Genomic DNA, 45,657 nt, shown 5'->3' with positions numbered 1-45,657 from the left:
TTATAAAAGTATAATGATTCGGTTTTCAATATCTTAATTGACTTAGCATAGAAAAACAATTGAATAGAAATCTGCATATCTTCCCACATATCATAACCTTCATTAAATTTTACATGTTTGGCAAATAGATCTCTTTTTATTAATTTATTCCACAAGTATGCACCTATATTACCTTCTATGATATTTATAATATATTCAGTATTTGATTTGCATTCTTTGTTATTTCTAATAATTTCCTTATAATTATTTATTTCCTTATAATTACACAATACCAGGTCATATTTCCCATTATTAGTACCTTCTAATAATACCTCAAGCATATTGTTTGAAATATAGTCATCACTATCTATAAAAATAATATATTCTCCTGCCGACTCATTTAATCCTTCTTTCCTTGCTATTACTGACCCACCATTTTCTTTATGTATAACTTTCACCCGACCGTCATTTTTAGCATATTCCTCACAAATTTCACTAGAACTGTCAGTACTACCATCATCTACCAGTATTAATTCAAAATCTCTGAAGGTTTGATTTAAAATACTGTCTACACACCGATGAAGATATTTTTCTGTGTTATATATAGGTACTATAACTGAAATCTTAATGTCACTTTGCATATTAATTCAGCACATTCTTTAACCATAACAGACTTTTATCTCTTAATGCCTCTAATCTAATATTCACCTCGCCGAAATCTATCTTAAAAGGGTCTGGCATACATTCCATGTTACATTTATTAGTTACACTGCATTGCTTAAGACCAAGTTTCTCAAGCAAATTCAGTGTCCTATTATCCTTCAATCCGTCAAGAACCACGAAAGGTGTATGCAATAATATAGAAAATACAACTAAATGAAAGGAACCTCCACAAGTAATGCGTGCATGTTTACACAGATTCAGAAACTCTTTAGGTCCTACATTAGTTTTTACAACCACATTACTTTTAAGAAAAGAAAACTTATAACTTTCCCATATATAATCATTATAAATCTGAGATATTACTATCTTCATTTTATATTTTTGGGATAGCTTATCTGCCAAAGCAAATACTTCTGCATTAAAAAAAGGTGTGTATACAAATATATAGTCTCCTCTCACCAAAGGCTCTTTAGAAATAATCTCTTCCCATTTCTCTGATTCTAGTAGAAGAGTCGGATCCAGATTAACACTTGCCTCCAGTCCGAACTGTCTTTTTATAAATCCGGCTGCACCATCTTCGCGTACACTTAAAGCATCATATTCATTCAAATAATGTGTTATTATATCATAATATTCAGATTTTACACTATCTCCGGCCGCAGGACCCATACTTGGAGCATAAGCGATTCTCTTACCTTTCTTAACAAAAGGCAAATAATACGCCCAATCGAAATCCAAGCAAGTAGTATTCCAAATCTGATCGCTTCCAGATATATAATAATCATATTTAAATGATTCGTTATCCAACTCGGTTAATGATGTATATTCTTTAGATGTTAATATCAAGTCGTTTCTGAGAAAATTCTCAAATTTTATATACTTATTGATCAATGAATAATAGAAAGGTGTCAACAGGATTCTTCTCTTTATTTTTCCTTTAGATGTTCCACGATGAAAACCTCCTACACTATAATATGCTTTTTGCCTGACTGTACGTAAGTTTATAATCTCACAGTTAAGTCCTATATCTGTAATTACACGCTGTAAGGCATAAGCCTGCAACATGGAGCCATAATTATGTGAGGCATGAAAAGTTATGATACCTACAGATTTTGTCATTATAAAGTCTTGCTAAGTTTAGAATTTATAATTGATTTCGCATATAATCTTTCAGCTTCCGTTAGACCTATCACACAAACAGCAAGAAAAATTGACAAGCTACTTACAACTAAAACAATAATAAATCGAATTACATTATTATCCAACAGCATAGTACATGCAAAAGGCAAAATCAATGATAATGATGTTACCATCAATACAGGTCTTAATACAGAATTCAGGTATTTTGTTACAGAAAATCCTATGATAGATTTACAAAAATATAGTCGCAATACAAAGGAAATCCATGATATTACAATTGAAACAACAAAAGGTGTATAAACAGGCATCCCTGTTCGGTATAATAAATAAGATATTGGTACGTTAATAAGCATAACACTACCTACAACAATCTGATACCATTTGATTTTCCCTGTAGAAAGAAGACTGGTTATAATCGGTGCAGACAAAGCGGATAGTAAAGCTTCTACAAATATAAGTTTCGTGAAAAGTTCGGTGTAATCAGGAACATTTACCAACCAGATATTCAAGATAAATCCTATCTCAAGCATTACGGGAAGCCCAATAAACCATAGTAGATAATAAGATATTTTTGAACTTGATATTAATAGTCTTTCCATTTTTTCAGTATCACCAGAAGCATAATTTTTCGTGAGTTGAGGATTTACTGCAGTTCCAAAACCACTTACAAGATTCTGAACAGCATTGGCTACCTGATACGATACGCCACGTGCAGCATTTATAAATGGTCCACCAAAAATATTCATTAAAAGATTAATTCCCTGATCTTTCATCATCCATGCTAATGTGCCAAACAGATTCCATCCTGTAAAACCAAGTAATGATTTGAATAATGCTTTATCCCATACTACTGAGAATCTGCACTCCGAGTATCTTGTGATACAGTAAATCCTATATATAAGAGCAGAAAAGAGCTGAATGACTAACATAAGAATAGCATATAATATTAGTTTATCTCCTGATAATTTAAGAAGTAAAAGCACAAATGCCAGACGCAGAACTGTCTCTCCCATCCCAACATACGCATATACATTCATTTGTTCATGTGCAGTCAAAGAGGCCACATAAGGTGTCTGAATAATACCCAATGCTACAGACAGTACAGCTGTATGATAAACCCAGTTTGCCGCATCAATACGTTCAACAGGAATGTTGAGCTTATTATTCACAAACCATAGGCCTAGGGTTTCAGCAACTATCAGTATTAAAAAAGACAAAGTTATATGAATCTGACAAGACATACAGAAAACCTGATTGTATGCCTTCAAATTATTATTACCTAATTCTATAGTTAAGAATCTTTGTGTCGCAACAGCCATTGAACCATTGAGAAAAGTAAGAGCCGCTATTACACTTCCAACGACATTATAAATACCATAGTCCTCTACTCCTAATACTTCCAGTACCTTGCGTGATATATATAAGGACAGCATTTGTGTAAAAAGAGTTCTTACATAAAGTAAAAATGTATTACGGGCTATTTTTTTATTTACATCCGAAACCATATTATAAGATTCTCAAGCAACGCTTAACTAAAGCCATAGCTTTTTGATCAATAACTGAAAAAAAAAACGACAAATCAAAAGAGAAAAAACAAGGATAGAGGAAGCTGAACAAACGACTTCTAAGGTTTCGTTTATAAGGATGCCTAAGCTGTGCATTTCCTTCAACAGCCTCATTTACACTACGCTCATAAATATAAAAATAATCAACAACACACCCTAAAAGTTTTAATCCTTTTTTTGTGTTTGGCAATAAAACCGAAATACCATTTTGTGGTTTCACAAGCATATCATCTTTACTCTTCAGCCCCCAAAAATCTCCAATTGTCATATCGCTACATCTTTGAATAGAAGCAAATCTACAATTATAACAACTCTCACGGTAAGTAATGCCATAAATAAAGCCACGATAGTACAAGTCTTTAACAAATGGCTTTACATATTCCCCATCATCAGTCTGTAATTTCAAAAGGAATTTTTCTCCATTTCTGAAACTGACAGATTTCACCGTTTTATCTTTAAATATATGACGGATATGGTCATCAAACATTTTTTGAGAAGGTACTCCATGACAAATCAAGTCTATTAGGTAGAGATGTTCAGGAATACTTCCGATAAAGTTTTTTAAACCGGCTATCTGACAAGGAGTTCCTATAAATAGCACTGGTGTTCCTTTTTTTAGGTCATCTTTTACTTGTCCATAAAATCCACAAACATTACTTTGCACATATTTTGACCCCTTTAATCTTCCAAGTTCTGAGAGACGATCTATACGAATATGTTTTACTTGTGTACCTTCCGCTGTACATCCATAAACGACTCCATTATGATTTAATATATAGGTAGAAAAAATATAAGCGGCTCCTCCCGATGAGCTTGTTTTATATACTTCTGTTTCCCTACACCAGGCAGCATAAGCCGTAACAGGTTCATTGTTTTTTATATTATCGTTCTGTAACGGACAAACTTTTTTACACAATCCACAATTAATACATATATCAACACTTATTCTGGGATATAAAAAGCCTTTTAAATCAGGCTCCATCTTTATACAACCTTTTGGACATATCTCAGCACAAGCATTACATCCTGAACATTCTTTCTTATTTATTCTTGCTACATTCATCTTAAGATATTTATCTTAAGGTATACGTATGATAAACTTCTAATTCTTCAAGTATACCTGGAGTTATTTTACACCAATATATATAAGACTATATCTTTAGAGTATTTTTCAGATAAATCTGCTCATAAGTGAATTATTTCACCTATAGTCAGATTATCACAATCACTTTTTCCATCCAAACACCCTCTTCCAGAAAGAAGTTTTTTCCTCCATATATTCCTGATACCTTTCCCTATAATATCGGCGGCTGCTTAACTTATTAGTAATCATCTCATAAATAGCTCCCCAATCGGGAAGATAACCCACATTACGGTCGTCAATAAAAAAATCGGCGCGCAACTTACGACACGGACATGAAAGATTTTCATTAGGTTGCTCATCCGGATGGTTGGCATTGACAGCATAGAATTCAAGGCCACGGCTACGACAATATTCTACAGCATCTTCAAGCAACTTTCCTTCACGAACTGTCCAAAGTATCAATATATGATGTTCTGCCTGAAGACGTTTCAAGGTAGTTATCGCAAAAGGTATTTCTTTTCCTATTTCAGGATATTTATGTTCTACAATTGTCCCGTCAAAATCAACTGCGATTATCATATTTGTGATGTTATGTTTCTTTTTTTATATTGTTTGCCGAACTCAACAATCCGGTTATATCTGAATTTGCATCTACATTTTCAAAATTTTCCTTATAGACTCCACCAATGGCTATAGTAAGTCCCCCCATTGTAGTTATAAGACATTTGTTACGGGAAATACGGATCTGATAACCTTCAAGTCCATCAAGTACACCGGAAGTTATCTTGACCAATGGATGCCCTACGGAATAATATTCCAATGGATGTGGCATAAATCTAATGCGGAACGGAGATATTTGGGACAAACGGATAAAAGTCTGCATATATTTATCCTGTATAACGGCAGGACGACCTGTACTCTTATCTTTTGCAAGATAAATCCCAAAACAGCGTTCTTTTAAAATTGATTGAATTTCAGCCATATTACCTTGTACAAATACAAGGCCTGAAATTGTAGGAATATCTTCTTTTACGACATGTTTCTTTACACGTTTATATTTTGTTATTTTATGAACAAAAACATTAAATCTTTGTTTTAATATATCTAGAACATGCTCCTGCATGTTACTTTTCACATATATGTAATACCAAGGTAACATCTTTATTTTCTTAGACTTAAGTATAATTTCTCTCTTCCGTACCAGTTATTCTGATTCGTTACATAATCGCCATTTCCCAGCTACAGAAAGAGATTCTGAACTATACAGTGACATCGAAACTCTGTCCATTTTTATGTTATTACGAAGTAGAATATCTGATTCATACATCCTATGTAAAATGATAAAAATATTATAAGTTTAACATTTTAAATACAATATACACATTCCACTTCCTAGCATTACTAACCATCTCTTTATAAGAGAAATATACACTTACATACCCCCACATAAAAGCATATTAAGCTTTGATTTCACACAATAAATGTTTAACATTTTTTGCATATAAGTAAAATCATTCAAACGCTTTTATTGTTATACATATCTTTTTCCTTTAATCGCATAACTAAAAACGCAAACCTGAAATATGTGATATTTCACCTAGACTGTGATAATATTCAAATTTTAATTGGCGAAAACGGAGCATACCCACCCACTTAGAACGGCATAATCCACCCACAATTATTGCTAAAATGGGCTTGAAAAGGGCATAAAAAACGGAGCATATCCGTTCATTTTTGCTAAAAAATGCCCAAAGTCGCTCAAAAAACGGAGCATATCCGTTCAGTGGTTTGTGATTACGATAAAATATCCGTTTTACTATACAAAAATCGGAGTATATCCGTTCAGTGATGGGAATGTAATAATACAATAATCAGTTGTTTACATTCGGAAAACGGAGCATATCCGTTCACTTTCTCATAGAAACGACGATGCCTGCATAAAAAACGGGGCATGTCCGTTCACTTTCCACTCTTTCCCGTATCTTGTATGCAGAATATAATCTTCATACAATACGACTATGGCAGGAAAAAGTAAGAATATGAGCCAGATCAAACAACTTCTTCTACTAAAGAAGAGCGGAATCTCCAACCGCAAGGCTGCCGATATAATCGGCATGAACAAGGAGACAGTGAACAACTACATGAACAAGGTCAACGCTGACAGCCTGAGCCTTGATGAACTTATCAGGTTGGATGATCCCATTCTTGAGCACCGTCTCAAGGGCGGCAATCCTGCATATAGCGACAAGCGTTTTGAAACATTCAAAGCCCTTCTTCCATATCTTCAGGAGGAGATGAAGCGCAAGCATGTCACGCTGAAGCTGCTTTGGGAGGAATACCGTAATGAGCATCCGGATGACCACTACAGCCTGACACAGTTCCGTTTTCATTACAATCAGAACACAGAGGCTGGAAAGGAATCGCCATCTACCATACTTGCTGACATGCGTACTGGCGGTGAAAAGCTTTTCCTCGATTTTGCCGGTGATACCATGGGATACGTTGATATGGAAACCGGTGAGGTCGTCCAGTGCCAGGCTTTCGTAGCCACTCTGCCTGCAAGCGACTACGGTTATATCCTCTTCGTACGTTCACAACGCACGGAAGACTTTGTATATGCCATAACACAGTGCCTGAAACATCTTGGCGGCGTACCAAAGATGCTTGTCCCTGACAACCTTAAAGCTGCCGTTGTCAAGACAGACAGATATGAGCCTTCGCTTAACCGTGTAATGGAGGATATGGCCAATCATTATGGCACGGTCATCATACCGGCACGTCCCGCACACCCAAAAGATAAAAGCAACGTGGAAGGGACCGTGAGGCTTGTCTATATGCGTGTGTTTGCCGAACTCCGCAATGAAACCTTCCATTCACTGGAAGAGCTTAACCGGGCAGCCTCGCTCAAAATGAAAGCGCACAACCAGAAACGCATGCAGAAGCATCCTTACACGCGTGAGGAACGGTTCCTTGCCGTAGACAGGCCAAATCTTATGCCGCTGCCTGACAGGGATTTTGAGATTGTGTCATATACCGATTTGAAGGTGTCAACCAACTGCTGTATCTATCTCGGACGTGACCAGCACTATTATACAGTGCCGTATCAGTATATATCCAAAACTGCACATGTTGCATATACACACACACTGGTAAAAGTATATGTGGACGGTGAACTTGTAGCCACTCACATACGTGATTACAACAGGGGAAAGTATACTATTGTAAAGGAGCATCTTGCAAGCAACTCCCGGGAATACAGAGGAATGAGTGCAAAATCATACATAGAGCGTGCCGAGCGTGCATCCGGCATACTTGGAGATGTAATCCGCCGCATATTTTATTCTTCCACAATGCCTCCGGAGACTCATTACAAGACCTGCGAGGGGCTTCTAAACCTGCAAAGGAGCAGTGATCCGGCCGTTTTCCAGAAAGCCTGCGAGACAGCCCTGAACGTAGACAGATGCAGTTACCGCTTTATACGCTCACTGGTGGAAAGCAAGTGTGCCGGTGTGGGGCAGCCTACATCTTCCTTTGCTCCTCCGCAACACTGTAATATCCGTGGGAAATCACAGTTCAAATGACAGACTTCTAACACTCAAAACCAATAACGATGGATGAAATTATCAATGCTCTAAGAAACCTTAAGATGCCCGGAATGGCACATTACTGGGCTACGATGCAGGAGACGCGACAGGCAGAGTCGCTCTCCTTGAAGGACGGCCTGCAACTGCTTATACAGGCCGAACTGGATAACCGGAATCAAAGCCGGAATGCCCGTCTGATAAAAAAAGCACACTTCCGTTATCACGCTTCCATAAGTGAAGTTATCTATGACAGCAAGCGTGGCGTAGACAAGCAGAAAGTGCTTAATCTTGCCACTTGTGACTATGTGAAAAACGGGGTGTCCATACTTATTACGGGAGCTTCCGGTACAGGTAAAAGCTGGTTGGGTACAGCGTTTGGTCATCAGGCCTGCATGAACGGATATAAAGTTGCTTATTATAACCTGTACAGGCTCTTCGAGGAAATAAGCCTTGCCCGCATATCCAGTACTCTGCATCGTTTCTTCGCCAAGCTGGCACAGACTGACCTGCTTATACTGGACGACTTCGGAATGAAAGTTCTTGACGGACAACAGTTGCTTGACTTTATGGAGATTATAGAAGACCGCCATGGACAAAAAGCTACGATCATCATATCACAACTGCCGGTTGCTAACTGGTACGATGTGATGAAAGGCAACACGACTGCAGCTGATGCAATATTAGACAGGCTGGTACACACAAGTGTGCGCTTCGAGCTACAAGGCAGCAGTTTACGTCAAAAAAGACATCAAAACTGCAACGTTACAGACGAAAATCAATAAATTTGCATCGCCATAGGTAAAGAGTATGAAAAGTGAACGGATATCACCGTTTTGGGTGAACGGATATCAACCGTTTTCAGCATTTTAATAGAAAAAATACTTGAAATTTGAATAATATACTTACCTTTGCAATATAAAAAAATACTTCTCTTATAAAGAGAAGTATTTATAATATGAACAAAAAACAGCTGCAAAAGCATCATATTTTCACAAATAAATAGCTATACTTAGTCTAGTTTATATTTACAATGATTTTAATATTATTTCATTTGCTTTGTCAATAACAGACATATCCAAAGATGCCAAATATATTCGTGTTGTGTTTTCTGAATCGTGACCCATTGCCTCACTGATAACTGATAATGAAATGTTTTTACTATGAGCCACACTAGCCCAGGTATGACGGGCAACATAAGATGTAAGAACTACTGGCAATCCAAGGGCAACACCTATCTTCTTTAGTTTTGCATTTACCAGATGCGAAGCATTATGATACTGACGACGGGCATCAGAATTGACATCTTTTATTATTGGGAGCAAATAAGGTGTCTGGGAAGTATCATATTTATCAATAATTTGCTGCATTGGTTTTTCCCATTTGATAAACAACTGCTGATTGGTTTTCTGACGCCGATATGACAAGACTCCATGCTGAAGATCTTTCTTTTTTAAATAAGCCATATCAACAAATGACATTCCACGGGTATAGAAACTGAACATAAATATATCGCGGGCATAATCCATTGAAGGAGACTTCCGTAAATCCAAATCACGGATTTTTCTGATCATACTTACAGACAAAGCACGCTTTACTGTTTTATCAACACCGGTATAGACGTATCTGAATGGATTGCGCTGTACTGTAATACCTTTCTCTACAGCACGATTGTAAACCGCACGCAAATTACGCATGTAGAATGATATTGTATTAGGAATAAGTCCGTTGGATTTTAAATAATCCTCATATTCCATCATGAGAGTCGCATCTATATCATTAAAATCAACATCACCACGCAAACTGCAAAATCTGGAAAAGCTGTTTAAAGCTGTAGAATATGTTTCTGCAGTACGCAAACGACCAACCAACTTCAGTTGCTGTATGGTATCATGGATAAAGGATATAAAATTGCCGTTGTTTTCTTTCCTTGTGTATGACGATATTATATCATCTGCCGTATAGTTCTGTCCGGACGATTCCAACACAGATATTATACTCTTGAATTTTGCCAAATCATCATTTATATGCTTTTTCAATGAAAAAAGATTGCTACTGCATTTTTCTTCATTTTCCGAAAGTGATATATCTTTTTCCAATATATTCCACTCTGCCTTTGATAACCTGTAGCCTGTAGTAACTTGTCTAACTACTCTATCATGTATTACACGATAGAATATTGTCCCTTCGTCATTACGAGCAGATGAAGGACGAAATTTCACTTTTATCGTTGCCATAATTAAGAATTTGTTTTTTAAATAGAATTAAAACAATCAATTTATTTCAAATATACCATAAAATAGTTAGCCTAAGTCTTTTTACTTATCATTATTCTATAAGTTTATAAACATAAAAAAGTGGCAACGCCTTTTTGTTTAGAGTGATAAGAGTTTTTAGGAATTATTTTAGGAATACATACAAACATGATTATCGTGACACGAACGTGTAACGATAGTAACACGAATGTGTAACGATAGTGACACGAACGTGTAACAATAGTGACACGAACGTGTAACGATAAATATTTACCGGAGTTTTATCTTATGTTTTCTGAGTCTTTCTTCCATCATATAGTCCGGAATTATTGATTTCATTGTTTCCAACACGGCATTTACGGCACGTTCCCTTATGAAATCGTCTTTTATAAGTATGGATACACACCTTTGAGCAGGAGGAGTGACATTCAAGTGTACAACATTTTCTTTCTGACTGTCTGACAGGAAAGGGATGTGAAGTTCCGGAATAATGGTATAACCTCCGTTGCGGTCAACTATCCTGACCAGCGTTTCTATACTGCCGGCCTCATAGATGTGGTTTCCTATATCCTTGTTCTTGCAGAAGTTCATTGAACCGTTAGGTACGCAATGTCCTTCCTTCAGTATCCACATCTGTTCGGCAGGCAGGCTTCCGCTTGCTATTATCTTCTGTGCCTGGCTGCACTCCGAAGAGAAATACGCAACGAACTTCTCTATATAGACCGGTATTTCCAATATCCCTTCCCTATCTTCCGGCATGGTGGAGATGGCTATATCGATATTTCCGAAACGAAGTTCGCGTACAAGTGAGGCATTTTCTTTCTCGTCGATAGACAGATCTACATCGGGATGCATGTCACGAAATTTATGAATGAAGTCAGGCACCAAATACGGAGCTATTGTAGGGAGTATTCCTATCCTCAGACTACCAGTCATAGTACCGGTCTCGTCGGATACAAGTTCCTTTATTCTCTGCGATTCGTTCAGTGCTATCTGTGCCTGGCGTATTATCTTCTGCCCTATGGCTGTTGGAGCTACATTCCTTCTGTCGCGGCTGAATATCTTAACGTCAAGTTCTTCTTCAAGTTTCTGAATCATGGCACTCAGTGTTGGCTGAGTAACACCGCATGCCTCGGCAGCAAGTACGAAATGACGATACTTGTCGAGTGCCACAATATATTCCATCTGTTGTAAATTCATGGTTGTATAGATTTTGTCTATACAAAGATAGAAATAATCTGTTGTCTGCATAGCGTAAATAGCGTACTTTTGCATCAGAAACTTAAAACAATTACTACCATGAACGAATTATTAAGAATATGGTAAAGATATACGATCCTAATAAATAATGAAGTAATAACCCATAAATAATGATTGATTATGAAAGCAAAACATCTGACTAAAAAAGAATTCCTGAATAAAGTTGCCAATTATGAAACTAACCCTAACGAATGGAAGTTCCTTGGTGAGCGTCCTGCTCTGATAGACTTCTATGCCACATGGTGCGGACCTTGCAAGATGCTGGCTCCGGTACTGGATGAACTGGCAGAGGAATATGACGGAAAGATAGACATATATAAGATAGATGTTGACCAGGAAGAGGAACTGGCAGGACTATTTGCTATACGCAGCGTACCTACACTACTCTTCGTACCTATGACCGGCGCTCCACAGATGGCTCAGGGAGCTATGCCTAAACCTGCATTGAAGGATGCTATACATAAGGTACTCTTGGGATAATATATTTTAACACAAAACGAAATGTGCCGGAAACAGCTAAAAGGGAAAGCTGCTATCCGGCACATTCTGTTATATGTTTATCTGAATCAAGCATCAATATGCATGGTCATCATTCTTTATCTCATCCGCAGTAATAGATTTGCGGTCTATAGCACGCCATGCATAAATTATATAAGCCAAAACAAACGGAACAAGAATTGACACATATGCCATGGTCTTGAGAGTGAACAGGCTGGAGCAGCTGTTTGATATCGTGAGCGAACTCTGCAAATCAGTCAACGACGGATAATATGCCGTATTGTTATACCCTGCAACAAGCAACAAAGAAAGGACTGTCAATACTGTTCCTATACCTGAAAACCATATACCTTTCTTATATGTTGAAACCAGGATGCTCTTGCCAAGACCGTATAACACGCATACTACACCTGCGAGGAACAATACAAGAAGATATGGCATATCAACGAAATTGTTGAAATACTTATAAGGTTCCATCACTATCGCCTGAGTTTCCGGATTTACGGCAAATCCGTCTTTCAGCAATGTACGTATCACGTATGCCAGGAAGAACAGAAGGAAAGGCACCGCATCGGAAATCAGCTGTCGGCGACAACGGGTATTTATCTGTTCATTATCTATATTGTTGATGAAATACATTCCTCCAAGAAGTCTTGCCAGGAAGAACACTGCCATTCCGAGCACGAGATTCCATGGCTCGGCAAAGGCGTCAAGCCCGTGCCATCCGTTTGACCATGTGCTGATGACAGGCATACCAAGTTCGGTAAGATTATCTTTTGTCACTTCGAAGTTTGAGCCATAGAAGAATGTTGACACAGCCATTCCGAGTAGCAGAGGTCCCATCACACCGTTCAGCATAAGGAAGTATCTGTATGTACGCTGCCCCAGCAGATTGCCCAGCTTGGACTGAAACTCATACGATACTGCCTGAAGCACGAAAGTGAAAAGTATTATCATCCAAAGCCAGTATGCTCCTCCGAAACTTGTACTATAGAATAATGGGAAGGATGCAAAGAATGCCCCTCCGAAGGTTACAAGCGTAGTAAACGTAAACTCCCACTTTCTGCCTGTAGAGTTTACAAGCATCTTTCTCTCTTCTTCGGTCTGCCCTATACGGTAAATCAAAGAATTGCCTCCCTGCACGAACAGCAGGAACACCAGTATTGCACCCAGCAGTGACACGATGAACCACCAATAGTGCTGTAAGAATATATATGTAGATTCCATATCAAATGTAAATAATATTTATCAAAACAATATAGTGTTATTTCTCCTCCGGACCGTGTTTAATAGCCTTGAGCATTATTCCTATCTCTGCTATCAGAAGAACGGTGAACATGATTAGGAATATGAAGAATGTGGTCTGTACCGAACCGGTCTCTAGTTTGGATATTGCCGCATCAACAGGAAGCATATCCTGAATAGTCCATGGCTGACGTCCCACTTCGGCAACTATCCATCCTGCCTGGCTGGCGATGTATGCCAGAGGAATACTCCACACTCCCAGCCAAAGCAGCCAGTTGTGATAATCTACATTGCAGGTTTTCTTCCATGTGAGGAACAGAAGGACAGCAAACAGAACAATGAAATACATTCCCAGACCTACCATCACACGGAATGACCAGAACATAAGATTTACGTCTGGCACAAGCGTAGATGTATCCTTGATATATCCGTAACCGAAATATGGCATATTCTCGTTAAGCAGACTAAGCGAGGTTTCCATCTCAGACGAATTGCCATCTTTTTTAGCCTGTCTATAGTCGGCCAAAGCCTTGATTGCAATCTTTCCACGTTCCACCTTTTCATCTACTGAAAGAGCTTTTGTTCCGTCGGCAAGCTGGTATCCGCCTTTCATTATATCGTTTATACCGGGAACAAAGCCGTCTGTACTGTGTGTGGCAAGAACCGAAAGCATTTCAGGTATTTCCACAGGACCAACAACCGTAAGAGGAGCATGCGCACTTCCGTCATAGAGGGCTTCCATTGACGCAAGTTTCATAGGCTGCACCTGAGCCACCTGATATGCCGACTGGTCGCCTGTAGCTGCAGTCACAATAGATGCAAACAGACCTACGGCAGAAGCTACCTTTATGCTTGCCTTGGCAAATTCTTTTTCACGTTTTTTTATAAGATACCAGCAGCTTACTCCCACAACAAAAACAGCTCCTAAAATCCAGCTGCTTATAACTGTATGGAAGAACTTTACTACTGCTACAGGCGAGAATGCTACGGACATAAAATCTACCATCTCATTACGCATGGTATCCGGATTGAATTCCATTCCTACAGGATATTGCATCCACGAATTTGCAACCAATATCCACCATGCCGAAATCGTAGCTCCAAGTCCGGTGAGCCATGTAGATGCAAGGTGGAAGCGGCGGCTAACCTTCTCCCATCCGAAGAACATAACTGCTATGAATGTAGCCTCCATAAAGAATGCCAGTATTCCCTCTATCGCCAACGGGGCACCGAATATGTCGCCCACAAACCATGAATAATTACTCCAGTTGGTTCCGAACTGGAACTCAAGAATAAGTCCGGTGGCAACACCGACGGCAAAGTTTATTCCGAAAAGTTTCATCCAGAACTTGGCTGTACGTTTCCAGAACTCATTGCCAGTACGATAATAAACAGTTTCCATTGTTCCCATTATCACAGCCAGACCGAGTGTGAGAGGAACAAACAGCCAGTGATACATGGCCGTCAGGGCAAACTGCGCCCTAGACCAGTCAATCAAAGAAGTGTCAATAGCTTCAATCATAAAATAAAGTTTTATTAAGTTAGTTTGATCAATTATTTCGCATAAGAGTCCGATGCCCGTATAATCAGTTCATTGCCTACATAATCCTGTTTTTCCTCCGCAGTCTTGTCTTTCAGAAAAGAAGGGAAAAAGAACAGTTTGATTATAAAGAACATCACAAACAGTTTCACCAGTATTATGAACCAAAGCACACGTCCTGTAGTCATAGACCTGAAACCGTCTGCATAAAATCTATAAATTCCTATTATATTCATAATTAATAAGCATATATTTTTATAATGATTACAAAGTAAATGATTTATCGTGAAAAATCAAGGTTTGGTCCACATATTTCTTTGCCAAATCTATCTTTTTTGCCTCTATATTATATAAGGAATAATTTTGCCTCAGAAAAGAATTAAAGATAACAGTAAAAAATGAGACAAAGGGATTTATTCATTATCGCAGTCCTAAGTTCAAGCACAGGACTATATGCTCAGGATAACAAGACCTGGAGCCTGCAAGACTGCATTGACTATGCTCTGGAGAAAAACATACAGCTGCAGCAAAACAAACTTTCGCTGGAAGAAGCTGATGTGGATGTGAAAACTGCAAAGGCATCACTGTTTCCAAGCCTGTCTTTCTCTACAGGACATAATCTGGTGAACCGTCCGTATCAGGAAACAAGTGCAACCGTAAGCGGAACTGAGATTATCACCAGCGACAACAATAACACATACAACGGGAGCTACAGCCTCAGCGCACAATGGACACTGTGGAACGGAGGACAACGACTGAACAACATCAAGCAGCAGAAGGCAAACAAAGAAATAGCCGGGTTGTCAGTGACCGAAACAGAAAACATGCTGCAAGAGGAGATAACGAAACTATTCGTGCAGATTCTATATGCCAACGAATCGGTAGAGATAAACAAAAACACACTGGAAGTGAGCGAAGCTACATACAAGCGTGCAGTAGAGCTGTTTAACGAAGGAAGTCTGTCGAAATCGGATGTGGCCCAACTGGAAGCTCAGGCCAGCAACGACAAGTATCAACTGGTAACAGCGGAAAGCACACTGAGAAATTACAAACTCCAACTAAAACAGCTCTTGGAACTTGACGGTACTACAGAAATGGTTCTTGACATACCGGAACTGAAAGATGAGGATGTTATGGCTGTTTTGCCCAACCAGATAGACGTTTACAATACAGCACTGACATCAAGACCTGAAATACAGAGCAGCAAGCTGAGCATAGACAATGCCAAGCTTGGTATAAAAACAGCTAAGGCCGGGTACCTGCCTACAATAAGCCTGTCGGCCTCAACATCAAGTATGACAAACAATGCCAGCACAAACAACTGGGCAGAACAGATGAAATACGGATGGAACAATATGATTGGTATAAATCTGAGTATTCCTATATTCAACAACAGGCAGACTAAAAGTGCAGTACAGAAAGCGCAGATTACATACAGTTCATCACAATTGGACCTGATAAACAAACAAAAGGAACTTTATTCCACTATAGAAAGTTTATGGCTGGATGCACTGAATGCACAGCAACAATATGAGGCAGCCAACAGCAAGCTACAAAGCTGTCAGACCAGCTTCGATATAGTGAACGAACAGTTTAATCTCGGCATAAAGAATACTGTGGAACTGCTTACTGAAAAAAATAATCTGCTGAGCGCACAGCAGCAGCGTGTTCAGGCCAAATACATGGCTATACTTGACAGAGCGTTGCTTGATTTCTATGCAGGAAACGACATAAAGCTTTGACACAGGCAAATTAAATTATAAACAAAAAGAAAATCGGAAAAACAACTAAATATGAAAAAGAAGAAAGTTTTCATCATCGCAGCTGCTATAATAGTGCTGGCTGGAGCAGGACTGTGGATATTCGGTGGAAAAAAATCAAACCAGACAATAAGTTTCGCCACATCAGCTGTACACAAGGGCACCATCAGCAATTCAATTACAGCTACAGGTACTATAGAACCTGTAACTGAAGTAGAAGTAGGTACTCAGGTATCAGGTATCATAGACAAGATTTATGTTGATTATAATTCTGTGGTTAAAGCGGGAGAAGTGATAGCCGAAATGGACCGCGTGACACTTATAAGCGACCTTCAGTCAGCGCAAGCTACATACGACGGTGCAGAAGCAGAATATAATTATCAGGAAAAGCTTTACGAAAGAAACAAGACTCTGCACGAGAAACAACTTATCAGCGACACTGAATACGAACAATACGAATATAACTACCGCCGTGCGAAAAGTACATACGACCAGAGTAAGGCAGCACTGGCAAAAGCACAGAGAAATCTGTCATATACTACAATCACATCGCCTATCGACGGTGTAGTGACAAGCCGCGAAGTGGAAGCCGGACAAACTGTGGCTTCAGGTTTCGAAACTCCGACTCTTTTTACAATTGCAGCCGACCTTACAAAGATGCAGGTAGTGGCAGATGTAGATGAAGCTGACATAGCAGGAGTAAAGGACAGTGCAAGAGTTACATTTACGGTAGATGCCTATCCGAATGACGTGTTCGAAGGAAGAGTAAAGCAGATCCGTCTGGGAAGTACAAACAGTACAAGCTCATCTACAAGTACTACATCTGAAACCGTTGTGACATACGAGGTTGTAATCACTGCAGATAATCCTGACCTGAAACTGAAACCAAGACTGACAGCAAACGTGACAATCTTCACAGATACACGCGAGAATGTTCTTGTAGTTCCGAACAAGGCCCTCCGATTTACACCTGACAAGAAGCTGGCAGGAGGAAAGACCATAAATGACTGCAACTCGCCAAAAAAAGTGTGGACAATGGATGCAACATCACTGACTGCACACCCTGTCAAGACCGGTATGAGCGACGGTTCTAACACTGAAATAGTTTCAGGTATCAGCGAAGGTACTGAAATCATTACAGAAACAATAGTAAAAGGTGAAATGCCGGAAATGGTAGAGACAGGCGGCGAACAGAATCCATTCATGCCAGGCCCTCCGGGAAGAAACAAGAAGAAATAATCTTAATAATAAAGGATTAATCACCATGAGCAAGACAGTAATCGAATTACAGAATATAAAACGAAACTTCCGTGTGGGAGACGAAACGGTACATGCGCTCAGGGGAGTATCGTTCAGCATTAAAGAGGGCGAGTTTGTCACTATCATGGGTACATCAGGCTCAGGTAAATCTACTTTGCTGAACACACTTGGATGTCTGGACACACCTACAAGCGGCGAATATCTTCTGGACGGAGTATCTGTGAGAACAATGAGCAAACCTCAGAGAGCTATACTGAGAAACAGAAAAATAGGTTTCGTATTCCAGAACTACAACCTTCTGCCTAAAACGACTGCAGTAGAAAACGTAGAGTTGCCACTGATGTATAACCCGTCTGTATCGGCAGCCGAAAGACGCAGAAGAGCCATTGAAGCTCTGATAGCCGTGGGACTGGGCGACAGACTGGAGCACAAGTCGAACCAGATGTCCGGAGGACAGATGCAACGTGTAGCAATAGCCAGAGCACTGGTAAACAATCCGGCCGTAATTCTGGCGGACGAAGCTACCGGTAACCTTGACACACGTACATCGTTTGAAATACTTGTACTCTTCCAGAAACTGCATGCCGAAGGAAGGACTATAATATTCGTTACACACAATCCTGAACTGGCAATGTACAGCAGCCGTAACATTCGCCTGCGCGACGGACATGTGATTGAAGATACCGTAAACAACAATATCCTCTCGGCAGCAGAGGCACTTGCCGCACTGCCAAAAAATGATGAGGACTGATGCGGAACAATAAAACATTTTTACAATGAACGGAACAAATCTTTTTAAAATAGCTATCAGAGCACTATCCAACAACAAGCTTAGGGCATTCCTTACGATGCTTGGCATAATAATAGGTGTAGCGTCGGTGATAGCCATGCTGGCAATAGGACAAGGCTCAAAACGAAGCATTCAGAAACAAATCTCGGAGATGGGTTCGAACATGATCATGATCCATCCGGGAGGTGAAATGCGAGGAGGAGTAAGACAGGACGCTTCATCCATGCAGACTCTGAAACTTGAAAATTACGAAACACTCAGAGACGAATGTGTTTTCCTATCTGATATCAGTCCTAACGTATCTGCAAGCGGACAGCTTATATCAGGAGCCAACAACTATCCGTCGTCTGTAAGCGGCGTCAGCATAGGATACCTAAACATCAGACAGCTGAAAATAGAACAAGGCGAAATGTTTACGGAAGAAGATATACGCACAGCAGCAAAAGTTTGCGTAATAGGTTCAACAATCGTTGAAAATCTGTTTCCGGACGGTGCCGACCCTATAGGTAAAGTAATACGATGCAATCAGGTTCCACTCAGGGTTATAGGTATTCTTGAATCAAAGGGATACAACTCAATGGGTATGGACCAGGACGATGTAGTGCTGGCACCCTACTCTACCGTGATGAAACGTCTTCTGGCACAGACATATCTGAGCGGAGTTTTCGCATCGGCACTGACTGAGGACATGACAGAAGAAGCGGTTGACGAAATAACAAATATACTTCGCCGCGAACACAAGCTGAAAGAAACCGACGACGACGATTTCACAATAAGAACACAACAGGAGTTAAGTTCCATGCTTAATACAACTACAGACCTGATGACGACACTTCTGGCCTGCATTGCAGGGATATCACTAGTAGTGGGCGGTATCGGTATTATGAACATCATGTATGTTTCAGTAACCGAACGTACCAGAGAAATCGGTCTGCGAATGTCAGTAGGGGCAAGAGGTATCGACATTCTGTCGCAATTCCTTATAGAATCAGTACTGATAAGTATCACCGGAGGATTGATTGGCGTAATACTGGGATGCGGTGCATCATACATAATAAAGACAGTAGCCAACTGGCCGGTATATGTTCAACCTTGGAGTGTTCTCCTGTCGTTTGCAGTATGTACATTCACCGGTGTTTTCTTCGGATGGTATCCGGCAAAGAAAGCCGCATGTCTTGACCCAATAGAAGCGTTGAGATACGAATAACTTAGAAACAACTTCATTCTATAAATCAGGAACTTCTTTGTTCTTCATAACTTTGGTTTCCTTTTTAGCAGTGCTGCCGGTACTTCGAGAGAAGTACCCCAGTACTGCTTTGGATTATAGAAAGTTTGCAAGACTAATAACATTCTACTATATTTGTAAGAACACAACATAAATCGTAAAAACCTATGACACACACAAACCGCAACAACAGATTGTTGGAAATATCAATACATGCATTCTGCTGGATATTGTTTTTCGGTTTTCCGATAATAATGACGCAAGGTGATAACGGAAGCATAGACTGGAAAGCTTTTATGCGGTTTATCATTGTTCCGGCATCATTATTTGCCATATTCTATATAAACTATTTTCTGTTGATTCCGAAACTACTTTTCAACGAGCACAAGAGAAAGTTTCTGGCATTCAATGCTGTTTTGACAATACTGCTATCACTTGCCATCAGATGGTGGAATGACTTGCATGTTCCTGGCCCTCCACCTGATATGTTCAGACACAACCCGCCTTCACAGATTGTTTTCATGATTAGGGATATAGCCAGCATGATCTTTTCTGCAGGGCTAAGTGTTGCCATAAGGCTAAGTATAAAATGGAACGAAACCGAACTGGCAAGACGTGAGGCCGTGAAAAGCATGACGGAAGCAGAACTTAAAAATCTGAGAAACCAGCTTAATCCTCATTTTCTGCTTAACACTCTGAACAATATTTATGCCCTTGTTGTAATAGATACAGACAAGGCACAACAAGCGATACAGGAGCTTAGCAAACTGTTGAGATATGTACTATACGACAATCAATCGATGTATGTACCTCTGAAAAAGGAAACAAACTTCATCAAAAACTATATCGAACTGATGAGGATACGTGTTTCGGGAGACGTAAACATAGAGACCAATTTCAGGATAAAGGATAACAGCCAGACTCCGGTCGCTCCACTTATCTTCATATCTCTGATAGAAAATGCATTCAAACATGGGATTTCGCCTACGGGAGAAAGTTTCATTAAAATAACCATAGAGGAAAACGAGGAGTACATTATCTGTACTATACAGAACAGCAATCATCCTAAATCGACAACCGACAAGAGCGGTTCAGGTATAGGACTTGAGCAGGTCAGCAAAAGACTTGAACTGTTGTACCCCGACAAGCATGAATGGAAATGCTGGCTTAGCGATAACGACAAAGTTTACAATTCATGCATCAAACTAAAAATATAATAAAACTTATCACACTATATAATTATGACTATAAGGTGCGCAATAATAGACGACGAGCCTCTGGCTTTGGGACTGATAGCAGGCTACGTCAAGAAAACGCCATCGCTTGAGTTGTGTGGGACTTATTCAAGTGCAGTACAGGCAATGAATGAACTGCCTAACAATCCGGTTGATCTTCTGTTCCTGGATATACAAATGCCGGACCTCAACGGACTGGAATTCTCAAAGATGGTTCCCGAAAGAACAAGGATAGTATTCACTACAGCTTTCGAACAGTATGCGATAGACGGATACAGAGCAAATGCACTCGACTATCTGCTGAAACCTATCAGCTATGCTGATTTCAGTGAGGCGGTGGGTAAGGCTATGGAATGGTTTAATTTGAAACTAAAAGCAGAAAGCGAAAAAACAAACTTTCAACCGGAAAGTTCTGAATATATTTACGTAAAAAGTGATTATAAGTTAATACAAATTGAGCTGGACAAAATACTATATATAGAAGGGCTGAAAGATTATGTGAAAATATATACAGAAGAAAATTCCCGTCCTATATTGTCGCTTATAAGCATGAAAGCACTGGAAGAAAGGCTTCCTGCTGAGCGTTTTTTACGTGTTCACCGTTCGTTCATAGTGCAAAAATCAAAAATAAAGATCATCGATAAAGGGCGTATTGTTTTCGGTAAAGAATACATTCCAATATCGGAAACTTACAAAACAATGCTACAGGATTATGTTAATAAACATATTATATAATAAATAAGTTTCATTTTCAACTTTTTTATTTATTTGCCTGGGAAAAAAGCTTTTATTTTTTTGTTTTTGCCAATAAAAAACATATATTTGCAAGTGAATAAAGAACAGAAGTTGTGAAACTTCTCATTTAAATAGTTTAGTTAAGTCTAGTTTAGTTTTTGTGTTGTGATACTCCTGACAATAGCGATTGGCGGGAGTATCTTTTTTATAGTCATTCTTTCACACCATAAATATAATCAGCCCATATACGCGCCGCAGTTTCAACCATCTTTGCACATGGACGCTTTGCATAATATGCGCTGGTACGAGCTTCAGGAGTAGATACTATAGGTTCTTTTTTTGACAATCCCAACAAATCAGAGCAACGTAAGGATCCGGTCTCTTCCTTGAACTTTGCAGCAAGTTCCTGAACCAGGGCGTATGTGGCAGCCTTACTTTCACGATCAGAACCTTTTGTAGCTCCTTTCTCAAGACCTGCCAGCATGAACAGTCCACAGGCCGCTCCACAAGTTTCACGCATACGGCCTATACCACCGCCAAATGCCGATGCCATTTTTAAAGCCTGCTCCTCTGTAAAGCCATACATATCAGCAAAGGCAGCTACTACAGACTGCGAGCAGTTATATCCTTCCTTAAATAGCGAAACAGCCTTTTCTATTCTTTCTTCTTTAGTCATATTCCTATCTGGCTACATTATTAATTATATTTCCTTCGATAAAACTCTTAAGATTTTTCACGGCAAGATCCATAAGTCTTACTCGTGCCTCGTATGTAGCCCAGGCTATATGCGGAGTGATAAAACAATTATCCAATCCCAACAACGGATTATCTTCACGCGGTGGTTCGTTTACCATTACATCAAGACCAGCTGCCTTGATACGACAAGTCCTAAGAGCCTCAGCCAGATCGTTTTCGTTTACCAGTCCTCCTCGACCAGTATTAATAAGTATGGCAGATTCCTTCATCAATGAAAGATGATAAGAATTCACAATTTCCGATGTTTCATTATTCAGAGGACAATGCAGGCTGACAATATCAGAGTTTCTGAATATATCGTCTATGGATTCTGCTTTTTCAATTCCTGCAGGCAACAAAGACTGTGGTTTGCTGGTATAAACAGTAACTTTCATACCAAATGCCAGAGCAATACGTGCAGTAGCCGAACCTGTATTACCGTATCCTACAATACCAATTTTTTTGCCACACAATTCCATAAGCGGACTATTGGTATATGAGAAATCGTTTTTCCTGCTCCATACACCCGAATGAGCTTCGTCGGCATAACGGCCTACACGATGCGTTATGTTGAGTATATGCGCGAATACCATTTGTGCAACCGACTCTGTACTATATGCCGGGATATTGGTAACTACAATACCAAGTTCCTTGGCTGCTTTTATATCAACCACGTTATATCCTGTAGCAAGTACCCCTACGTATTTCAGTTTTGGTAAAGAATGTAAAGCTGCAGAATCAACCACAGTCTTATTTGTTAAAATGGCATCCGCATCTGCTGCACGCTCCAGCAATTGATCAGCAGACGTTCTTTCATATACTTTCAGAGATCCTAATTTTTCAAGATTATCCCATGACAAATCACCAGGATTCATCGTAAATCCATCTAATACTACTATATTCATATCACTAAAAAATTATTGCATAATTAATCCTTAAATCTATCTCCCCAAAGCTGAGTCATTCTGTCCTTGAGTTTGGCTTCAGAAGGGTTGTCCTGAGAATGCCAGATACGCGTATCTTTCAAATCATCTGGTAAGAACTGTTGTTTTACAAAATTTCCCTTATAGGCATGTGCATATTTGTAATCCTTACCATAACCCAACTGCTTCATCAATTTAGTAGGAGCATTCCTCAGATGCAACGGTACAGGAAGGTTTCCTGTCTGACGTACCAGATCTATGGCGTAATTTATCCCTTCGTAAGCAGAGTTACTTTTCGGACTTGTAGCCAGATATACCGTAGCTTCAGCCAACGGAATACGACCTTCAGGCCAACCTATTTTCATTACGGCATCAAAGGCAGCATTAGCCAGCAACAATGCGTTTGGATTGGCCAGACCGATATCTTCGGAAGCAGATATCACAAGGCGTCTTGCTATGAAAGCCGGATCCTCTCCACCTTCTACCATTCGCGCAAGCCAATAGAGAGCACCATCCGGATCACTTCCGCGTATAGACTTGATGAATGCGGATATTATATCATAATGCATTTCACCTTCCTTATCGTAAGCAAGCGGATTCTGCTGAAGACGTTCCACTACTTTCTCGTCAGTAATCTCTACCGGAGTATCACTGTCTGCCTCTACTACAAGTTCCAATATGTTAAGCAACTTTCTTGCATCACCGCCTGAATATCTAAGCATGGCATCAGTTTCCTTCAACACTACTTTTCTCTCCTTCAATATAGTATCTTTTTCCACAGCCTTATGAAGGAGCTCCAGCAAGTCTTCCTTTTCCAACGATTTAAGGACATACAGCTGACACCTTGAAAGCAAAGGACGAATAACCTCAAAGGATGGATTTTCAGTAGTAGCACCAATAAGAGTAACTACTCCCCTTTCCACCGCTCCTAACAAAGAATCCTGCTGTGACTTGCTGAAACGATGTATTTCATCAATAAAAAGTATAGGACTCTGCTGCGAAAAGAAACGGTTGCTGCTTGCTTTTTCTATCACTTCGCGCACATCCTTCACTCCGGATGTAACGGCACTCAGTGTATAGAACGGCACCTCCAGCTTGTTTGCGATAATCTGTGCAAGTGTAGTCTTTCCTACTCCCGGAGGTCCCCACAATATAAATGAGGATATCCGCCCTGAGTCAATCATTTTACGGAGTACTGCCCCTTGACCTACCAAATGCTTTTGACCTATGTAATCATCCAATGATTTTGGACGTAAACGTTCTGCTAACGGTTGAGACATATATATTTGATTTTTCTACAAAAATACATAATTAGGTTGAAAGATGACAGGTAACTGCATAAAAAAAGGCCCTTTTCACAAAGAGCCTTTTTCAAGTTTTCAATAGGTATTAGTTTTTTTTTCTTAAGGTAAAAAGATTGTTTTCAGGATAACGTCACAAAGATGGGGGGATTTTTTGGATTGACCAAATAAAAAAAGATGTCATAAAACATATTTTACATTTTTATTTCTTATTCAGTACTATCCAAGGGCTTCTTACCCCACTTTTGTATAGCGACAAAGATAAGAACATTTAACTATAATACCAAAGATTATTATGTTAATTTTAAGATTTATACATAATATTTCCATAAATCAGTATTAACCGTGTAAAACATTTTTACTTTACATAAAATATCATCATAATTACCGTGCCACAGTAAACTTTTTAAATCGAAATGATAAAATTTCTTTCATTACAGAAAATGAATAAGTCAATAAAACACATTATTATATAAAAAGAAATGATTATTTTTGCGCATTATTATAAATAAGGACTATGACTGAAATAAAAGCTACAGAAGGTTCAGAAAAGAAAAGTCTGAACTTCATCGAACAAATCGTAGAGAAAGACTTGAAAGAAGGAAAGAACGACGGCAGAATACAAACACGTTTTCCGCCTGAGCCAAACGGATATCTTCACATAGGACATGCCAAAGCTATATGCATGGACTTCGGAATAGCTAAGAAATACGGAGGCGTATGTAACCTTCGTTTCGATGACACAAATCCTACAAAGGAAGATGTGGAATATGTAGAAGCTATCAAAGAAGACATCCAGTGGTTGGGATTCCAGTGGGGTAACGAATATTATGCTTCGGACTACTTCCAGCAATTATGGGACTTCGCCATCCAACTTATAAAAGAAGGCAAAGCATATATCGACGAACAATCATCTGAAGAAATAGCTGCACAAAAGGGTACTCCAACCCAACCGGGAACTAACAGTCCATACCGTGACCGTCCTATCGAGGAAAATCTTGACCTGTTCATGAAAATGAATAGCGGCGAAATAGAAGAAGGAAAGATGGTTCTGCGTGCAAAAATTGACATGGCAAACCCTAACATGCACTTCCGCGATCCTATCATTTACCGTGTGGTTAAAACTCCTCACCATCGTACAGGTGACAAATGGAAGGCATACCCGATGTATGACTTCGCTCACGGACAGAGTGACTACTTCGAAGGTGTGACTCACTCACTGTGTACACTGGAATTCGTTGTACACCGTCCGCTATACGACTTGTTTGTTGACTGGGTGAAGGAAGGCAAAGACCTTGATGACCACCGTCCACACCAGTATGAATTCAACAAGTTGAATCTGAGCTACACTCTTATGAGTAAGCGTAATCTTCTGACTTTGGTTAAGGAAGGTCTTGTAAACGGATGGGATGACCCACGTATGCCGACCATCTGCGGTTTCCGCCGTCGTGGTTACTCACCTGAGTCTATCAGAAACTTCGTTGATAAAATCGGATATACCACATACGATGCACTGAATGATTTCGCATTGCTTGAAAGTGCAGTACGCGAAGACTTGAATGCACGTTCTACACGTGTCTCAGCAGTTATCAACCCTGTAAAACTGATTATCACAAACTATCCTGAAGGCAAGGTAGAAGAGATGGAAGCCATCAACAATCCTGAAGATCCAAACTCAGGAACTCACACTATCGAATTCAGCCGCGAATTGTGGATGGAACGTGAAGACTTCATGGAAGATGCTCCTAAGAAATATTTCCGTATGACTCCGGGACAGGAAGTGAGACTTAAAAATGCTTACATCGTGAAATGTACAGGATGCAAGAAAGATGAAAACGGAAACATCACTGAGGTTTATGCAGAATATGATCCTAACACAAAGAGCGGAATGCCAGAAGCAAACCGTAAGGTAAAAGGTACACTGCACTGGGTAAGCTGCAACCACTGTCTGAAAGCTGAAGTTCGTCTGTACGACCGCTTGTGGAAGGTGGAAAATCCACGTGACGAAATGGCTGCCATCCGTGAGGCCAAGAACTGCTCACCTCTTGAAGCAATGAAGGAAATGATTAATCCTAACTCTCTGACAGTACTGAACGAATGTTATGTAGAGAAGTTCCTGGCAGATGCAAAACCATTGGATTATCTGCAGTTCCAGCGTATCGGCTATTTCAATGTAGATAAGGATTCTACTCCTGAACATCTGGTATTCAACAGAACAGTATCACTGAAAGACACTTGGAGTAAAATCAACAAGTAATAGTCAGTTGAGATAAAAATCAAAGAGTAATATCACCACCAAACAGGTAAATGATATTACTCTTTTTTTATTTTATGCAATCTGCAATATCCTATTTTTCCTTACCGATCCACGTAAGTCGGTGCCATATAGTTTCCAGAGGTCCACGCTTGAAATTTCTAAACCACCAATGAGCAAACAGAACCTGAAAAGTCAAAAACACAATACCTACAAGCAGACTACATGTTGTTCCGCACACTTTGTGCAATTCAAGTCCGTATCCGAAATATAGGAAGCTGCCGACTATAGACTGCGAAACATAATCCGTAAGACTCATCCTTCCATACGGAGCTAAAAGTTTCTGAACCTTTCCATCGCAAGTCCAATAAAGCAAAAGGAATGAAGCTACAATACACAGCATAAAGAAAAGGTTATACCACGAATTAAGAATAGTCTGCAACGACGAAAGCATAAACTTTATCTCTACCTGAGTATAGATAAACTCTTTCAGATAGTACATCAGTAAAGTTGCAGGCAAAGAAAGGCACAATACCTTAATCCAGAAAGTGCGTGATTTTTCAAGCTTCTCTTCCGACGATGCATCAAAATATCCCAGCCTTCCCAACAAAAGTCCTATCATAAACAAAGCGGCAGTCTGGAATACACGTCCGTAACACCACGCCCAGTTAAGACTAGCCAACTGTCCTGTGACGAGATTAACCTTAACCATCTCGCAAAACGATGTTCCGCCAAGCTGCGGATAAACATCACCTAGTGAGAAAATCATCTGTTCCGGATTTTCCATAGGATTAAATGCAGAATATACCACTTTAATACATTCCACCGGTTGAAGCATAAGGAATAGCGCCATTGCAAAAAGAGCCTTATTGTTCCAGTGTCTAACCGGGACCAGAACAAAACCAACAATAGCATAAAGCACTAGAATTTCTCCCGGAAAGAAAGCGGCATTAATAAATCCGAAGCCAAGAAGGAGCAAAAGTCGCCACATGTATCTGTTTCTGAAATCCTCCCCTCTTTTCTCCGTACTTCTACTTTGCAGATAAAAAGTAAATCCGAACAATAATGCAAAAATAGCATACGTCTTACCGGCAAAAGTGAAGAACATCATATCCCACAAACTCGTGTCAAGTGCCTTGATTGTTTCGCCAGAAGCTTCAGGAAACGAATAAAAATTAAAATGTTCGATATTATGCAGCAGCATTATCCCCATTACTGCAAATCCGCGCAATGCATCGATAGCAACATTACGTGTTTTTTCATTCTGTGTTTTCATCATATTATTAAACAAATAAAAAATGCCACCCACAAACTTTATAGGTTTATGAATGACATTATAATCTTAAATACTTGTACTCTGAAAATATTATTTTGCAGAATCACCTGTTGCAGGAGCAGCAGCCGCAGCATCAGTCTGAGGAGCAGCAAAACCGGCAGGTGCATTCAAAGGATTAGTACTCTGTTCTTCTACAGCCTGTTTCATGATTACTGAAGAGTTTTCAGCAGAATGAGGTATTACATAAGCAGCTGCAATACTTACAACTACCATGAAAGCAGCAAGTCCCCAAGTAAGTTTTTCAATGAAATCAGTTGTTTTACGCACACCCATAATCTGGTTAGAAGATGCGAAACTAGAAGCCAAGCCTCCACCCTTAGAATTCTGTATCATTACAACAAAGCATAGTAACAATGCTGCAAGTACAATCAATACAATAAATAATAAATACATTTTCTTTTATTTTGATTTAGCGTTAATAATCAATCTCTCAAGGAATCTCATTTGGTCTGCAAAGTAAGCATTTTTTTTTGGATATTTCAAATTTAATTTTTTAATAATTTCCAATGCTTTATCATATCTTTGCTGTTTAACATAAATTTTAGCCAATGTTTCTGTCAGATAATTATCGTCACCGGTTTCATCGGCAGCTTCAGCACTACCATCCATTGCATCATCCACTGGGCCTGCATTATTATCATCATCAATTACTACCAGGTCTTCATCACTGAATTCATCCTTTTCATTTCCATTACCGACAGCATCCGTCATATTATTACCCGATGAAAGCATTCCTGATTCAGACTTTTCGATAAAATCATCTATCAAGGCCTGACCTTTTAGCGGAAGAGCTGTATTGTCAACTTCCTTTCTGCCATTTTCTGCTGAATTCAGCAACAGCAACGACGAATAATCCATAACAGAATCTACAGGTATTGACAGTTCTGACGACAATCCTTTATCGTTAGGAATCTCCGAAAGGAAACGGTTTATCAAATCAAGTGTCCTGTCATTAGCCACCTGCTTTTCTGACTCTTTATACTCAGATTTTGGGAAAGAGAAACTATTTCCTTCTACGAAATAAAACAGCACGCTCAAATCTGCAACATATAATGCACCGCGTCTTAACTCATCTTTAAAAGAAGGATGTTTTATCAGATAAAGATTCTTAATATATAGCAGCCAGGCTGTCTGGAAATACGGATAACGCAATATTATGGAACGTAACTCCTCCAGAGTATCATTCCCCATCAAATCCGGATTATTTATCCACTCATCCAATCTTTGCATTTCCATAATCAAACGAAATTACCAGTTAGCAACTGTAGCATTGAATATCTGTTCCACTATCTCGTCAATCATCTGATTAACCAATTCTTCCTGAACGGCAGACAACTGCTGTGTGGAATTATATTCACGGCTTGCAGAGAACTGCTGTTCGAAGTCTTCCGCATGATTAGTATTGTTCACAAATCGAACATTTACAGTCATCTTAAGCTCAGCCATCGTAGAATAACCGTCCGAACCTACACCCTTATTATATGCGTCATAGTTGGTTATCTCACCGGACAGCTGCAAGTCACCGTTCTGTCTCACTTGCTTGAGTCGGGTCTGCTGCATATATCTGTCCTGAAGCTCGGTATTGAACATAGATTCCATAGGGCCCCATACGAATGCGGCAGATCTGTTCGGGAAATTCTCGAACGATATAGTCTTTACCTTATCATAATTGATGGAAGATCCGTTAAATTTATAAGAGACAGTACATGACGCAAGAAAACATAACGACAGTACCAATACAGATGCGATATTAAATCTTGTTATTTTATTCAAGTCCATATTCTTTTATTTTTCTATACAATGTTCTTTCTGAAATCTTCAAGTCGTTGGCAGCATTCTTCCTCTTTCCGTTATGACGTTCCAGAGCCTTTTTTATCATCTCTTTTTCAACATCATCCAGAGAAAGATTTTCTTCCACATAAACCTCCGTGTCATGATAATCCGAATCCGTATGTTTTACAGACACGTTAGAAACAGGAGTTATAGAAGAAACCTTATTTACCGGCTGAATCTGGCTCACTGGCTGTATCTGGCTCACCTGCGGATATTGCTGAACCTGCGGCATGACCATCGGCACATCGCTAATGACATCAAGTGTAGGATTCTGAAGGAAATGAGAAGCGTTGTCAACCGGATGAGATACATGATGACCTGTTGCTTCACGTTCCGTCATTATCTCATGTACAAGTTTTTTCAGTTCCGTTACGTCACGACGCATATCAAACAGCACCTGATAAAGAATTTCTCTCTCACTTTCAAAACTCTTGTTTCCGGAATGTGCACCCTTACCTCCGACAAATGCCGGCAGCCTGGAACTGTTTCCCATATCTGGCAGATAAGTTGAAAGAATTTCAGGAGTAATATCCCTGTTGGTTTCTATGATAGAAATCTGTTCGGTAATATTTTTAAGCTGTCGGATGTTTCCCGGCCACGGATACTCCACAAGCATACGCTTAGCCTGTTCGTTAAGCTGTATGGAAGGCATACGGTATTTCTCTGCAAAGTCGGCTGCAAACTTCCTGAACAACAACGCTATATCATCAGGCCTCTCTCTCAAAGGCGGAACCTTAATGGGAACTGTATTCAATCGGTAATACAAATCCTCACGAAAGCGCCCTTCGGCTATGGCATCCGCAAAGTTTACGTTTGTAGCGGCAACAATTCTTACATCTGTCTTCTGAACCTTGGACGAACCTACCTTGATATATTCACCTGATTCAAGGACACGCAATAGTCTTGCCTGGGTTGACAATGGCAATTCTCCAACCTCATCCAGAAATATTGTTCCTCCGTTAGCTTCGGCAAAATAACCGTTTCTGTCGCTTATGGCACCGGTAAAAGCACCTTTCTCGTGTCCGAACAATTCCGAATCAATTGTACCTTCAGGTATAGCCCCACAGTTTACAGCAATATACGGTCCGTGTTTTCTGCGGCTGAACTGATGTATTATCTGCGGAAAACTCTCCTTACCAACTCCACTCTCACCTGTAACCAGTACCGACAAGTCCGTAGGTGCCACCTGCATAGCAATATCAATAGCCCTGTTAAGCCCCTCGGTATTACCTATAATACCAAAGCGTAACTTTATATTTTGAATATCCGACTTTACCATATTATAAAAAATTATCTGCCAAATTTACAAAATCTTTGGAAAGAATCAGTAAATATGGCAGAAAATTACTTTAGAACACTGTACGTATCATCAATCTCACACCCCACTTGTTGGCTGTAGGAAGATGATTATAGTTAAGACGTCTCACATATTCTATATGCAAAAGCTTGAATATATTGTGAATTCCGGCTGTTACCTCAACATACGGTACTTTAGGATCCATCACATAACTAGAATAATTATAATTACCTGTCCTATCATAATGTCCCGGGAACATCATCAGCATATCATCATTCTTGTTCTGCTCAAGGAAAGGATTGTTTTTATCCGTAAGCGTACCCCATAGGCACTTGACACCGATAAACTCACGCCATTTCAGTTTTTTGATCAAAGGTATGCGGTTGAAAAGTTTTCCCTGCATATTCCATGATACGTCAAGCGATGCGTAACGGTCGTTCAGGAACTCCATATTATTGATAAGGTTGAATGTTCCATCCTGTAAAATGTACGACAAGTTTGCAGCCGGCATTATCAGCAATGGGAAAGGAACCTTGTTCCACTGTATTCCACCTTTCAAATGTACGTCAAGATTACCCCACGAACTTAGCCAGAAACGCTTATAAGCTGTAGCTTCTGTCATATTATAAGTATAATCACTACCTAAAACACCTTTCAGACCTAATGTATGCTGCAACGTAAACACTGGTGCATCAAGATTGACAGGCAATCGTCTCTGTTTCGTATTTACGAAAGTCTCGCCCGGAGCGTACCTTAAAGTTAAAGATGCCTCCGTCACAGTTATATCGTGAGTATTGAAAGGCGACTGTACCCATTTCTGTCCGGATAACGAACCGTCTGCTATAGCAGTCTGCAATGCATTTTCGCCAGCCATTGTACGATAGAACAATTCACCACAAGGCTCATAATTGGCATATCTCAACATTGCTATTGTCTTGAAACCGAATTCACGTTCACGCTCATACTTGATAGTGGCCTTGCGTTCGTAGTTATACTGATCCACCTGACAAACCTTCAAGGCTGTAAACACATTATCCTTGTCTGCATTTATAAACTTATCGGACGGCAGCATATTGTCATACTGATAAGTAAACGTCATGGAATGTTTAGGGAACTCTCTTGGAAGATATTCCTTCTTGTCGAACGAATACTCCAACTCTCCCATATATTTTGACTTCTTATCTTTAAATCCGTATGCATAATATCCTTTCAGGAAAATATTAGGATGCAGATTAGCCGTAGTCTGTGCAGATGCACGCAATCGTAATCCGTCGATATAGTTCGATGTTATCATCGTATTTATCGGACCTATATCCACTTTACTGTCCTTGCTTGTCTCCACATAACTTTCAATCAAGGCCTTCAATCCGAACATTATATATTTGAATCCCTTAATCTTTGCCAAATCGTCAAGGAAGCTGCCCATACGTGTTTCCGATTCCGTAAGTTCCTCCTGTCTGTACTTTTTCCAGAATTCATCATCACGCATCATCGCGTTTACATCCTTTATTTCGGAGCCTTTCTTCTTGAACAATTTGTCAGGCAACGGTTCGAAAGAAAAATCAAAGTTACGTGTAGTCCTTCTCACCATGTACGACCCAAGGATTTTTTTCAGATATGACAATTCACAGAGCATATCATCTTCCATCAGCGACCATTCACCGGTAGGCAATTCTCCGAACTTCTGGTTGATGATCATATGATCTACGAAATTTATATCAGTCTTTTTCGGAAGATTCATATTACACTGTTTCACCCTATATGTAGAGTCGGCCAAAATATACAGATGACCTGTGAAACCGAAATCCTGAGAATTATTCGGCACGAACGTCAAATGGAAACACCTGTCGCGCTCCACATATACTGTATCCATTATGTAATATTTGTAAAACCTTATACCGGCATCCGATACAGGGCTGTCAAACGGATACTGCAAAAAGCGGAACCTGTCCTGATAAATATCAATATCCTGAAAAACATCCTTCAATACAGTAGTAAGCATGTCTCCAGTACTGAACAATTCGTTTATACCTCTTGACTCGATACCTTGTATTATAGTCTTTTCAGAATGTGGTTCCTTTCTATAAATCTTCTGCGAAACTGTTTCATCAACAGAAACCGGCAATATACGTTTCTGTGTCACATCACACATTTCCACCTGATCGCGCAGAAACGGATATTTTTTGAAAAGCCACGATTCTTTCAGCGAATCAGGAGTTATATCATTTACGGCAAGTGTTATTTTCTGGTACTTATTATAAAAATAATAGTCTTTATTCTCCAGATTGGTCTTTTCCTTCGAAGCTATAACCTTCTTCATCAATTCCACCGCCGGATTATTCTTTCTGGAATATTTCTCTTTTTTAGGCTTGACCACAACTTCGTCAAGAACCAGATCAGACTTCATGCTTACATTAAGCTCTGTCGTTTTTGACGAAACGGTTATATCCTGCCTGGTGTAGCCGACCATAGAGAATGTCAATTTGTTCCATCCGGAATGATATGGAATTGAATACTTACCGTCAATGTCGGTTATAGTTCCCACCCCCTTGCCATCATAGTATATGTTCAAATATGGGATAGGCTCACCGGTATCTGAATCTATAACAACCCCATGAATCTGAGCATATAATCCCAAAGCCCAAACCCACAAAGCTATCACAACGAGTAATCTTTTTACCATATTAATAAATATATTTTTGTATCTTATAAAACATAATCCGTAAATTATCGGAACAATAATGACCTATAAAGTCAGCCCAGTTATTTTTGTATCTAAAAAAACAGATATTCCAATTACTGTTTTTTATAAGGCTTTATAGGATCTTGTTCGGATAATATCTTCCTATCTTTACTGAACTGTATAAAGTAAGCAACAAACAGGAATACAGCTATAGCCAGACCTACAATATCGTAAACGCCAAAATGCTGACCGTAAACATCTACATTAATATCGGCCCAAGGAGTGTACATACATATTGTGTTGATTAAAATAATGACCAGTCTGAACTCTGTCGGACCAAAAGAACTGTATGTCAGACGAAACTCACCCTTTATTATAGTAACAATATATGTATATACTGACAACACCAGATAACCTGCCAAAACCAACAATGCCACATCAAGTCTGAACATAGGAGACAATCCTGCTCCTACACACATTATGCATATTGTTATGGCATCCAAAGAATGGTCAATGAAAAATCCATAAACAGGACGCTGCAAATTACGTACACGAGCCAATGTTCCATCCAAGCTGTCACCATACCAATTTAATACCATACCAAACGAAGCCAACCACAAATACATTATATTACTTGCTGCAAGCACACATCCCAAGGCATAAACCAAGGCACCCATAACACCCATGTAAGTTAAAAAATCCGATGTTACCCAACGTGGTTGACGCTGTGCCAACCATACCAATGCTACTTTTTCAGCCCTGTTAAGTATTGATGTCTGAATTCTTTTTGACTCTTCTTTTCCCATACCACTCTCTTTTAAATAAAAATCTTACTTTTTTCTTATATTATCATTTATCTAACACCTTGCGTCAAAAGTATCTCGAATATCTTCAAGTCTTCGGGATACGTCAGTTTCAAATTAAATCTGTCTCCATCAACCATATACAGCGGGGTATAATCCAATTGAGACATCAATATATAAAGTGATTGCGAAACCAGGCCTTTTTCATTTGCAGCATTCAGTGCCTTAGCCACACAACCCAACCTAAATGTTTGAGGGGTCTGTACCATAAACATTTTCTCCCTCAGAAAATGCCTTTCGGAAGAGATTCCGTCTTCACTATATAAATAAGACTCATTTCCTCTTACTACAGTAACGGCATTACCTCTTTCCATACATGATGTTATATTATCGGCTATTATCTTGTCTGTAATAAAAGGTCTGACCGACTCATGAACCAGAACTATATCATCTTTACTATAGCCATTGCCAAGCAAATATTCTATACCTTTTGATATTGACTCCTGACTATTGCTACCACCTTCAACTATAGCCTCAAGTTTTGTTATATTATATTTTAAAGCCAGCGCTTTAAGTTTATCAATCCATCCATTCAGACATACTACAATAATAACATCTATATCATTGCTTTGTTCAAATTTCAGCAAAGTATGAATTATGACAGGCATTCCCTGCAACTCCAGAAACTGTTTTGGAGTATCCTTATGCATCCTTCCTCCAGAACCTCCTGCCGTTACAAAAGCTATCTTTTTCATATATTTACATCTAAATGATAATCCTTATACATTTTCTTACAGAAACTTTCATGTCTGTATCTCATGTAGAAAAACAAGATATTAAGAACCGTTACTTCGAAAACGAAGAAAAACCATGGTTCTTTCACAAGAACAGAAATAAAAAGAACAAAAGCTCTGGTATCGAATGTAAGGATATTGGTATATTTCATCAATGGCTTACTGTTCCTTCTGTACTCATCTCTGAAATCAGAAGGTATATCCTCTCCTTTTTCCAACCATTTGCTTTCAACCCCACGCAACAGTTTCTGCAAAGAAGGCGACAAGCTTTCCTGACTTTTTGTATATTTTATATAGAAGAACAGATAAAGTTTTTCAAACCAGTCGGATTTCCAACTAAGGGATTTCATTTTTTTCACCTGAACAGATGACTTGTCAAACTCGGAATTTATATTGCCTTTCTGAAAAAACATGTGAATGTTTCTATAATAATCGGCAAGGGCACATTGCTTGCTGTGGCAAATGAAGCCTGAAAAAGCAGCCAACAACCATATATATATGCCCCATGTATCTGTTAGACGGAGACATATAAAGAAATATATTGAGAAGAACCATAAATCTCCGGCAAAACCATCCAAGACACGTCCCAACAAGCTCTTCTTGCCGGTCATTCTGGCCAACTGACCGTCGGCACAGTCATACCAGTTAGCCCAAATAAGCAGAAATATACCCAACAAAGCATGCTTCAGGTCGTCAAAGTAGAACATATATCCCGCCAGCATACCCAATATGATGGATATTATGGTGACTACATTAGGATGTACTCCCAACTTTTTAAAAAACAGAGCCCACAAATACCCACTTGAACGAGTAACGTATATTTCAAAAAATCCCTCTGTATCTTCTGATTTTAATGTTGATTTCAGTCCTTTCTTAAATGAAACTAAATCCATGGTCCTTTTATTTATTACCTATCTTCATCAATGCTATACCAATGATTACACACACCACTTCCCTAATTCTTATAAGAAGCGCCATGAATACGCCATAAGAATACGGGATAGACAGTAACGCAACAGACATCACAAACCCACCTTCGCGAGCACCGAGCTGCATTGGCGAAAAGAACATCAGATTGGCAAACAATGATGTAAACGCTAATATCAATATACTGTCGAAGAAACTTGCGTCTGTAGAGAATATCAACAAGATGATATATACCTCAAGACAAGATACGACTCTTGCTACAAATTCCAGTGACAATGAAGTAAAGAAAGTATATTTATTATTCCTATACAAATCCTTTATCTGATTGTCAATCTGCACAAAAGTTTCTTCTTTTCTCTCTATTAATCTGGTTATCTTGTTCTTTATAAAAGGCATACGCTGCAAAAAACGCATCAGTTTCATTACCATTCCCGAACGATATCCTTTTATAAAAAAGTAAATTCCTATCATACACGCCACAACAAAAATACTCATGATTATCACATAAGTCCTGTTTATCTGGTTATAGTATGACAATATATATATAAGCAGCGAGAACAGCCAAAAACAAAAGTGAGAGAAAATATGCATCATCGCATACAATATCACACTTGAAGATGCCTTTTCAATACCTACGTAGGGTTTCAACTCCATTATACGGTAAGGTTCGCCTCCCATCAGCCCAACCGGCGTGGTAGAGTTCAATGCAAAACCGGTAATGGTATATTTGAAGACTTTCAAAAAAGGAACTTTAACCCCATTCAACCCATTACAAATAATAGCATACCATGCTCCCGCATTTATAGCATATATAAACATCCATAGCAACAACAATACAGGAAACCATATACCGGCTTTTCTCAAGCATGACACTACATCCTCGTATGTCATGTCCATTCCAAAAAGCATTATTACTATGGCTACAACTCCTACTATGAAAAATATATTCCTAAACTTACTCTTCATATTCAGCGTCAAGTTTCAATTTATCGCTATCATCGCGTTTCTCGTAATACTGTTTGCGAAGCGGATTCGCACTTATCTCTCTCTCCATACATCTGTTACGGAATACGTCAATAGCAATATAAATAGCCTGACGAAACGCATCTTCCGAAGCAACCCCTTGTCCGGCAATATCATACGCCGTACCATGTGCCGGCGATGTCCTTACAATAGGCAAACCTGCTGTATAGTTCACTCCTTCATCCATGGCCAAAGCTTTGAATGGAGCCAATCCCTGGTCATGGTACATAGCCATGATACCATCGAAATGAGTAAAGTTACCCGACCCCATAAAACCATCTGCAGGGTAAGGGCCAAAACACTGTATTCCTTTTGCTTTCAGTTCTTCCATTGCCGGAATAATGACATCCTGTTCCTCTGTACCAAGAAGACCATTATCACCGGCATGAGGATTCAGTGAGAACACAGCAATGCGCGGACATCCTATTCCGAAATCCTGTTTCAACGATTTATGGAATATCTCTATTTTTTCTTCTATCAATTCCTTGGTAAGTATAGACGGGATTTCCCTTACAGGAACATGACCTGTAACCAAAGCCACCCTGAAATCATCCTTCATAAGAATCATTAACGACTTGTTGCCATCTCCCACACGCTCTTCAATATACTCAGTGTGACCAGGGAAATGGAATGTTTCGGACTGTATGGTGTGCTTGTTGATAGGAGCTGTCACCAGCACATCTATTCCACCCTCACGATAGTCGGCCAAAGCTCTTTCCAAAGCATCAAGCGCAGCTTTTCCTGCTTCTGCAGTAGGTTTGCCAAGCTCAACTTTGAGTTCCTCAGCAGTACAATTCAAAACATTCAGTCTGCCGTCCTGTATTTCCTTTGCAGAATTTATTATGCTGAAATTGGCAGAAATATCCATCGCCTTACGATGATATGCAGCCACTTTAGGCGAGCCGTACACTACCGGCGTACATAATTCCATCATTTCCGGTTCGGCAAAGGTTTTCAGTATAACCTCATAGCCTACTCCATTGATGTCACCGTGGGTGATTCCCACTCTTATTTTACGTCTTTCCATGTCTATACTTATTATGATATATACTTATTTTATAGAGTCGCCGGTTATTGTAATTTCTGTCACACCAGCCCCTATAGGCAATTCGAATACTTCTTTCTGTGCAGGTAATTTCAGAGTGTAAAGACATGCCTCAAGCTTGCGCATCAGGTCACGCTTCAATTTATCCGGTTTAAAGACAAAAGCCTCCACCACTATTACCCTAGCATTAGCTCTGTCAACCCTGACATGCGATACGAAAGGACCTCCCATAGCATCGTTTCTCATTTCCCACAATCCTCTGGCTTCGAATGCATAATCGCCTTTAACAGCTATGTTCTTTACATCCACAAAGATTGAGTCTGCTGTCTCCATATACATACCTTCCATTGACCCCGGTATGTTGATTTTCATTACAGAATCACGTTTGTTGATAAAATACTCCTTTGTAAACGTATTATTGTCCCTGAACGGATAAGAATACATCACGAAATTCATATCATTAAGATTGGTTGAAGCCCAGAAGAAATCCTTGCCCGTCTTGAACGAGTTCAGTTCATTAGGCATCCAGATATCACAGTCGAACAGGCTTCCCACCTTTGCCGAAATGGCAGCATTATGTTTCTCACGCAAAAGGTTTATCTGACGGTTCATTTCAGCACGTGTAAAGAAATCCACAATCACCTGTCCGTGCTTACTTACGTATTCATCAAATTCCTTCTGATTTGGCGACTGTATAGTCATTATCATCTGTGGAGAAGCGTATGCATCGCGCGTATACTTAAATTTGGTTTGAGTGTAAATATCCTGAATATCAGCTATTATGATATTTCTGAAAATACGCATCACACGGTCAAAATTCGCAGGACGGATACGTGAGATTCTGAACGAACGTTCCGCCTGAGGCAAGCCCGGCACATCTGTATCAAGCACATGATAGAGCGCACTGTCCGGACTCATCCAGCAATTATCGTCCGCTACAACCATCACTTCGTATGGTCTTCCGCTTGAAACCGGAGTAATAATACTTTTACCATCATTACGGCATGATGCCAACACGACAGCCAACATCACGAAGCTAAAATAAAAAGCAATACGTTTCATATTATCAATTTCTTATTGGTTTACACATTATTTTTCTCAGCCTGCTGCTTGGCAGTGGAAAGCATCCCACAAGCCGCAAATATATCCTCACCTCTTGAAGCCCTGATTGTAGCAAATACTCCATGTTGTGTCAGATAATCGCGGAACTGCACCATAGAGTCCATATCAGTACCTTCAAGATCCACATTCGGTATGGCATGAAAACGTATAAGATTCATTCTGCAATCCAGTCCCTTCAATATCTTGACAAGCTCCTTGGCGTATATCAGACTGTCATTTACCCCCTTGAACACTATATATTCAAACGAAAGACGTCTCTGCTTGCTGAAATCATACCGTTTCAATATCTCTATAATCTCCATTATGGAGAAAGCTTTCTCAGCAGGCATAAGCTCGCGTCTTTGTGCCGGAAAAGGAGAATGCAGGCTCACAGCCAGATGGCAGTCACTTTCTTCGAGGAATCTTTCAAGACCTTTCTTCAAGCCAACGGTAGAAACGGTTATTCTCTTCGGACTCCACGCATATCCATAATCAGCAGTGAGAATTTCCAAAGCCCTAAGTACTTCATTCAGATTATCAAAAGGCTCACCCATACCCATGAACACTACATTTGTCAATGTATCCCTCTCAGGAATGGAATAAATCTGATTAAGAATCTGTGCGGCTGTCAGGCTGTTGGTATATCCCTGCTTGCCTGTCATACAGAACTTACAGTTCATCTTACATCCCACTTGCGACGACACACACAATGTCGCCCTGTCATCGTCAGGTATATATACAGCCTCAATATAATCATTTTCCGGGGTACGGAATAAATATTTCACAGTTCCATCTACAGAACGCATTTCGTGTACCGGAGGAGTCGCCCCAACCTCATATTTATGCGACAAAAGTTCACGGTTTTTCAGTGACAGGTTTGTCATTTCATCTATTGAGGAAACTTTCTTTTCATACAGCCACGAAGCAATCTGTTTTGCGGTAAACTTTGGCATACCCAAATCCAAAACTACAGATTGAAGTTCGTTCAAAGTTTTACCCAAAAGTGGTGATTTTATATCAGTCATCATTCAGTTATATACAATTAGCGCACAAAGGTAGCTAAAAAATAGGACAAACCATCTATAATTATCCTAATAATGACTAATAACCGACATAATGAACAATATTATCCGACGAATTGACCAGTAAACCGGATATAATACGTGAAATAAAAGAACGAGTTATATTACAAGCCCTAAACACTATTTGAATACCATTTAACGCAGTTCACTAACTGTCCATTAGGTGTTTATCAACTGATCCAATAATTTCTGAATAGCCGTCACACAGATACCCGTTTCCTCTTTCATATCCGCAAGAGTCAGAGTGGACTGTGTACGCATAAGCGTTCAGTATCTTCAGTCCCTAAAAAGGTTATAACCTTACAACCTTTTTGGCATAATTTTCAAATCATCTTTCAGCGAACGGCCAGTGAACAATCAACGAACGACTGCTGAACAATCAGTAAACACGTCACCTTATTGTCTTTTCCTGGTTTTGGTAGACTGTTATAATCAAATCCTGTTCACTCTATGTTCACTAACCGTTCATTATGCGTTCACTAACCGGTATTGCAAACCCTTTGCAAAAGGTTTTAAACAGGTTTGCAAAACATACCTATTCTATTTTACTTATAAAGATTTTATTGTTCTTTAATCCACCCCCAAGTTGAGGGTGAATTGAAAATTTCAATTAATAATTTACGCAAGCAGAATTCTTCAAGAAGTACTGAATAACAGCAATTTGCTATTTTATATATTACAAATTTCTACAAGCAGAATTGCAAGCAGAAATTTCTACATTTACAGCATCATCTTCTGGATAATCATTTGTGTATTGGCATAAAAAGGCACATCAGTCTTACCCAAAACCGTAGTCGACAAAGTAGAAAGTTCTGCAAGATTATCCATAGGCACAAGCACAGTCTTTGCTCCATTTTCCGACAAGATTGAAACCTTGTCACTGAAATACCGCTATCCGTCCGTTTCCGGAAAGTTTATCAGCTATAAAGTTTCTTTGAGTTGGTTTATATCCATCTATAAGCCCAAACCAACGGTCAAGCAATTCTTTATTATATTCTTCGTATCTGTATTGATAAGGACGCAATAGTATTTCTTCCTGAAGCCATGCCACATACAGATGTCTTATGGCTGAATCCAAAGGAACAAAATGTGATTGATAATAAGTTGCCAGTTGAGAAACGGTATTGATTTCATAAAGCTTCTCATTCTTGAAGTCAAGCAATACCTTTACATCCTTCAACCATTCAGCCTTATATGCTTCTGCCTTCTTACTTTTAGTTCGATTGTCAATATATTGCTGAAATCCGATAATATATTCATTGTTCTCCAATGCAGCACTTAGTTGCTTGAAATACAGTCTGTCCAGCTCCATAAGACAATGATCCGGATGAGTATCCAATACAGACACTCCTTGAGGTATTTTATATTTCTCGATGTAATTCAGTAAAGGCTCCCTCATTGAATTACTGTCCACACACTTATAATAGATTTTCAAAAGTCTGTCTGAATACCACCTTCTTGCCAACACAGTCCTTTTCAGCTCTATACCTTGCTTCTATCTCGTCTATTTCCTCATTGCCAGTATTGATCACCACTACATCCGAAGGCAAATAATCCAACAGGAATCTGCCTTCTCCTAAAACATCTGTCACTACCACACGGTCATGAACAGCCAATACTTTATTTATATCGTTTTGAAACCATTTATCAATCATGATTTTCTATATTTAAAGCTTTATCTCTTTCATTTCTCTCTTTCAAAATCGATTTTATCTCTTTCTTTATTCACAATTTTGAAAGAGAGAATATTATTTCTTAAGCCTATATTTTGTCCATCTGTTTTTACCTGTAGATTCCAAAATACCTTCTTTTATCATATTATCCAATTGTTTCCACAATTTCTGATAACTAATCTCATCTCCTATTCTCTGCTGAATATCCCTTAAAGAAGCACATTCATATATTTTCAAGTCTTCGATAATTAATTCACGAAGTCTATAAGGTTCTATTCTTTTCAAGGATGTCTGTCCTTTATAACCACTTTCTTGAAGTATATGAGAACAAACCCGATATTCCTTTCCCTTCTTTCTACCTGAAGTTTCTACTATACCGTCATCCACTAACTTATCAAGCCAAGGAGAAAGCTCATCGCGGTTTTTCAGATTCAGCAATTTAATCAGATCTGCAGCCGAAAGACTTTCATGCTGTGCTATCAGTCCTAAACAGATAATCTGCTTCTGTCGGAGTTCCGTTACCTGCAAAGCATAGCGAATTACTTTGATGGCTTCCTGGCTGATAATGCGTCTTCCTACTATGGCCTTCACATAATCATCTCCTTCTTCCACTTTCGGAATCTGTTTTCCATTGGACAGAAGCACTTCATACATCTTGTCATATCCGGAACCTTCACGCTCCATCATTTGCAGAGCATAGCACAAATTGGCAAAATGCTCGTTTCTCTTCACTGTTTTATGAAGGATATTCTGTGGAGTTACTCCCAATGGCAATGCTCCCGGATTGACCACTTCAATCCTGTCCGGATGGATATTGATAAATATATCTCCTCTTACCGTATAAGGGCGGTGAACCAACGCATTACAGGTCAATTCTCTGACTACCGCTTCGTCATACGCAGGAATTTCCTTGCGGAACAGTCCGTCACTGATTTCATTGCTTTCCCTCCAAACAGGCACATTGTTCCATATCGCTTCAATGATTTCCTGAGGATTCTTGGTAAAGTCATCAATCAGGTATTTCCATACCTTATCACCATACTGGTCAAACTGAATACACTGCACCACAGGCGCATTCATCAGTCTGCCTCGTTGCGATTGGGTTCCGATAAAAAGCACTCCCAGGTTGGTCATTTTATCCGACTCTTCCACTGTCAGGAAATAATAATCCAACAGCTCCTTATCCTCTTTCTGTTTTACGAAATCTGACACACGGTTTGAATTCCGTAAATTATAAAGCAGCATATTTAATTTCTCCTTGTCAGCATCTTTCCAGCTCCATTTGCTTTCCTCGTCTTCCCAACGATAATAACCTTTTTCAGCAGAAAGGCGGGTTATGTCGTCTCCTGTAAGTGGCCTGCTTTCATCACTTACCCGTGTGAAATATTTACCGGAGGTAGTAGAAGCAGAAGAAGTTCCACGTGCTATATGCAGACGGATATATTGCCCACCGTTTTCATGCGTCAGGATCTCGACATGGGCAGACACATTATGTGTTTTACCATTTATTTTTTTCTCCAAGTTAATGGCAACATCTTCTGAGACTTTCTGGTCTGCCGGTGGTACATCCGCATCATCTTCTATGCCATAGTCTATCACGCCACCCTGTGCATTACTGAAAGCCACACAGTCTTTCGCCACTTCGTTCCAGTCTGCACTCTTTCCCGTAATCTCACGGAGAGATTTTTATCGTATAGTGAATTTTCCTCCATAATCTTTTCTTTTTAGTAATCATATTACCAGTCAGCATTCAAGTATTTTTTGAGCTGTCCAGAATTCAGCACCTCATAGCTCAACAATCCTGCCTTCTGCAAAGGAGCAATGTTCTTGCCTACACCGTCATCCAATTTCGGATCGTAACCGCTTGGATTTCTTTCAGTGAACGGTCAGTGAACGGTTGCCGAACTGTCTTAAATGGACCAGTCTTTAATTCAACCGCAACTAAAGATGAAAGTTCTCTATTGAAAAACAGCAAATCTATAATATGTATATGTCCTAAAGCTTCCACACGGAACTGATTTCCCACAAATGTAAAATCATGTCCGAAAGTCATTATAAAATTCTTAATATTCTGAACAATTTTATTCTCAACAATTCTTTCGTCCACATCCTCTATGTCTCTTGCACCAAGTTCCTCTACGTTAATAAAATCAAGCATATATTCATCCTTAAATGCCATTATAGCTCTCCTAGCCAACTCTGTTGTTGGCAGCTTAGCAATAAAATTATTAGTAAAGTTTCCTTGGTTGTGATAAAGGTCCTCCTTCATCATTTTTTTTAAAACATCAACTTTCAGATACTCTTTAGCACCCAATTTTATATAGAAAAAACGTTCTTCAACAGTCTTTACTTGTGATAATATGGCTATATGATGTGTAAAACCTATTCTGAAGAACTCCTCTATAGGAAAATCCTTAATTCTTGGCAGTTCTAACTGCCGAATATCTGTTTCAATATCTTCTTTATTATATACTGATTGTAATTCGGCAGTTCTAACTGCCGAATTTGCATCCAATATTTGCCACTCTTCATAAAAAGTACGCATGTTTTTTATATTACGTTCAGAGAAGCCTCTAAGTCCTGGAAGTTCAATCTGCAGTCTATGACTAATATACTTGATTGCACCAGTTCCCCAAAATCCATCACGTGAGTTTTTGGATATATAACGACCAATTGTGTAATACAAAAATAACTGCTCTTTGTTAACTAACTTAACAGCTTGATATTGACTCCTTAATATTGCTGTTTTAATTGACTGAACAGCTATTGAATATTTTGTTTCTAATAAATTATCGTCTTCCATAAATATTACTTTTAATAGCTAATATTAATCTGTGTCTATCTATATAAACTCCTATATTTGTCTTGCTTTAAGTTTATAAATATCGCTATAATCAGACTCCATTTTGAAATAAGTTATTTCTTTAAGTAACTAATCAAAATTAAGCAGCATTATGTTTAAGTTTAATTCCCAAGGTATCCCCGACAGCCGCCAATGCCCTATTGACGGTGTAAAAGAGATTGTCGCTACT

Annotated in this window: 42 protein-coding genes; 10 read left to right on the top strand and 32 right to left on the bottom strand. The window is 39.3% G+C overall.

Annotation, left to right across the window (positions count from 1 at the left end):
- The 6 genes from H6A61_RS10035 to H6A61_RS10010 form a co-directional block, all read right to left on the bottom strand.
- A partial coding sequence (locus H6A61_RS10035; protein ID WP_204393317.1) for a glycosyltransferase family 2 protein occupies positions 1-620 on the bottom strand: 620 nt, incomplete at its 3' end.
- A 1-nt stretch (position 621) separates the two neighbouring features.
- On the bottom strand, positions 622-1,761 hold the full coding sequence (locus tag H6A61_RS10030; RefSeq protein ID WP_204393315.1) for a polysaccharide pyruvyl transferase family protein: 1,140 nt from the start codon (positions 1,759-1,761) through the stop codon (positions 622-624).
- Complete coding sequence (locus H6A61_RS10025; protein WP_239469177.1) at positions 1,761-3,287, bottom strand: oligosaccharide flippase family protein; 1,527 nt, start codon at positions 3,285-3,287, stop codon at positions 1,761-1,763. The genes H6A61_RS10030 and H6A61_RS10025 overlap by 1 nt, the downstream gene beginning before the upstream one ends.
- A 1-nt stretch (position 3,288) precedes the next feature.
- A complete protein-coding gene (locus H6A61_RS10020) occupies positions 3,289-4,410 on the bottom strand; it encodes a Coenzyme F420 hydrogenase/dehydrogenase, beta subunit C-terminal domain (protein WP_204393313.1) in 1,122 nt (373 codons plus the stop codon).
- A 162-nt stretch (positions 4,411-4,572) separates the two neighbouring features.
- Complete coding sequence (locus tag H6A61_RS10015; RefSeq protein WP_204393311.1) at positions 4,573-5,010, bottom strand: BT0820 family HAD-type phosphatase; 438 nt, start codon at positions 5,008-5,010, stop codon at positions 4,573-4,575.
- A gap of 10 nt (positions 5,011-5,020) precedes the next feature.
- Positions 5,021-5,590: a transcription termination/antitermination NusG family protein gene (locus tag H6A61_RS10010; RefSeq protein ID WP_346342339.1), complete on the bottom strand. Its 570-nt coding sequence runs from the start codon at positions 5,588-5,590 to the stop codon at positions 5,021-5,023.
- A gap of 859 nt (positions 5,591-6,449) precedes the next feature.
- Here H6A61_RS10010 and istA point away from each other — a divergent pair.
- Complete coding sequence (gene istA, locus H6A61_RS10005; protein WP_239469176.1) at positions 6,450-8,012, top strand: IS21 family transposase; 1,563 nt, start codon at positions 6,450-6,452, stop codon at positions 8,010-8,012.
- Between the two features lie 29 nt (positions 8,013-8,041).
- Entirely contained in the window at positions 8,042-8,797 is a 756-nt protein-coding gene (gene istB / locus H6A61_RS10000) for an IS21-like element helper ATPase IstB (protein ID WP_204393307.1), read from the top strand.
- A gap of 243 nt (positions 8,798-9,040) precedes the next feature.
- Here the strand turns inward: istB and H6A61_RS09995 are convergent, their stop codons facing one another.
- Together H6A61_RS09995 and H6A61_RS09990 are read right to left on the bottom strand one after the other, a co-directional pair.
- On the bottom strand, positions 9,041-10,249 hold the full coding sequence (locus H6A61_RS09995) for a tyrosine-type recombinase/integrase (RefSeq protein WP_204393305.1): 1,209 nt from the start codon (positions 10,247-10,249) through the stop codon (positions 9,041-9,043).
- A 288-nt stretch (positions 10,250-10,537) separates the two neighbouring features.
- Positions 10,538-11,467 carry a LysR substrate-binding domain-containing protein gene (locus tag H6A61_RS09990; RefSeq protein ID WP_204393303.1) on the bottom strand — a complete coding sequence of 310 codons (930 nt, stop codon included), beginning with the start codon at positions 11,465-11,467 and terminating at the stop codon, positions 10,538-10,540.
- Positions 11,468-11,647: 180 nt separating this feature from the next.
- Here H6A61_RS09990 and trxA point away from each other — a divergent pair, with 180 nt between their 5' ends.
- Positions 11,648-12,007, top strand: a complete 360-nt coding sequence (gene trxA / locus H6A61_RS09985; RefSeq protein WP_204393301.1) for a thioredoxin — start codon at positions 11,648-11,650, stop codon at positions 12,005-12,007.
- Positions 12,008-12,100: 93 nt separating this feature from the next.
- On the opposite strand, the gene cydB is transcribed toward trxA, so the two are convergent.
- From cydB to H6A61_RS09970, 3 genes are read right to left on the bottom strand one after another with little or no spacing between them, the layout of a single operon-like run.
- Positions 12,101-13,252, bottom strand: coding sequence for a cytochrome d ubiquinol oxidase subunit II (gene cydB, locus H6A61_RS09980; protein ID WP_204393298.1), 1,152 nt, complete (start codon positions 13,250-13,252; stop codon positions 12,101-12,103).
- Between the two features lie 37 nt (positions 13,253-13,289).
- A complete protein-coding gene (locus H6A61_RS09975) occupies positions 13,290-14,792 on the bottom strand; it encodes a cytochrome ubiquinol oxidase subunit I (RefSeq protein WP_204393296.1) in 1,503 nt (500 codons plus the stop codon).
- 32 nt (positions 14,793-14,824) lie between these two features.
- Positions 14,825-15,046 carry a DUF4492 domain-containing protein gene (locus H6A61_RS09970; protein WP_204393294.1) on the bottom strand — a complete coding sequence of 74 codons (222 nt, stop codon included), beginning with the start codon at positions 15,044-15,046 and terminating at the stop codon, positions 14,825-14,827.
- Between the two features lie 162 nt (positions 15,047-15,208).
- Here H6A61_RS09970 and H6A61_RS09965 point away from each other — a divergent pair, with 162 nt between their 5' ends.
- From H6A61_RS09965 to H6A61_RS09940, 6 genes are all read left to right on the top strand, one after another.
- A complete protein-coding gene (locus H6A61_RS09965) occupies positions 15,209-16,552 on the top strand; it encodes a TolC family protein (protein WP_204393292.1) in 1,344 nt (447 codons plus the stop codon).
- 51 nt (positions 16,553-16,603) lie between these two features.
- Positions 16,604-17,809 carry an efflux RND transporter periplasmic adaptor subunit gene (locus H6A61_RS09960; RefSeq protein WP_154043580.1) on the top strand — a complete coding sequence of 402 codons (1,206 nt, stop codon included), beginning with the start codon at positions 16,604-16,606 and terminating at the stop codon, positions 17,807-17,809.
- Between the two features lie 25 nt (positions 17,810-17,834).
- The gene (locus H6A61_RS09955) at positions 17,835-18,581 is read left to right on the top strand and encodes an ABC transporter ATP-binding protein (protein WP_204393290.1); all 747 of its coding nucleotides are present in this window, start codon (positions 17,835-17,837) and stop codon (positions 18,579-18,581) included.
- A 25-nt stretch (positions 18,582-18,606) separates the two neighbouring features.
- On the top strand, positions 18,607-19,827 hold the full coding sequence (locus H6A61_RS09950; protein ID WP_154043582.1) for an ABC transporter permease: 1,221 nt from the start codon (positions 18,607-18,609) through the stop codon (positions 19,825-19,827).
- A 185-nt stretch (positions 19,828-20,012) separates the two neighbouring features.
- Entirely contained in the window at positions 20,013-21,062 is a 1,050-nt protein-coding gene (locus H6A61_RS09945; protein WP_204393288.1) for a sensor histidine kinase, read from the top strand.
- A gap of 24 nt (positions 21,063-21,086) precedes the next feature.
- Positions 21,087-21,815, top strand: a complete 729-nt coding sequence (locus H6A61_RS09940; protein WP_204393286.1) for a LytR/AlgR family response regulator transcription factor — start codon at positions 21,087-21,089, stop codon at positions 21,813-21,815.
- Positions 21,816-22,026: 211 nt separating this feature from the next.
- On the opposite strand, the gene H6A61_RS09935 is transcribed toward H6A61_RS09940, so the two are convergent.
- From H6A61_RS09935 to H6A61_RS09925, 3 genes are read right to left on the bottom strand one after another with little or no spacing between them, the layout of a single operon-like run.
- Positions 22,027-22,491 (bottom strand): C-GCAxxG-C-C family protein, encoded by a 465-nt coding sequence (locus tag H6A61_RS09935; protein WP_154043585.1) that lies wholly within the window; start codon positions 22,489-22,491, stop codon positions 22,027-22,029.
- A gap of 4 nt (positions 22,492-22,495) precedes the next feature.
- Positions 22,496-23,455, bottom strand: coding sequence for a D-2-hydroxyacid dehydrogenase (locus H6A61_RS09930; RefSeq protein ID WP_204393284.1), 960 nt, complete (start codon positions 23,453-23,455; stop codon positions 22,496-22,498).
- 23 nt (positions 23,456-23,478) lie between these two features.
- Entirely contained in the window at positions 23,479-24,753 is a 1,275-nt protein-coding gene (locus H6A61_RS09925; protein ID WP_204393282.1) for a replication-associated recombination protein A, read from the bottom strand.
- A 538-nt stretch (positions 24,754-25,291) separates the two neighbouring features.
- Between H6A61_RS09925 and H6A61_RS09920 the strand changes: the two genes are divergently transcribed.
- Entirely contained in the window at positions 25,292-27,031 is a 1,740-nt protein-coding gene (locus H6A61_RS09920; protein ID WP_154043588.1) for a glutamine--tRNA ligase/YqeY domain fusion protein, read from the top strand.
- Between the two features lie 91 nt (positions 27,032-27,122).
- On the opposite strand, the gene H6A61_RS09915 is transcribed toward H6A61_RS09920, so the two are convergent.
- The 18 genes from H6A61_RS09915 to H6A61_RS09830 form a co-directional block, all read right to left on the bottom strand.
- Positions 27,123-28,307: a DUF418 domain-containing protein gene (locus H6A61_RS09915; protein WP_239469175.1), complete on the bottom strand. Its 1,185-nt coding sequence runs from the start codon at positions 28,305-28,307 to the stop codon at positions 27,123-27,125.
- 87 nt (positions 28,308-28,394) lie between these two features.
- A complete protein-coding gene (secG, locus tag H6A61_RS09910; RefSeq protein WP_154043589.1) occupies positions 28,395-28,757 on the bottom strand; it encodes a preprotein translocase subunit SecG in 363 nt (120 codons plus the stop codon).
- 6 nt (positions 28,758-28,763) lie between these two features.
- The gene (locus H6A61_RS09905) at positions 28,764-29,600 is read right to left on the bottom strand and encodes a tetratricopeptide repeat protein (RefSeq protein ID WP_204393279.1); all 837 of its coding nucleotides are present in this window, start codon (positions 29,598-29,600) and stop codon (positions 28,764-28,766) included.
- A 12-nt stretch (positions 29,601-29,612) separates the two neighbouring features.
- Positions 29,613-30,143, bottom strand: coding sequence for an LptE family protein (gene lptE / locus H6A61_RS09900; RefSeq protein ID WP_204393277.1), 531 nt, complete (start codon positions 30,141-30,143; stop codon positions 29,613-29,615).
- Positions 30,130-31,476: a sigma-54 interaction domain-containing protein gene (locus H6A61_RS09895; RefSeq protein WP_204393275.1), complete on the bottom strand. Its 1,347-nt coding sequence runs from the start codon at positions 31,474-31,476 to the stop codon at positions 30,130-30,132. The genes lptE and H6A61_RS09895 overlap by 14 nt, the downstream gene beginning before the upstream one ends.
- Before the next feature lie 70 nt (positions 31,477-31,546).
- A complete protein-coding gene (locus tag H6A61_RS09890) occupies positions 31,547-34,177 on the bottom strand; it encodes a DUF5686 and carboxypeptidase-like regulatory domain-containing protein (protein WP_204393273.1) in 2,631 nt (876 codons plus the stop codon).
- Between the two features lie 113 nt (positions 34,178-34,290).
- Positions 34,291-34,983, bottom strand: a complete 693-nt coding sequence (locus H6A61_RS09885) for a CDP-alcohol phosphatidyltransferase family protein (RefSeq protein ID WP_204393271.1) — start codon at positions 34,981-34,983, stop codon at positions 34,291-34,293.
- Between the two features lie 47 nt (positions 34,984-35,030).
- Positions 35,031-35,735, bottom strand: a complete 705-nt coding sequence (locus H6A61_RS09880) for an IspD/TarI family cytidylyltransferase (RefSeq protein ID WP_204393269.1) — start codon at positions 35,733-35,735, stop codon at positions 35,031-35,033.
- Positions 35,732-36,667: a CDP-alcohol phosphatidyltransferase family protein gene (locus tag H6A61_RS09875; RefSeq protein ID WP_204393267.1), complete on the bottom strand. Its 936-nt coding sequence runs from the start codon at positions 36,665-36,667 to the stop codon at positions 35,732-35,734. The genes H6A61_RS09880 and H6A61_RS09875 overlap by 4 nt, the downstream gene beginning before the upstream one ends.
- A gap of 7 nt (positions 36,668-36,674) precedes the next feature.
- Positions 36,675-37,667, bottom strand: coding sequence for a lysylphosphatidylglycerol synthase transmembrane domain-containing protein (locus tag H6A61_RS09870; protein WP_154043597.1), 993 nt, complete (start codon positions 37,665-37,667; stop codon positions 36,675-36,677).
- On the bottom strand, positions 37,657-38,751 hold the full coding sequence (gene pdxA, locus H6A61_RS09865) for a 4-hydroxythreonine-4-phosphate dehydrogenase PdxA (RefSeq protein WP_204393265.1): 1,095 nt from the start codon (positions 38,749-38,751) through the stop codon (positions 37,657-37,659). The genes H6A61_RS09870 and pdxA overlap by 11 nt, the downstream gene beginning before the upstream one ends.
- 24 nt (positions 38,752-38,775) lie before the next feature.
- Positions 38,776-39,831: a DUF4837 family protein gene (locus tag H6A61_RS09860; protein WP_154043599.1), complete on the bottom strand. Its 1,056-nt coding sequence runs from the start codon at positions 39,829-39,831 to the stop codon at positions 38,776-38,778.
- Positions 39,832-39,851: 20 nt separating this feature from the next.
- Positions 39,852-40,895, bottom strand: a complete 1,044-nt coding sequence (rlmN, locus tag H6A61_RS09855; protein WP_204393319.1) for a 23S rRNA (adenine(2503)-C(2))-methyltransferase RlmN — start codon at positions 40,893-40,895, stop codon at positions 39,852-39,854.
- 777 nt (positions 40,896-41,672) lie between these two features.
- Entirely contained in the window at positions 41,673-41,816 is a 144-nt protein-coding gene (locus H6A61_RS09850; RefSeq protein WP_204393263.1) for a hypothetical protein, read from the bottom strand.
- Between the two features lie 13 nt (positions 41,817-41,829).
- On the bottom strand, positions 41,830-42,366 hold the full coding sequence (locus H6A61_RS09845) for a hypothetical protein (RefSeq protein ID WP_204393261.1): 537 nt from the start codon (positions 42,364-42,366) through the stop codon (positions 41,830-41,832).
- 4 nt (positions 42,367-42,370) lie between these two features.
- Positions 42,371-42,607 (bottom strand): hypothetical protein, encoded by a 237-nt coding sequence (locus H6A61_RS09840; RefSeq protein WP_204393259.1) that lies wholly within the window; start codon positions 42,605-42,607, stop codon positions 42,371-42,373.
- A 93-nt stretch (positions 42,608-42,700) separates the two neighbouring features.
- Positions 42,701-44,266 carry an ATP-binding protein gene (locus H6A61_RS16185; protein WP_204393257.1) on the bottom strand — a complete coding sequence of 522 codons (1,566 nt, stop codon included), beginning with the start codon at positions 44,264-44,266 and terminating at the stop codon, positions 42,701-42,703.
- Positions 44,267-44,456: 190 nt separating this feature from the next.
- Positions 44,457-45,428: a PDDEXK nuclease domain-containing protein gene (locus H6A61_RS09830; protein WP_204393255.1), complete on the bottom strand. Its 972-nt coding sequence runs from the start codon at positions 45,426-45,428 to the stop codon at positions 44,457-44,459.
- Positions 45,429-45,657: the final 229 nt, after the last annotated feature.

It is taken from the genome of Bacteroides caecigallinarum (genome assembly GCF_016901995.1).
GTDB lineage: Bacteria > Bacteroidota > Bacteroidia > Bacteroidales > Bacteroidaceae > Phocaeicola > Phocaeicola cellulolyticus.
The sequence above is the reverse complement of the archived record's forward strand: the minus strand, read 5'-3'. Positions and strand labels throughout refer to the sequence as shown.

Excerpts from the sequence above, each read along its gene's own strand:
- H6A61_RS10030 (WP_204393315.1), bottom strand. The coding sequence starts at position 1,761 with ATGACAAAATCTGTAGGTATCATAACTTTTCATGCCTCACATAATTAT.
- H6A61_RS10025 (WP_239469177.1), bottom strand. The coding sequence starts at position 3,287 with ATGGTTTCGGATGTAAATAAAAAAATAGCCCGTAATACATTTTTACTT.
- H6A61_RS10020 (WP_204393313.1), bottom strand. The coding sequence starts at position 4,410 with ATGAATGTAGCAAGAATAAATAAGAAAGAATGTTCAGGATGTAATGCT.
- H6A61_RS10015 (WP_204393311.1), bottom strand. The coding sequence starts at position 5,010 with ATGATAATCGCAGTTGATTTTGACGGGACAATTGTAGAACATAAATAT.
- H6A61_RS10010 (WP_346342339.1), bottom strand. The coding sequence starts at position 5,590 with ATGTTACCTTGGTATTACATATATGTGAAAAGTAACATGCAGGAGCAT.
- istA (WP_239469176.1), top strand. The coding sequence starts at position 6,450 with ATGGCAGGAAAAAGTAAGAATATGAGCCAGATCAAACAACTTCTTCTA.
- istB (WP_204393307.1), top strand. The coding sequence starts at position 8,042 with ATGGATGAAATTATCAATGCTCTAAGAAACCTTAAGATGCCCGGAATG.
- H6A61_RS09995 (WP_204393305.1), bottom strand. The coding sequence starts at position 10,249 with ATGGCAACGATAAAAGTGAAATTTCGTCCTTCATCTGCTCGTAATGAC.
- H6A61_RS09990 (WP_204393303.1), bottom strand. The coding sequence starts at position 11,467 with ATGAATTTACAACAGATGGAATATATTGTGGCACTCGACAAGTATCGT.
- trxA (WP_204393301.1), top strand. The coding sequence starts at position 11,648 with ATGAAAGCAAAACATCTGACTAAAAAAGAATTCCTGAATAAAGTTGCC.
- cydB (WP_204393298.1), bottom strand. The coding sequence starts at position 13,252 with ATGGAATCTACATATATATTCTTACAGCACTATTGGTGGTTCATCGTG.
- H6A61_RS09975 (WP_204393296.1), bottom strand. The coding sequence starts at position 14,792 with ATGATTGAAGCTATTGACACTTCTTTGATTGACTGGTCTAGGGCGCAG.
- H6A61_RS09970 (WP_204393294.1), bottom strand. The coding sequence starts at position 15,046 with ATGAATATAATAGGAATTTATAGATTTTATGCAGACGGTTTCAGGTCT.
- H6A61_RS09965 (WP_204393292.1), top strand. The coding sequence starts at position 15,209 with ATGAGACAAAGGGATTTATTCATTATCGCAGTCCTAAGTTCAAGCACA.
- H6A61_RS09960 (WP_154043580.1), top strand. The coding sequence starts at position 16,604 with ATGAAAAAGAAGAAAGTTTTCATCATCGCAGCTGCTATAATAGTGCTG.
- H6A61_RS09955 (WP_204393290.1), top strand. The coding sequence starts at position 17,835 with ATGAGCAAGACAGTAATCGAATTACAGAATATAAAACGAAACTTCCGT.
- H6A61_RS09950 (WP_154043582.1), top strand. The coding sequence starts at position 18,607 with ATGAACGGAACAAATCTTTTTAAAATAGCTATCAGAGCACTATCCAAC.
- H6A61_RS09945 (WP_204393288.1), top strand. The coding sequence starts at position 20,013 with ATGACACACACAAACCGCAACAACAGATTGTTGGAAATATCAATACAT.
- H6A61_RS09940 (WP_204393286.1), top strand. The coding sequence starts at position 21,087 with ATGACTATAAGGTGCGCAATAATAGACGACGAGCCTCTGGCTTTGGGA.
- H6A61_RS09935 (WP_154043585.1), bottom strand. The coding sequence starts at position 22,491 with ATGACTAAAGAAGAAAGAATAGAAAAGGCTGTTTCGCTATTTAAGGAA.
- H6A61_RS09930 (WP_204393284.1), bottom strand. The coding sequence starts at position 23,455 with ATGAATATAGTAGTATTAGATGGATTTACGATGAATCCTGGTGATTTG.
- H6A61_RS09925 (WP_204393282.1), bottom strand. The coding sequence starts at position 24,753 with ATGTCTCAACCGTTAGCAGAACGTTTACGTCCAAAATCATTGGATGAT.
- H6A61_RS09920 (WP_154043588.1), top strand. The coding sequence starts at position 25,292 with ATGACTGAAATAAAAGCTACAGAAGGTTCAGAAAAGAAAAGTCTGAAC.
- H6A61_RS09915 (WP_239469175.1), bottom strand. The coding sequence starts at position 28,307 with ATGATGAAAACACAGAATGAAAAAACACGTAATGTTGCTATCGATGCA.
- secG (WP_154043589.1), bottom strand. The coding sequence starts at position 28,757 with ATGTATTTATTATTTATTGTATTGATTGTACTTGCAGCATTGTTACTA.
- H6A61_RS09905 (WP_204393279.1), bottom strand. The coding sequence starts at position 29,600 with ATGGAAATGCAAAGATTGGATGAGTGGATAAATAATCCGGATTTGATG.
- lptE (WP_204393277.1), bottom strand. The coding sequence starts at position 30,143 with ATGGACTTGAATAAAATAACAAGATTTAATATCGCATCTGTATTGGTA.
- H6A61_RS09895 (WP_204393275.1), bottom strand. The coding sequence starts at position 31,476 with ATGGTAAAGTCGGATATTCAAAATATAAAGTTACGCTTTGGTATTATA.
- H6A61_RS09890 (WP_204393273.1), bottom strand. The coding sequence starts at position 34,177 with ATGGTAAAAAGATTACTCGTTGTGATAGCTTTGTGGGTTTGGGCTTTG.
- H6A61_RS09885 (WP_204393271.1), bottom strand. The coding sequence starts at position 34,983 with ATGGGAAAAGAAGAGTCAAAAAGAATTCAGACATCAATACTTAACAGG.
- H6A61_RS09880 (WP_204393269.1), bottom strand. The coding sequence starts at position 35,735 with ATGAAAAAGATAGCTTTTGTAACGGCAGGAGGTTCTGGAGGAAGGATG.
- H6A61_RS09875 (WP_204393267.1), bottom strand. The coding sequence starts at position 36,667 with ATGGATTTAGTTTCATTTAAGAAAGGACTGAAATCAACATTAAAATCA.
- H6A61_RS09870 (WP_154043597.1), bottom strand. The coding sequence starts at position 37,667 with ATGAAGAGTAAGTTTAGGAATATATTTTTCATAGTAGGAGTTGTAGCC.
- pdxA (WP_204393265.1), bottom strand. The coding sequence starts at position 38,751 with ATGGAAAGACGTAAAATAAGAGTGGGAATCACCCACGGTGACATCAAT.
- H6A61_RS09860 (WP_154043599.1), bottom strand. The coding sequence starts at position 39,831 with ATGAAACGTATTGCTTTTTATTTTAGCTTCGTGATGTTGGCTGTCGTG.
- rlmN (WP_204393319.1), bottom strand. The coding sequence starts at position 40,895 with ATGACTGATATAAAATCACCACTTTTGGGTAAAACTTTGAACGAACTT.
- H6A61_RS09840 (WP_204393259.1), bottom strand. The coding sequence starts at position 42,607 with ATGATTGATAAATGGTTTCAAAACGATATAAATAAAGTATTGGCTGTT.
- H6A61_RS09830 (WP_204393255.1), bottom strand. The coding sequence starts at position 45,428 with ATGGAAGACGATAATTTATTAGAAACAAAATATTCAATAGCTGTTCAG.